Annotated in this window: 58 protein-coding genes (2 of these 58 running past the window's edge); 32 read left to right on the top strand and 26 right to left on the bottom strand. The window is 72.7% G+C overall.

From position 1 onward, the window contains the following. On the top strand, nt 1-496 hold the 3' portion of the coding sequence (locus ACQXVK_RS13465) for a bifunctional hydroxymethylpyrimidine kinase/phosphomethylpyrimidine kinase (RefSeq protein WP_430853865.1). It extends 1,109 nt beyond the left edge of the window; the window shows 496 of its 1,605 coding nt (coding positions 1,110-1,605); its start codon lies beyond the left edge, outside the window; the stop codon is at nt 494-496. 110 nt (nt 497-606) lie between these two features. On the opposite strand, the gene ACQXVK_RS13470 is transcribed toward ACQXVK_RS13465, so the two are convergent. From ACQXVK_RS13470 to ACQXVK_RS13485, 4 genes are all read right to left on the bottom strand, one after another. Beyond that, the gene (locus ACQXVK_RS13470) at nt 607-1,116 is read right to left on the bottom strand and encodes a metallophosphoesterase family protein (RefSeq protein WP_430853866.1); all 510 of its coding nucleotides are present in this window, start codon (nt 1,114-1,116) and stop codon (nt 607-609) included. Then, the gene (locus tag ACQXVK_RS13475; protein ID WP_430853867.1) at nt 1,113-1,586 is read right to left on the bottom strand and encodes a MarR family winged helix-turn-helix transcriptional regulator; all 474 of its coding nucleotides are present in this window, start codon (nt 1,584-1,586) and stop codon (nt 1,113-1,115) included. Before ACQXVK_RS13475 ends, ACQXVK_RS13470 begins: the two co-directional genes overlap by 4 nt. Before the next feature lie 85 nt (nt 1,587-1,671). Next, entirely contained in the window at nt 1,672-2,133 is a 462-nt protein-coding gene (locus ACQXVK_RS13480) for a VOC family protein (protein WP_430853868.1), read from the bottom strand. Between the two features lie 22 nt (nt 2,134-2,155). Beyond that, nucleotides 2,156-2,452 carry a GNAT family N-acetyltransferase gene (locus ACQXVK_RS13485; RefSeq protein ID WP_430853869.1) on the bottom strand — a complete coding sequence of 99 codons (297 nt, stop codon included), beginning with the start codon at nt 2,450-2,452 and terminating at the stop codon, nt 2,156-2,158. A 79-nt stretch (nt 2,453-2,531) separates the two neighbouring features. Between ACQXVK_RS13485 and ACQXVK_RS13490 the strand changes: the two genes are divergently transcribed. Further along, nucleotides 2,532-3,179 carry an NADPH-dependent F420 reductase gene (locus ACQXVK_RS13490; protein ID WP_430853870.1) on the top strand — a complete coding sequence of 216 codons (648 nt, stop codon included), beginning with the start codon at nt 2,532-2,534 and terminating at the stop codon, nt 3,177-3,179. 188 nt (nt 3,180-3,367) lie between these two features. On the opposite strand, the gene ACQXVK_RS13495 is transcribed toward ACQXVK_RS13490, so the two are convergent. Then, nucleotides 3,368-4,336, bottom strand: a complete 969-nt coding sequence (locus ACQXVK_RS13495; protein ID WP_430853871.1) for an aldo/keto reductase — start codon at nt 4,334-4,336, stop codon at nt 3,368-3,370. Nucleotides 4,337-4,434: 98 nt separating this feature from the next. Between ACQXVK_RS13495 and ACQXVK_RS13500 the strand changes: the two genes are divergently transcribed. Continuing rightward, the gene (locus tag ACQXVK_RS13500; protein WP_430853872.1) at nt 4,435-5,706 is read left to right on the top strand and encodes a hypothetical protein; all 1,272 of its coding nucleotides are present in this window, start codon (nt 4,435-4,437) and stop codon (nt 5,704-5,706) included. Nucleotides 5,707-5,976: 270 nt separating this feature from the next. Here ACQXVK_RS13500 and ACQXVK_RS13505 read toward each other — a convergent pair whose 3' ends face one another. Further along, entirely contained in the window at nt 5,977-6,834 is an 858-nt protein-coding gene (locus tag ACQXVK_RS13505; protein WP_402261992.1) for a LysR substrate-binding domain-containing protein, read from the bottom strand. Nucleotides 6,835-6,953: 119 nt separating this feature from the next. Between ACQXVK_RS13505 and ACQXVK_RS13510 the strand changes: the two genes are divergently transcribed. After that, nucleotides 6,954-8,279, top strand: coding sequence for an MFS transporter (locus ACQXVK_RS13510; protein WP_022907750.1), 1,326 nt, complete (start codon nt 6,954-6,956; stop codon nt 8,277-8,279). 336 nt (nt 8,280-8,615) lie between these two features. On the opposite strand, the gene ACQXVK_RS13515 is transcribed toward ACQXVK_RS13510, so the two are convergent. After that, complete coding sequence (locus ACQXVK_RS13515; RefSeq protein ID WP_430853873.1) at nt 8,616-9,263, bottom strand: NAD(P)-dependent oxidoreductase; 648 nt, start codon at nt 9,261-9,263, stop codon at nt 8,616-8,618. A 93-nt stretch (nt 9,264-9,356) separates the two neighbouring features. Between ACQXVK_RS13515 and ACQXVK_RS13520 the strand changes: the two genes are divergently transcribed. Together ACQXVK_RS13520 and ACQXVK_RS13525 are read left to right on the top strand one after the other, a co-directional pair. After that, complete coding sequence (locus ACQXVK_RS13520; protein WP_430853874.1) at nt 9,357-9,725, top strand: winged helix-turn-helix transcriptional regulator; 369 nt, start codon at nt 9,357-9,359, stop codon at nt 9,723-9,725. 44 nt (nt 9,726-9,769) lie between these two features. Continuing rightward, complete coding sequence (locus ACQXVK_RS13525) at nt 9,770-10,798, top strand: NADPH:quinone reductase (RefSeq protein ID WP_430853875.1); 1,029 nt, start codon at nt 9,770-9,772, stop codon at nt 10,796-10,798. Nucleotides 10,799-10,864: 66 nt separating this feature from the next. Here the strand turns inward: ACQXVK_RS13525 and ACQXVK_RS13530 are convergent, their stop codons facing one another. Together ACQXVK_RS13530 and ACQXVK_RS13535 are read right to left on the bottom strand one after the other, a co-directional pair. Then, entirely contained in the window at nt 10,865-11,050 is a 186-nt protein-coding gene (locus tag ACQXVK_RS13530) for a hypothetical protein (protein ID WP_022907754.1), read from the bottom strand. 41 nt (nt 11,051-11,091) lie between these two features. Continuing rightward, nucleotides 11,092-11,919, bottom strand: a complete 828-nt coding sequence (locus tag ACQXVK_RS13535) for a GAF domain-containing protein (protein WP_148286993.1) — start codon at nt 11,917-11,919, stop codon at nt 11,092-11,094. A gap of 113 nt (nt 11,920-12,032) precedes the next feature. Between ACQXVK_RS13535 and ACQXVK_RS13540 the strand changes: the two genes are divergently transcribed. The 3 genes from ACQXVK_RS13540 to ACQXVK_RS13550 all read left to right on the top strand — a co-directional run bounded on the left by ACQXVK_RS13540 (nt 12,033) and on the right by ACQXVK_RS13550 (nt 15,988). Continuing rightward, nucleotides 12,033-12,770 (top strand): S1 family peptidase, encoded by a 738-nt coding sequence (locus ACQXVK_RS13540; protein ID WP_022907756.1) that lies wholly within the window; start codon nt 12,033-12,035, stop codon nt 12,768-12,770. A gap of 152 nt (nt 12,771-12,922) precedes the next feature. After that, nucleotides 12,923-13,795 (top strand): patatin-like phospholipase family protein, encoded by an 873-nt coding sequence (locus ACQXVK_RS13545; RefSeq protein ID WP_430853876.1) that lies wholly within the window; start codon nt 12,923-12,925, stop codon nt 13,793-13,795. Nucleotides 13,796-13,855: 60 nt separating this feature from the next. Beyond that, nucleotides 13,856-15,988 (top strand): alpha/beta fold hydrolase, encoded by a 2,133-nt coding sequence (locus ACQXVK_RS13550; RefSeq protein WP_430853877.1) that lies wholly within the window; start codon nt 13,856-13,858, stop codon nt 15,986-15,988. Between the two features lie 216 nt (nt 15,989-16,204). Here ACQXVK_RS13550 and ACQXVK_RS13555 read toward each other — a convergent pair whose 3' ends face one another. Continuing rightward, the gene (locus ACQXVK_RS13555) at nt 16,205-17,398 is read right to left on the bottom strand and encodes an acyl-CoA dehydrogenase family protein (RefSeq protein WP_430853878.1); all 1,194 of its coding nucleotides are present in this window, start codon (nt 17,396-17,398) and stop codon (nt 16,205-16,207) included. A gap of 122 nt (nt 17,399-17,520) precedes the next feature. Between ACQXVK_RS13555 and ACQXVK_RS13560 the strand changes: the two genes are divergently transcribed. Both ACQXVK_RS13560 and ACQXVK_RS13565 read left to right on the top strand, forming a co-directional pair. After that, entirely contained in the window at nt 17,521-18,036 is a 516-nt protein-coding gene (locus ACQXVK_RS13560; protein WP_430853879.1) for a QsdR family transcriptional regulator, read from the top strand. Then, nucleotides 18,033-18,476, top strand: coding sequence for an acyl-CoA thioesterase (locus ACQXVK_RS13565; protein ID WP_430853880.1), 444 nt, complete (start codon nt 18,033-18,035; stop codon nt 18,474-18,476). The genes ACQXVK_RS13560 and ACQXVK_RS13565 overlap by 4 nt, the downstream gene beginning before the upstream one ends. A 35-nt stretch (nt 18,477-18,511) precedes the next feature. On the opposite strand, the gene ACQXVK_RS13570 is transcribed toward ACQXVK_RS13565, so the two are convergent. Both ACQXVK_RS13570 and ACQXVK_RS13575 read right to left on the bottom strand, forming a co-directional pair. Further along, nucleotides 18,512-18,661 carry a hypothetical protein gene (locus tag ACQXVK_RS13570; protein WP_430853881.1) on the bottom strand — a complete coding sequence of 50 codons (150 nt, stop codon included), beginning with the start codon at nt 18,659-18,661 and terminating at the stop codon, nt 18,512-18,514. 19 nt (nt 18,662-18,680) lie between these two features. Next, a complete protein-coding gene (locus tag ACQXVK_RS13575; protein WP_402261962.1) occupies nt 18,681-19,121 on the bottom strand; it encodes a VOC family protein in 441 nt (146 codons plus the stop codon). A gap of 114 nt (nt 19,122-19,235) precedes the next feature. Between ACQXVK_RS13575 and ACQXVK_RS13580 the strand changes: the two genes are divergently transcribed. Then, nucleotides 19,236-19,460, top strand: coding sequence for a hypothetical protein (locus ACQXVK_RS13580; protein WP_022908120.1), 225 nt, complete (start codon nt 19,236-19,238; stop codon nt 19,458-19,460). Nucleotides 19,461-19,603: 143 nt separating this feature from the next. Here ACQXVK_RS13580 and ACQXVK_RS13585 read toward each other — a convergent pair whose 3' ends face one another. Together ACQXVK_RS13585 and ACQXVK_RS13590 are read right to left on the bottom strand one after the other, a co-directional pair. Beyond that, nucleotides 19,604-19,759: a hypothetical protein gene (locus ACQXVK_RS13585; protein ID WP_402261960.1), complete on the bottom strand. Its 156-nt coding sequence runs from the start codon at nt 19,757-19,759 to the stop codon at nt 19,604-19,606. A 194-nt stretch (nt 19,760-19,953) separates the two neighbouring features. Beyond that, nucleotides 19,954-23,412 (bottom strand): proline dehydrogenase family protein, encoded by a 3,459-nt coding sequence (locus tag ACQXVK_RS13590; RefSeq protein ID WP_430853882.1) that lies wholly within the window; start codon nt 23,410-23,412, stop codon nt 19,954-19,956. 81 nt (nt 23,413-23,493) lie between these two features. Between ACQXVK_RS13590 and ACQXVK_RS13595 the strand changes: the two genes are divergently transcribed. The 5 genes from ACQXVK_RS13595 (at nt 23,494) to ACQXVK_RS13615 (ending at nt 30,014) form a co-directional block, all read left to right on the top strand. Then, a complete protein-coding gene (locus tag ACQXVK_RS13595; protein WP_022908118.1) occupies nt 23,494-24,396 on the top strand; it encodes a LysR family transcriptional regulator in 903 nt (300 codons plus the stop codon). Nucleotides 24,397-24,546: 150 nt separating this feature from the next. Further along, entirely contained in the window at nt 24,547-26,352 is a 1,806-nt protein-coding gene (locus tag ACQXVK_RS13600) for a hypothetical protein (RefSeq protein ID WP_430853883.1), read from the top strand. 224 nt (nt 26,353-26,576) lie between these two features. Continuing rightward, entirely contained in the window at nt 26,577-27,416 is an 840-nt protein-coding gene (locus ACQXVK_RS13605) for a hypothetical protein (protein ID WP_416395387.1), read from the top strand. Nucleotides 27,417-27,614: 198 nt separating this feature from the next. Beyond that, entirely contained in the window at nt 27,615-29,249 is a 1,635-nt protein-coding gene (locus ACQXVK_RS13610) for a putative Ig domain-containing protein (RefSeq protein WP_430853884.1), read from the top strand. Between the two features lie 132 nt (nt 29,250-29,381). Beyond that, complete coding sequence (locus ACQXVK_RS13615) at nt 29,382-30,014, top strand: FMN-dependent NADH-azoreductase (protein ID WP_430853885.1); 633 nt, start codon at nt 29,382-29,384, stop codon at nt 30,012-30,014. 132 nt (nt 30,015-30,146) lie between these two features. Here ACQXVK_RS13615 and ACQXVK_RS13620 read toward each other — a convergent pair whose 3' ends face one another. Continuing rightward, entirely contained in the window at nt 30,147-31,190 is a 1,044-nt protein-coding gene (locus ACQXVK_RS13620; protein ID WP_430853886.1) for an MBL fold metallo-hydrolase, read from the bottom strand. A 119-nt stretch (nt 31,191-31,309) separates the two neighbouring features. Here ACQXVK_RS13620 and ACQXVK_RS13625 point away from each other — a divergent pair, with 119 nt between their 5' ends. Both ACQXVK_RS13625 and ACQXVK_RS13630 read left to right on the top strand, forming a co-directional pair. Further along, on the top strand, nt 31,310-32,359 hold the full coding sequence (locus tag ACQXVK_RS13625; protein ID WP_430853887.1) for an ATP-dependent DNA ligase: 1,050 nt from the start codon (nt 31,310-31,312) through the stop codon (nt 32,357-32,359). Nucleotides 32,360-32,441: 82 nt separating this feature from the next. Continuing rightward, nucleotides 32,442-32,585 carry a hypothetical protein gene (locus tag ACQXVK_RS13630; RefSeq protein ID WP_402261939.1) on the top strand — a complete coding sequence of 48 codons (144 nt, stop codon included), beginning with the start codon at nt 32,442-32,444 and terminating at the stop codon, nt 32,583-32,585. A 30-nt stretch (nt 32,586-32,615) separates the two neighbouring features. Here the strand turns inward: ACQXVK_RS13630 and ligD are convergent, their stop codons facing one another. Next, a complete protein-coding gene (gene ligD / locus ACQXVK_RS13635; protein ID WP_430853888.1) occupies nt 32,616-33,635 on the bottom strand; it encodes a non-homologous end-joining DNA ligase in 1,020 nt (339 codons plus the stop codon). 201 nt (nt 33,636-33,836) lie between these two features. On the opposite strand from ligD, the gene ACQXVK_RS13640 reads away from it, so the two are divergent. From ACQXVK_RS13640 to ACQXVK_RS13650, 3 genes are read left to right on the top strand one after another with little or no spacing between them, the layout of a single operon-like run. Further along, nucleotides 33,837-34,673 carry a DUF429 domain-containing protein gene (locus ACQXVK_RS13640; RefSeq protein WP_430853889.1) on the top strand — a complete coding sequence of 279 codons (837 nt, stop codon included), beginning with the start codon at nt 33,837-33,839 and terminating at the stop codon, nt 34,671-34,673. A gap of 9 nt (nt 34,674-34,682) precedes the next feature. Continuing rightward, entirely contained in the window at nt 34,683-35,885 is a 1,203-nt protein-coding gene (locus ACQXVK_RS13645) for a glycosyltransferase (protein ID WP_402261931.1), read from the top strand. Next, complete coding sequence (locus ACQXVK_RS13650) at nt 35,882-36,499, top strand: uracil-DNA glycosylase (protein ID WP_430853890.1); 618 nt, start codon at nt 35,882-35,884, stop codon at nt 36,497-36,499. The genes ACQXVK_RS13645 and ACQXVK_RS13650 overlap by 4 nt, the downstream gene beginning before the upstream one ends. Before the next feature lie 79 nt (nt 36,500-36,578). Here ACQXVK_RS13650 and ACQXVK_RS13655 read toward each other — a convergent pair whose 3' ends face one another. Further along, nucleotides 36,579-37,004: a DUF6892 domain-containing protein gene (locus ACQXVK_RS13655; RefSeq protein WP_430853891.1), complete on the bottom strand. Its 426-nt coding sequence runs from the start codon at nt 37,002-37,004 to the stop codon at nt 36,579-36,581. A 132-nt stretch (nt 37,005-37,136) separates the two neighbouring features. Here ACQXVK_RS13655 and ACQXVK_RS13660 point away from each other — a divergent pair, with 132 nt between their 5' ends. Further along, nucleotides 37,137-38,612, top strand: a complete 1,476-nt coding sequence (locus ACQXVK_RS13660) for an APC family permease (protein ID WP_430853892.1) — start codon at nt 37,137-37,139, stop codon at nt 38,610-38,612. Nucleotides 38,613-38,724: 112 nt separating this feature from the next. Beyond that, on the top strand, nt 38,725-39,345 hold the full coding sequence (locus ACQXVK_RS13665; RefSeq protein WP_430853893.1) for a hypothetical protein: 621 nt from the start codon (nt 38,725-38,727) through the stop codon (nt 39,343-39,345). 8 nt (nt 39,346-39,353) lie between these two features. On the opposite strand, the gene ACQXVK_RS13670 is transcribed toward ACQXVK_RS13665, so the two are convergent. The 3 genes from ACQXVK_RS13670 to ACQXVK_RS13680 all read right to left on the bottom strand — a co-directional run bounded on the left by ACQXVK_RS13670 (nt 39,354) and on the right by ACQXVK_RS13680 (nt 40,726). Continuing rightward, the gene (locus ACQXVK_RS13670; RefSeq protein WP_031261472.1) at nt 39,354-39,833 is read right to left on the bottom strand and encodes a hypothetical protein; all 480 of its coding nucleotides are present in this window, start codon (nt 39,831-39,833) and stop codon (nt 39,354-39,356) included. A 93-nt stretch (nt 39,834-39,926) separates the two neighbouring features. Continuing rightward, on the bottom strand, nt 39,927-40,346 hold the full coding sequence (locus ACQXVK_RS13675; RefSeq protein WP_022905861.1) for a DUF6264 family protein: 420 nt from the start codon (nt 40,344-40,346) through the stop codon (nt 39,927-39,929). Nucleotides 40,347-40,348: 2 nt separating this feature from the next. Then, nucleotides 40,349-40,726, bottom strand: a complete 378-nt coding sequence (locus ACQXVK_RS13680; protein ID WP_430853894.1) for a DoxX family protein — start codon at nt 40,724-40,726, stop codon at nt 40,349-40,351. 113 nt (nt 40,727-40,839) lie between these two features. On the opposite strand from ACQXVK_RS13680, the gene ACQXVK_RS13685 reads away from it, so the two are divergent. Then, nucleotides 40,840-41,175 carry a hypothetical protein gene (locus tag ACQXVK_RS13685; RefSeq protein ID WP_022905859.1) on the top strand — a complete coding sequence of 112 codons (336 nt, stop codon included), beginning with the start codon at nt 40,840-40,842 and terminating at the stop codon, nt 41,173-41,175. Nucleotides 41,176-41,257: 82 nt separating this feature from the next. Here the strand turns inward: ACQXVK_RS13685 and ACQXVK_RS13690 are convergent, their stop codons facing one another. Further along, nucleotides 41,258-41,665: a DUF427 domain-containing protein gene (locus tag ACQXVK_RS13690; RefSeq protein ID WP_430853895.1), complete on the bottom strand. Its 408-nt coding sequence runs from the start codon at nt 41,663-41,665 to the stop codon at nt 41,258-41,260. A gap of 420 nt (nt 41,666-42,085) precedes the next feature. Here ACQXVK_RS13690 and ACQXVK_RS13695 point away from each other — a divergent pair, with 420 nt between their 5' ends. Continuing rightward, nucleotides 42,086-43,513, top strand: a complete 1,428-nt coding sequence (locus tag ACQXVK_RS13695) for an amino acid permease (RefSeq protein WP_022905858.1) — start codon at nt 42,086-42,088, stop codon at nt 43,511-43,513. A 90-nt stretch (nt 43,514-43,603) separates the two neighbouring features. Here ACQXVK_RS13695 and ACQXVK_RS13700 read toward each other — a convergent pair whose 3' ends face one another. After that, nucleotides 43,604-44,053 carry a BLUF domain-containing protein gene (locus ACQXVK_RS13700; protein ID WP_416396291.1) on the bottom strand — a complete coding sequence of 150 codons (450 nt, stop codon included), beginning with the start codon at nt 44,051-44,053 and terminating at the stop codon, nt 43,604-43,606. 107 nt (nt 44,054-44,160) lie between these two features. Beyond that, entirely contained in the window at nt 44,161-44,466 is a 306-nt protein-coding gene (locus ACQXVK_RS13705; RefSeq protein ID WP_022906674.1) for a hypothetical protein, read from the bottom strand. A 109-nt stretch (nt 44,467-44,575) separates the two neighbouring features. Between ACQXVK_RS13705 and ACQXVK_RS13710 the strand changes: the two genes are divergently transcribed. Together ACQXVK_RS13710 and ACQXVK_RS13715 are read left to right on the top strand one after the other, a co-directional pair. After that, entirely contained in the window at nt 44,576-45,268 is a 693-nt protein-coding gene (locus tag ACQXVK_RS13710; protein WP_430853896.1) for a hypothetical protein, read from the top strand. Nucleotides 45,269-45,312: 44 nt separating this feature from the next. After that, nucleotides 45,313-48,759 (top strand): SNF2-related protein, encoded by a 3,447-nt coding sequence (locus ACQXVK_RS13715; protein ID WP_430853897.1) that lies wholly within the window; start codon nt 45,313-45,315, stop codon nt 48,757-48,759. Between the two features lie 614 nt (nt 48,760-49,373). Here the strand turns inward: ACQXVK_RS13715 and ACQXVK_RS13720 are convergent. After that, entirely contained in the window at nt 49,374-50,153 is a 780-nt protein-coding gene (locus tag ACQXVK_RS13720; protein WP_430853898.1) for an aldo/keto reductase, read from the bottom strand. Nucleotides 50,154-50,185: 32 nt separating this feature from the next. Continuing rightward, nucleotides 50,186-50,731, bottom strand: coding sequence for a cysteine hydrolase family protein (locus ACQXVK_RS13725; protein ID WP_430853899.1), 546 nt, complete (start codon nt 50,729-50,731; stop codon nt 50,186-50,188). Nucleotides 50,732-50,797: 66 nt separating this feature from the next. Here ACQXVK_RS13725 and ACQXVK_RS13730 point away from each other — a divergent pair, with 66 nt between their 5' ends. The 4 genes from ACQXVK_RS13730 to ACQXVK_RS13745 all read left to right on the top strand — a co-directional run bounded on the left by ACQXVK_RS13730 (nt 50,798) and on the right by ACQXVK_RS13745 (nt 54,027). Next, nucleotides 50,798-51,697 (top strand): HNH endonuclease family protein, encoded by a 900-nt coding sequence (locus ACQXVK_RS13730; RefSeq protein WP_430853900.1) that lies wholly within the window; start codon nt 50,798-50,800, stop codon nt 51,695-51,697. Between the two features lie 122 nt (nt 51,698-51,819). After that, nucleotides 51,820-52,623, top strand: coding sequence for an SDR family oxidoreductase (locus ACQXVK_RS13735; RefSeq protein WP_022906679.1), 804 nt, complete (start codon nt 51,820-51,822; stop codon nt 52,621-52,623). 92 nt (nt 52,624-52,715) lie between these two features. Then, a complete protein-coding gene (locus tag ACQXVK_RS13740) occupies nt 52,716-53,384 on the top strand; it encodes a GOLPH3/VPS74 family protein (protein WP_430853901.1) in 669 nt (222 codons plus the stop codon). A 199-nt stretch (nt 53,385-53,583) separates the two neighbouring features. Continuing rightward, nucleotides 53,584-54,027, top strand: coding sequence for an SseB family protein (locus tag ACQXVK_RS13745; RefSeq protein WP_430853902.1), 444 nt, complete (start codon nt 53,584-53,586; stop codon nt 54,025-54,027). On the opposite strand, the gene ACQXVK_RS13750 is transcribed toward ACQXVK_RS13745, so the two are convergent. Then, a protein-coding gene (locus ACQXVK_RS13750; protein WP_430853903.1) for a TM0106 family RecB-like putative nuclease crosses the window boundary here: on the bottom strand, nt 54,024-55,217 show its 3' end. The gene runs 2,286 nt beyond the window's last position; the window shows 1,194 of its 3,480 coding nt (coding positions 2,287-3,480); its start codon lies beyond the right edge, outside the window; its stop codon occupies nt 54,024-54,026. The two genes, ACQXVK_RS13745 and ACQXVK_RS13750, sit on opposite strands and share 4 nt — an antisense overlap.

Below are 55,217 nucleotides of genomic sequence, written 5' to 3' on the forward strand. Positions count from 1 at the left end.
GTGGACGACCGGGGCCGAGGCCGCGTTCTGGCAGGCATCGGCCCAGGGCTGCGCCGACGAGGCGCGCGACCTCCACCACCGACGGCTCGCCGGGTCGCACGCCGAGGACCCCGTCCACCCGGTCTGCGCCGGCTACCTCGCGCACCTGCAGGCCGCTGCCGACTCCGGGTCCGCCGGGGTGCTCGCCGCGGCGGTGCTGCCGTGCTTCCGTGTCTACGCCTGGGTGGGCACGCAGATCGGGACGGTCGGGGCGGACCACCCGTTCGCGGACTGGATCGGCGCGTACGGCGACCCCGCGTTCGCCGACGCCTCGGCGGAGGCGACGGCACGGGTCGAACGCCTCGCGGCCGCGGCGACGCCCGCCGAGCGCGGCGCCATGACGCGCGCGTTCCGCACGTCGACCGCGTGGGAGGCGGCGTTCTTCCGGATGCCGACGGCGATCGCCGACGCCGTGGTCACGGGCTGCGCGACACCGCACGCGCCCGACGGGCCGTGATGTGTCGCTGGGCGCGACGGCCCGCCGGTGGGGAGGGCCGCAGGCGGGTCCGGACGTGCGTGGGGGCGGACGGGAGGCGCGGGTCGGGGCCGCCCCGCGCCTCCCGTCCGTCAGCGGGTCGCCGGGGGCAGCCGCACCAGCTCGACCGTCAGGTCGCGGCCGTCGACCGCGCCGCGCATCCACGTGTGGTCCGGCTGGCGGCGACGGTCCGTGGGCGATCCCGGGTTGAGCAGGCGGAGCCCCGACGGGGCGACGGTGTCCCACGGGATGTGCGAGTGGCCGAAGACGAGCACGTCGACGTCCGGGTACGCGGCTGTCATGCGACGCTCACGGCCCGTCGCGGCACCGGTCTCGTGCACCAGGGCGAAGCGGAGGTCCTCGACGGCGAAGTGCGCCTCGAGCGGCAGGCGGTCGTCGAACTCGGGGCCGTCGTTGTTGCCGCGGACCCCCTCGAAGCGAGCCGAGCGGGCCTGGACGGCGTCGAGCGTCGCGAGGTCGACCCAGTCGCCGGCGTGCACAACGAGGTCGGCGGAGTCGATGTCGGCCCAGAGCCCGGCGGGCAGGTCCTTGGCGCGCTTCGGCAGGTGCGTGTCGGAGAGCAGGACGAACGAGGTCGTCACGTCGTGGCGGGGCGGCCGGGCATCGGCAGCCCGGCCTCGTCCGCGGCGCCGAGCCGTTCGAGGAGCCCGGCGAGCAGCGCGATGTCGTCGTCCGACCAGCTGGCGAGCCGTTCGTCGAGCGCGTCACGGTGCAGCTGCACGGACCGGTCGAGTGCGGCCCGGCCGGCATCGGTGGCCACGAGGGGCTTCGCGTTGCCGGTGCCGCCGTCGACGGTCCGGATGAGCCCGGCCGCGAGCAGCCCGGACAGCTGCCGCGAGATCGTGGAGCGGTTCAGCCGCAGGTACCGGGCGATGTCGATCGCCATGCACCCCTCGTGCTGGACGACGAAGTCGACGAGGGACTGGTCGACGACGCTCAGGATCGACTCCGAGCCGCGTGCCCGGATGCTCGCGCGCCGGGTGATGCGGGCGAGTTCCGTGTAGGCCCGTCCGATGTCGCTGTTGCGGACATCCGGCCTCGGTTCGCTCATCGCCGTGACTCCAGCCTGTCGGTGCCGGTCGCTGCCGGCGGTGTTCGGTCCCGCCACCATACCGGCGGGTACGGATCGGGCCGGCTCAGCGACCCGCCGCCGCGGCCTGCAGGGCCGCGATTTCGAGCTTCTCCATCTGCAGCATGGTTTCGAAGACGCGGGCGTTCGCCGCGGGGTCGCCGGAGCCGGTCATCAGGTCGCCCATCATCGACGGGGTCACCTGCCACGCCACGCCCCAGCGGTCGAAGAGCCACCCGCAGCGGCTCGGCCGGCCGCCGTCGGCGAGCAGGCCGTCCCAGATCCGGTCGAGCTCCTGCTGGTCGTCGACGTCCACCTGGAACGAGACCGCGTCCGTGTGCTCGTGCCCTGGACCGCCGTTCATCGCACGGTAGGGCGAGCCGAGGAGCGTGAACTCGACCACGAGGGTCCGCCCGTCCGGGGTCCTGCTCACGCTGTCGATGCGGCTGTCGGGGAACAGCGCGACGTAGTGCTCCGCAGCCTGCTCGGCCTGGTCGTCGTACCAGAGGAACGGGGTGATCGTCGGCATGCGCGGCGCCCTTCGGTCCGGCTCAGTCCGCAGCGCCGCGGCTGAGCAGGTCTGCCTTCTCGGGGTGGTCGTCGAACCACTTGCCGACGAACCAGCACATCGGGACGATGCGCTTGGTGGAGTTCGCCTCGACGTCGGCGACCGCGAAGTCGACGAGCTCGGCGGCGTACCCGTGGCCGCGGTGCTTCGGCACCGTGTACGTGTGCGGGAACGCGATCGCGTCGTCGTTCTCGCGGTAGTCCAGGACACTCACGAGTTCCCCGCCGACGTACATCGCGTAGCGGTCCTGGTCGGCTTCGTCGCGGAACTCGTGGTCCATGCGGCCATCATGCACCCTCGGCGGCGGCGGGGTCGGCGGGCGGGAATGTCCGGGACCGCTCCGGACGTTGCTCGGCACCATGACGACAATCGGCATCATCGGCGCAGGCAACATCGGATCCCAGCTCGCACGGCTGGCGGTGCGGACCGGACACGAGGTGGTGATCGCGAACTCCCGCGGCCCCGAGACCCTCGCGGACCTCGTCGCGGAGCTCGGCGACGGCGCCCGCGCGGCGACGCGTGACGAGGCGGCGGCCGCAGGCGAGATCGTCGTGGTGACGGTCCCGCTCGGCGCGATCGAGAGCATCCCGGTCGAGCCCCTCGTGGGCAAGGTCGTGATCGACACGAACAACTACTACCCCGGGCGTGACGGGCAGATCGCGGCGCTCGACGACGAGACGACCACGACGGCCGAGCTCCTGCAGGACCACCTGACCGGCGCCCGGGTCGTGAAGGCGTTCAACCACATCGGCGCCGCGGACCTCACCGGGCACGCCTCGCCCGCCGGCACGCCGGACCGCCGCGCACTCGTGGTGGCCGGGGACGACGCCGAGGCCAAGCGCGTCGTGACCGACCTCATCGACCAGTTCGGGTTCGACGTGGTCGACGCGGGGCCGCTCGCCGAGGGCTGGCGCATCCAGCGGGACACCCCCGGGTACGGCCCGCGGCTGACCGCTGCCGAGCTGCGCGAGGCCCTCGCGTCCGCGAAGCGCTACCGCGACATGTAGGTCGCGACCGCCTGCACGACGGGAGGTGCGGTGCCGCCCCGCACCGCGCCTCCCGTCCAGCAGGACGACCGTCCTCACGGGCTGAGCGACACCGCACGCGGCGGTCCGCCCGTGAACTGTCGGCCAGCGCGTGAGGACGCCAACCGGCGCGCGGCCGTGGCCGGCGCGCCCGCGGCTCGCGCGCCCGGTCAGGCGCCGTCGAACACGAGCGTCATCTCGGCGAGGTCGTCCTCGGACGGCTCCCACGCGCTCCCGGCCTCGGCGTTCAGCCGGATCTGCTCCGGCTTCGTCGCCCCGGCGATGACGCTCGACAACCCCGGCTGCGCGAGCAACCACGCGAAGGTCGCCTGCAGCATCGTGACCCCGCGCTCGTCCGCGAACCGCTGGAACGCCTCGACGATCTCCCACGGCGCGTCCTGCAGCAGCTGCGGCTTCGCCCGGGTGAGACGTCCGTCCGAGGGCCCGCCGGACCGCGTGTACTTGCCCGTCAGCAGGCCGTTGTAGAGCGGGAAGTACGGCAGGAACCCGAGCGCGTACGCCCGGACCGCCGGCAGCACCTCGTCCTCGACGCCCCGGGCGAGCGGGCTGTACTCGTTCTGCGCGGAGACGAACGCCGTGGTACCGGCGATCGACGCGGTCAGTTCGGCCTCGGCGATCTGCCACCCGGCGAAGTTCGAGTGGCCGACGTAGCGGATCTTGCCCTCGCGGACGAGGTCGTCGAGCACCGACAGGGTCTCCTCGATCGGCGTCACGCTGTCGGGACCGTGCATCTGGTACAGGTCGATCCAGTCCGTGCCGAGGCGCCGCAGGGACGACTCGACGGCGAGCCGCACGTAGCGCCGCGAGCCCCGCACACCCCAGTCCGGTCCGTTCGCGCCCCGCATGTCCATGCCGAACTTCGTCGCGAGGACGACCTCGTCACGGCGACCCGCGATCGACCGGCCCAGCAGTTCCTCGGACAGTCCGGGGCGGCCGCCGTAGACGTCGGCCGTGTCGAAGAGGGTGACGCCGGCGTCGAGGGCCGCGTGGACGACGGCGTCCGTGCCCTCCTGCGTCTCGGTCTGGGTGCCCGGTCGGCCGAAGTTGTTGCAGCCGATGCCGACGGTGGAGACGACGAGCCCGGACGGCCCGAGTGGACGGTGTTCGATTCCGGTCATCACCCGACCGTACCGGCGACCCCGGAACTGGGGCTGCGACAGCCGCACGCGTTGCCGTTAGAACTGACGATGGATCAGCCTACGGAGGGAACACCGCAGTGGCATCGCACCGCATGCCGGACGAGGACCGGCCGCGTCGCGCCGTCCCCGACTGGGTCACGGCTCCCCCCGAGGACGCGACGGACGGCCTGGAGGCGCGCCCCGCCCCCGTCGCCCCGGCCCCCGTCCCGGAGTCGGTCGCGCCCGGCACGACGCTCCCCGCTGCTGCCCCGGCACCGACGCTCGGCGACGACGCCGCCGTCGTGGTGCCCGACTTCCCGCCGGAGGAGCACCTCCTGCCGCCGGCACCCACGTCCCCCACGGTGCACACCGTCCCGTTCGACGCGGCCGCGGTCGGCCCGGCCCCGGTCTCGCCGATCGACGCCGCGGGTGCCGCGGGTGCCGCGGGTGCCGCCGGAGCCGCGGGTGCTGGGGGTGCCGCGCCCGTCGCCGCCCCGGTCGGCCCGACGGTGCCCGGCGTCGGACAGCCCCGCTTCTCGGTGCCCGGCCTCGAGCACGTCGTCGTCGAGGGGTCGGAACCGGAGCCCTCCGGACCGATCGGCTACCGCACCCCAGCACGGTTCGCCCACCAGCGCCCCGCCGCCGTCTCCCCGGCAGCACCCACGCCGGCACCGGCCTTCGACGCCGTGATCGCCCCGCCGACGCCGGGGGTCACGACGACCTCAGGCCCCCGTGGTGACGCGCTCCCGCCGACCGAGGCACTCCCGCTCATCGAGCTGCCGACGCGCGACCCCGACCGGTCGCGCCGTGGTGCGGACCGCCCGGGACGGGGCCGCACGAAGCAGCCGCGCGCCCCGCGGACCCGGACGTCCTCGCGGCCGACCCGCACCCGGTCGGCCACGACCCCGGTGAGCGACGCGGACGCGGTGCCCTCCGCGGTGCCGGCGACCACGACGCCCAGGACGGTCCGTGGCGGGGCCGAGCCGCGCCTCCTGGCAGCTCGGACCGGACGCGCGACGTCCGCGGACCGGACCACGTCGTCCGAGCGTCTCGGGACGACTCCGGCCGCGGCCCTCGGCGCCGTCGCCGGGCTCGCGACGCTCGGTCTCGCGGCGTGGTGGTTCACGGCCCCCGCGACGGTGCACGCTGTCGGAGTGGCACTCGGCGTCCTCGCGCTCGTGCTCTCGATCCTGACCCTGCGACGGCCGGAGGCGACCTGGCAGCGGCCGGTCGCGCTCCTCGGGGCCGTGCTCGGCGGGGTCGGCACGCTCGTGCTGGTGTGGGCGGTCGCGACCGCCGTGCTGGCGATCGCCGGGGTGACGCTGCCGGACCTCACCGGTACGGGGACGGTCCCGACGCTCGCGCCGTAGCGGGCCGTGCTGCCTGCGCCGCGCCCCGCCCCGCGCCCCGCGCCGCCCGCCGCGCGCGCCGCGCCCCGCCCCGCGTCCCGCCCCGCACCCCGCGCGCCGCCGCGCGTACTTCGTGAGCAGAAACGGTCGGGTGCGCGTCACCGACCCGACCATTCCTGCTCACGAAACGACCCCGCGGACGATGCGGGCGGACGACCCCGTGGACGATGCGAGCGGACGACCCGGGCGGACGACGCGGGCGCACGACGCGGGCGGACGACGCCACGCCCGTCACACCGCCCGGACGACCCCGCGGGACAGGATCGCGTTCGTCAGCGCGTCGATCGGCTCCCGCTGCACCGTCGGGTTCGCGATGAGGACGTAGTCGACCGCCGGCAGGTCCGGCAGCGACAACCGCTGCGACACCTTCACGAGGTCCGCCGGGATGAGCGAGTGCGGGAACACCGCCACACCGATCCCGGCCCGGACGGCGGCGAGCACACCGTTGACGTCACGCGTGTTGCAGGTGATCCGCCACGTGCGACCCGCGGCCTCGAGCGCGTCGATCGCCATCTGCCGACTGATGCTCGGCGCCTGGTAGGCGATGAGCGGCACCGGTTCCCCGGGCTCGAGCGCGATGCCGTCCTGCGCCATCCAGACCATCTGGTCGGTGGCGACGCGGGTCCCCTCGGCGGACTCCCCCGCGGTCTGCTTGATGAACACCAGGTCGAGCTGGCCCGCGTGCACCCGGCGCAGGAGCGGGGACGACTGGTTCACCGTCAGCTCGAGGTTCACCTGCGGGTGCAGCCGCCGGAAGTCCCGCAGGATCCGCGGTAGCTGGGTGATCGCGAGGTCGTCCGCCGCACCGAACCGGAGTCGCCCGCGGGTCGCCGCCCCGGAGAAGTAGGCGTCCGCGGTGGCGTGCGCCGCGAGGATCGTCCGCGCGAACCCGGCCATCGCGTCCCCGTTGTCGGTGAGCGCCACGCCCCGGGTGTCCCGCGCCACGAGCGTGCGGGAGACCGCCGTCTCGAGTCGACGCACGTGCTGGGACACCGTGGGCTGGCTGATGCCCAGCCGCGCACCGGCCTGGGTGAAGCTCCCGGTCTCGGCGACCGCGAGGAACGTCTGCAGCAGAACCGGATCGAGCACGGCAACCTCATTCGACATCGCAATGGAGTGATAGCCACCATAGGGGTATCGAATGACGCCGCACCACGTAGTTTCGTTGGGGTACCAGTTCCGCAGCCGACGTCCGGAGATCCCCCACCGTGAGCGCGTCACCGACGACCCTCCCCCCGCCCACCGAACCGCTGCCGATCCAGGCGACCCGACCGCCGTGGCGCCACACCCTCATCGCCCTGTCGGTGCCGAACTTCCGACTGTTCACCGCCACCAACCTGGTCGCGATGACCGCCGGGTGGATGCAGCGCATCGCGCAGGACTGGCTCGTGCTGCAGCTCACCGGCTCGGTCGCGCAGGTCGGCATCACGGTCGCGTGCCAGTTCGCGCCGATGCTGCTGTTCGGGCTGCTCGGCGGGGTCCTCGTCGACCGGTTCTCGAAGCGCGCGCTGATGATGATCACGCAGGGCTCGTTCGCGGTCCTGTCCGCACTGCTCGCCGTCCTCACGCTGACCGGCGTCGTGCAGGCGTGGCACATCTGGGCGATCGCGTTCCTCGTCGGCATGGTGACCGTCATCGACAACCCGGCCCGGCAGGTGTTCGTCACCGAGATCGTCGGCCACGAGCACCTGCGGAACGCGATCAGCGTCAACTCGTCGGTGTTCCAGCTCGGCGGCATGATCGGCCCGGCGCTCTCCGGCGCGCTGCTCGTGGCCGTCGGCGCGGGGTGGTCGTTCGGGGTCAACGCGATCGCCTGCGTGGCCGTGGTGGTGACGCTCGGGTTCCTGAAGGTCTCGGAGCTCCACCGCACGCCCCCGGCTCCCCGCGGGAAGGGGCAGCTCGTCGAGGGTCTCCGCTACGCCGTCCGGAAGCCGACCATCATCGTGCCGGTCATCCTCGTGGCGTTCTTCTCGGTCTTCGCGCTGACCATGCCGGTCCTGCTGTCGGCGTTCGCGTCCGAGGTGTACGACGTCGGCGCCGGGGGCTACGGCGTCTTCAACTCCGCGGTCGCGATCGGTGCCCTGGCCGGCGCGCTGCTCTCGACCCGCCGCGCCACGGTCCGGCTCCGCACGATCGTCGGCGGGGTCTTCTGGACCGGGATCCTGCTCGTGGTCTCCGGCTCGATCCCCGCGATCGCGCCGTTCACCGTCGCCCTCGTCGCCGTCGGCATGTCCCAGCTGCTCTTCCAGACGGCGTCGAACTCGCTCGTGCAGTTGTCCTCGAACGTCGCGATCCGCGGCCGCGTGATGTCGCTCTACGTCCTCGTGCTGCTCGGCGGACAGGCGATCGGCGGCCCGCTCATGGGGCAGGTCGTGGACCACTTCGGCGCCCACGTCGGGATGGTCGTCGCCGGAGGCGTCCCGGCCGCGGCCGCGGCCGTCGTCGGCCTCGTCCTCGCCCGCCGGGGCGGGCTGCACCTCGCCGTGCGGATGCGGCACCACATGCCGGTGCCGTCGATCGTCGGCCACCGCTGATCCGTCGGACGGGAGGCGCGGTGCGGGCTCGCACCGCGCCTCCCGTCCGCACGTGGTCGCGTCGCGCGCGCGTGCCGCGTTGCCCCGTCGCCGCGGTGTGGCGTCGAACCACGAAACCGACGTGGAACCAGGCGGGCCGCCTGGTTCCATGTCGGTTCCGTGGTTCCGCACCGAGCGCGCTGCCGCCCGCACGCACGTCGCGGTCGGGGCCGCGCCGCTGCGTGCTCCGCCGCGCCGTGGCCCCGCCGCCCCGCCGCCGCACAAGCAACGTCACCCGGAACCGCGCGATGGCGCGGTTCCGGGTGACTTCCGTTGTGCGGAGGCGAAGCGAACCGCCTAGTAGGCGACCCCGAAGCGCGCCTGGTGGTGTGCCGGCGTCACGATCTCGTCGACGAAGGCGATCGCGTAGTCCTCGCCGGAGATGTCCGAGTTGCCGTCGGCGTCGGTGAGCAGGACCTCGTCGGTGGTGCGGTAGGTGCCACGACGCTCGCCGGGGTTGTAGCCGCCGAAGGCCGCCGCCGGGCTGACGTAGAACCAGTCGACCTCGGTGTCGGATGCGCGGAGGGCCTCGAGGATCGCCGCGTGGCTCTTCGCCTCACCCTTGAACGCGTCCGGGAACTCCGCGGTGTCGAACAGGGCCGGGCCGCCCTCGGCGACGAGCAGCGAACCGGCGCCACCGACGATGCCGAGGCGCGCTCCGGCGGCAGCGGCGGCGTCGACGAACGGCTGGAACCGGTCCTTGAGCTCGCTGCCGTCGGCCTGGACCGCGTGCAGCGACACGACGACGACGTCGGTGCCCTTCGTGACCTCGGCGACGAAGTCGGTGTCGAAGGCGTCGCCCTGCGCGAGGGTCAGGCCCTCGGCCGGCTCGAGCTTGGAGGTGTCGCGGGCGACGGCCGTGACGGCGATGCCGCGGGAGAGGGCCTCGCGGGTGATGGCGGAGCCGGCGTAGCCGGTGCCACCGAAGACGACGATGCTGGTCATGGAGCAGTCCTTTCGTGGATCGTTGACACTCACGGTACAAGCGTTACTCTCTTTGAGTAAGTAGGCACCTCACAGTGCGTAACGGAGGACACCATGTCAGCGCTCGAGTACAGCCCCTACGCCGCCGAATGCCCCTCGCGACAGCTGCTCGACCGCATCGGCGACCGGTGGAGCGTCCTGACGATCGGCACCCTGGCCGACGGCCCCGCACGGTACTCGGCGATCGCGGCACGCGTGCAGGGCGTCTCGCAGAAGATGCTCACGCAGACCCTGCGGGCACTCGAACGCGACGGCCTCGTCACCCGGACCGTCTTCCCCGAGATCCCCCCGCACGTCGAGTACGAGCTGACCGATCGTGGGCGTTCCCTGCGCGAGGTGCTGAAGCCGCTCGAGGACTGGGCGACGTCGCACATGGAGGCCGTCGCGGCCTCGCGCGAGGAGTACGACGCGCGCGTTCGCTGACCGTCCGCGGAATCTCGGCGGCACGTCGGTGGTTGCCTGGGGGCATGCGATCTGTCGTCTACACGAAGCCCGGTGACTCGTCCGTCCTGACCCTCGAGGAGCGGCCGGTGCCGACGCCCGGCCCCGGCGAGGTCCGGGTCCGCGTGGTCGTCTCCGGGGTCAACCCGACCGACTGGAAGGCACGACAGGGCGGCACGTACGGCGACGACCTGCCATTCCCCGAGATCACGCCGAACCAGGACGGCGCCGGGGTCGTCGACGCGGTCGGTGACGGTGTCGACGGACTGTCGGTCGGCGACCACGTCTGGCTGTACATGGCCGCGGCGAGCCGTCCGACCGGTACGGCACAGGAGTACACCGTGGTGCCCACCGCCCGCGCCGTCCGCCTGCCGGAGGGCACCGGGTTCGACATCGGCGCCTCGCTCGGCGTCCCGGCGATGACCGCGCACCGCGCCCTCACCACGCACGAGCACGGCCCGGACCGCCTCGCACCGGGGGCGCTCAACGGGAAGACCGTCCTCGTCGCGGGCGGCGCCGGGGCCGTCGGGCACGCGGCGATCCAGCTCGCGCGGTGGGCCGGTGCGACGGTGATCACGACGATCAGCTCGGACGCCAAGGCCGCCCTCGCCACCGCGGCCGGCGCGCACCACACGGTGAACTACCGCGACGAGGACGCCTCGGCGCAGATCCGTGCGATCGCCCCGGACGGCGTCGACATCGTCGTCGAGGTGTCGATCCCGCAGAACGCCGCGCTGGTCGCCGAGGTGCTGGCGAACCACGGCGTGGTCTCGATCTACGCGAACAACGGCGGCGACGAGGCGACGCTGCCGATCCGGCCGAACATGAGCATCAACGCCCGGTACCAGTTCCTGCTGCTGTACACGATCGGCGACGAGGCGCTGACGGCGGCGGCCGAGGACGTCACCGCGGCGCTCCGCGACGGGGTGCTGCCGGTCGGCGAGGCCGCGGGTCTGCCGCTCGTGCGGTTTGCGCTCGAGGACACGGCGGCTGCGCACGACGCCGTCGAGCAGGACACCGTCGGCAAGGTGCTCATCGACGTCAGCGCGGAGTGACGAAGCGCTGCGTCCGCCCGGGCCGGGCGGACGCAGCGCTTCGGTGGTCGGCGCCGCGAGGCCGGATCAGCGGGCGAGCGCGGCGGCGAGGCGCGCCTCGAACCGGCGGCGGGCGGCGACCCGCTCGCGCTCGATGTTCGCGGCGATGACCTCGAGGTCTTCGTAGTCGGCGTCGGTCGTGTCGTCGGTCCAGTTCGGGGTGTACACCCGGGACCGACCGAAGGGCTTCGGTTCGGGGGTCACGATGGTCATGTGGGGATCGTACGTCGAGCGTCCGACAAATCGCGTGCGCATCACGGGCCTTTCCTGGGGTTGCGGTCGCGGTCCGGGAACGGGGTCGCGAGCGAGAACGCGATGGCCATGAACGAGGCCATCAGCGCGACGTACTTGGCGTCGAGGTCGGTGAACGCGTCCGGGGCCGGCGAGTCCACGGTGAGCATGCCGAACGAGTACTCCTCGGACCGGATCACGACCGAGACGTACGAGCGGTAGCGCGGCTCGAACCCCGGCAGGTCGTCGTCGGCGTCGACGTCGGCGGCACGGTCACCGACGACCCGCGGTCCACCGCCGACCAACACCCAGTCGAGGTTGCGGTCGCCGTACGGGGTGCCGGCACGGAAGACGCCGGCCGTGTCGTCCGCTCCCCCGTGCCCGATCGGTTCGAGCGCGTGCAGGTCCTCGGAGAGCTGGTAGACGTTCGCCCGGACGTCGGGCACGCCGGGGAGCAGGTAGAAGGCCAGCGCCACCGCGACCCGGTCGGCGAAGGCCGGCAGCTCCTGCCAGCGGTCCCGCCGCCGGACCTCGGCGAAGCGGGCGAGCCGGGAGGCGAGCTGGCCGAACGCGTACCGGACGGCGGTGCCCTGCTCGAGCTCGGTCGAGCGCGCCACCGCCGCCGCGGCCGTCACCGAGGCCTCGGCCCGACGGGCACGGACGACCTGCACGACGACCGCGGCCGCCAGCACAACCAGCCCGAACACGACAAGCGAGACCCGCACCCCCGGTGCCGCGACGAGGTTCGGCAGCTGGAAGGCGGCGGTGGGCGCCGTCGCGACGACGATCGGCCAGACCACCGCTCCGGCCCGGCGCCGCCCGCGGCCCGTCGTGTTCCCGTCCCCTGTCATGACGACGACGCTAGGACACCCCACCGACGCCGACGGAGTTGTCCACAGGGTGACGTTGTTGTCCCCTGCAACGCGGACTTGACCCCCGAACAGGGGGCGAGCACGATCGGGCCATGAAGCAGCGACAGAACCTGAGGGCCCTCGCCCTCGCCGCCACGGCGGCCATCACCCTCCTCGGCGGCGGCCTCGGCGCGACCGCGGCGAACGCCGCCACCGTCTCGCCGCAGGTCATCGGCGGCGAGCAGGCACCGAGCACCCCGTGGGAGGTGCAGCTCGTCTTCCAGCAGGGCGGCACCGGCACCTACGGGTGCACCGGCGAGCAGCTCAACGCCTCGTGGGTGCTCACCGCCGAGCACTGCGTCGACGGCACCACCGCGATGAACGTCTACCACTCGAACAGCACGACGAACCGGGGCACCGCGACCGCGGCGGACCGGCTCTACTCCGCGCCGTCCGGCGACATCGCGCTCGTCCACCTGAGCACGCCGAAGACGCTGTCGTCCTACGCGCAGCTCGACCTCGCGTACACCACCAAGAGCTCCGGCACCGGCACGATCCTCGGCTACGGCAACCGCGCGAACAGCGTCCCGACGACGGGGCTCTACCAGGCGACGGTGAACCTCACGGGGAGCTCGACGGACGCGTACGGCGGCCGGGCGCAGCACGTCACGGGCGTCACCGGCGCCTCGAACCACGGCGACTCCGGCGGCGCGCTCGTCGTGAACGGCAAGGTCGTCGGCGTCTGCTCCACCGGCGACGTGGCCGACCCCGGCGCGAACACCCACGCCGGCTCGAACTACGCCGTCCTCACCCAGTCCGCCAGCTGGATCCGCTCGACCGCGGGCGTCTGACCCAGCGCACCCACCAGGGGACGGGAGGCGCGGTGCGGGCCCGCACCGCGCCTCCCGTCCGCCCGTGCGCACGACCGGTGCCGCGCCCGGTCGGTCTCCACAGGTCGCGTCGCGCGGTCCTCCGCGTCGTCCGCACCTGGTAAGCAGGACGCATGACCGACGTCACCACACCAGCGCCCGGAACCAGAGCACTCGTCCTCGGCGGTGGTGGCGTCGCCGGCATCGCGTGGGAACTCGGGGTGCTGTCGGCCCTGCAGGACGCCGGTGTGGACCTCGACGCGGCGGACCTCGTGGTCGGGTCGAGCGCGGGCAGCGTCGTCGGGACCTTCGTCCGCGCCGGCGCCGTCCAGCAGGCGTACGACCAGCAGCACGCCGCCGTTCCGACGACCTACGAGGAGCCCGTCCCGATCGACGCTGACGACTTCCAGCAGCGGATCGGCGCCGCGCTCGACGGCGCCACCTCCGACCAGGACGCCCGTGCCCGGCTCGGCCGGTTCGCCCAGCGCACGACGACCGGCCAGACCGACGACCAGCGCGCCGCGACCTTCGCCGAGACCCTGCCGTCGACCGAGTGGCCGCCGAAGCCCCTCGCCGTCACCGCGATCGACGCGACCGACGGCACCTTCCGCGTGCTCACCGCGGCGGACGGCGTGCCGCTCGCGCGCGCGGTGGCCGCCAGCTGCTCGGTGCCGCTCGTCTGGTCGCCGGTCACGATCGAGGGGCGCCCCTACGTCGACGGCGGGATGCGATCGGCCACGAACGCGGACGTCGCCGCCGGGTACGAACGCGTCCTCGTCATCGCCTGCGGTCCCGAGGGGCCGTCGCCGCTCGGGCCGTGGCTCGACGTCGCGGTCGAGGGGCTCCGGGCGGCCGGCAGCTCGGTCGAGGTCGTCATCGCGGACAGCACCTCGCAGCAGGCCTTCGGCACGAACTCCCTCTCGCTGTCCACGCAGGCGCCTGCGGCCGACGCCGGGCGCACGCAGGGCACCGCCGTCGCCGAGGGCATCGCCGCGTTCTGGGCGTGAGTTCTCCACAGACCGGCCGGTGACCGCCGCCGCGGCGGGGAGCGCCGCTAGCGTGGGTGCATGACGACGCCGTTCTCGGACCTCGACCAGTACACCGCCCTCCCCCGCGTGGACGGGATCGCCCTGAGTCCGGACGGCTCGCGGGTCGCCCTGACCGTCAGCGTCCTCGACGCCGGCGGCACGGGGTACCGGCGGTCGGTCTGGGCGGTCCCCGCGGCGGTGACCGACGAGTCGGCCGCTCCGGTCCGGCTGACGCGCTCGGCCAAGGGTGAGGGCGGGATGTCGTTCACCCGCACCGGCGACCTGCTGTTCGTGTCCGGACGCCCCGACGGCGACGGTGACAAGGACAGCGACGCCGCGCAGCTCTGGGTCCTGCCGGCCGGTGGTGGAGAGGCACGACCGGTCACGAAGCTCGCGGGCGGGATCGGTGGGGTCCTCGGCACCGCGTCGCAGGCGGACACCGTCGCCGTGACGGCGGGGCTCCTGCCGGGCGCGGGCACGGACCGCACGGGTGTCGTCGCCGCCGATGCCGCGCTCCGTGGGCGGCGGAAGGACCGGAAGGTGCGGGCGATCCTGCACGAGACGTACCCGGTGCGCTTCTGGGACCACGACCTCGGCCCCGACGAGACGCACGTCCTCACGCTCGACCTCGCCACCCTGACCGAGGCATCGACCACCCGCGACGTGTCGACGAACACGACCGAGGACGGCACGGACGCCGGCGTCGATGCCGCCGCCGACACGTACCCGGCGCACCTCCCGGCGCTCTCCGACGTCACGCCCGCCCCGGGCCGCTCGCTCGAGCACGTCGCCGGAGCCGTCACCCCGGACGGCTCGACGGTCGTCGCCACGGTCGGCGTGCAGGAAGCGCGCGGCTCGCGCTCGACGATCGTCGCGATCGACATCGCGTCGGGCACCCGGACCGTCCTGCTCGACGACGTCGACGTCGACCACGAGATGCCGACGATCAGCCACGACGGTCGGACCCTCGCGTGGGTCCGGACCGAGCGGTTCACGCCCCGCGGCGCGACCGAGCAGGCGATCTGGGTCGCCCGGCTCGACGGATCCACGCTCTCGGACGCACGACGCATCGCGACCGAGTGGGACCGGTGGCCGAGCGAACTCGTGTTCGCGCACGACGACGGTGCGCTCCTGGCGACGGCGGACCACGACGGTCGCGCGCCGGTGTTCCGCCTCCCCCTCGACGGCGGCGCCGTCGAACAGCTGACCCACGACGACTGGGCGTACTCGAGCCTGCGCGTGGCGGCGGCGAGCGGCACGGTCGTGGCGCTCCGTGCCTCCTGGGCCGCGCCCCTGCACCCCGTGCGGATCGACGCGGACGGCACGGTGACGCCCCTCGCGACCCCGGCGCCGCTGCCCGAGGTCCCCGGCCACCTCGAAGAGGTCGAGACGACCGCGGCCGACGGCGCCCGGGTCCGCGGCTGGCTGCTGCTGCCGAACGACGAACCCGGTGCCGCCGGGCACCCGCTCCTGCTCTGGATCCACGGCGGTCCCCTCAACTCGTGGAACCAGTGGTCCTGGCGGTGGAACCCGCAGCTCGCGGCGGCGCAGGGGTACGCCGTGCTGCTGCCGGACCCGGCGCTGTCGACCGGGTACGGGCTCGACTTCATCAACCGCGGGTGGAACGCGTGGGGGCAGGCGCCCTACACCGACCTCATGGCGATCACCGACGCGGTCGTCGCCCGTGACGACGTCGACGAGACCCGCACCGCCGCGATGGGCGGGTCGTTCGGCGGCTACATGGCGAACTGGGTCGCCGGCCACACCGACCGCTTCCGGGCGATCGTCACGCACGCGAGCCTGTGGGCGCTCGACCAGTTCAACGGCACCACGGACATGTCCCAGTACTGGCAGTCGATCTTCGACGAGACCGGTCTGCACGAGAACGACCCGCACCGCTTCGTCGCGGACATCACGTCACCGATGCTCGTCATCCACGGCGACAAGGACTACCGGGTGCCGATCGGCGAGGGGCTGCGGCTCTGGTCCGAGCTCGCCGAGCACCACGCGGCGGAGGACGGCACGATACCGCACCGGTTCCTGTACTTCCCGGACGAGAACCACTGGGTGCTCAAGCCGCAGCACGCCGTGGTCTGGTACGAGACGGTGTTCGCGTTCCTCGAGCAGCACGTGCTCGGCGGCGAGTGGCGGCGGCCGGAGTTGCTCGGGTAGCGGGGCCGGGCGCGCGGGGCGGAGTCAGTGGAAGGCGCCGACCCGGAACGACATCGTCGATGTCGTACGACGTCGGCACCGTCGCACCCGCGCGCCCGCAACAGTTGCACTCGCAACGAACGACACGCTCGTCGTCGTACGACATGGGTCGTGTCGTTCGACAACCGCACCCGAACCGCCGCCAGCGCAGGACCGACGCCGGCATCGGCACCGGCGTCAGACGAACGCGGCCTGCCCCGTGATCGCCCGCCCGACGATGAGCGTGTTCACCTCGCGCGTGCCCTCGTAGGAGTAGATCGCCTCGGCGTCCGCGAAGAACCGGGCGACACCCTTGTCGAGCACGATCCCGTTGCCGCCCTGCACCTCGCGGCACCAGCCCACGGTCTCGCGCATCTTCGACGTCGCGAACGCCTTGGCCATCGCCGAGTGCTCGTCGCCCCCGGTGCCCGCGTCCTGCATGGCCGACGCCTGCGTGCAGAGCGCGATCGACGCGGTGATGTTCGCGAGCGACTTCACGAGCAGGTCCTGCACCATCTGGTGCGCGGCGATCGGCTTGCCGAACTGGATCCGGGTGCGGGCGTACTCCAGCGCGGCGTCGTAGGCACCGACCGCGATGCCGATCGCCTGCCACGCCACCTCGGTCCGGGTGAGCCGGAGCACCTCGGCGGTCGTGCGGAACGACTCGGCGCGCTGCAGCCGACGCGCCTCGGGCACCCGCACCCCGGTCATGACAATGTCGGCGTTCTGCACGCCCCGGAGCGCGATCTTGTCCTCGATCTTCGTCGCGGTGAAGCCCGGGGTGTCCGTCGTGACGAGGAACCCCTTCACCTGGTCGTCGGCGACGTCCTTGGCCCAGACCACGACGACGTCCGCGAAGGTCGCGTTGCCGATCCACCGCTTCTCGCCGTCGAGCACCCACGTGTCGCCCTCACGCCGGGCCGTCGTGCGGAGGCCGCGGGCGGAGTCGCTGCCGGACAGCGGCTCGGTCAGCCCGAACGCCCCGACGATCTCGCCGGCGGCCATGCGCGGCAGCCACTCCTGCTGCTGCTCGTCGCTGCCGGCGACCGCGATCGAGTTCATCGCGAGGCCGGACTGCACCCCGATGAACGTCGCGACGCTGGCGTCGACGCGCCCGAGCTCGAGCGCCGCCCACCCGCGGTACACCGCGGAGTTCTCGAACTGCCGGACGAGCGGGATGCCCGGGCCGTACATGCCGAGCTCCGACAACGGCGTGATGACCTGCATCGGGAACTCGGCGCGCGCCCAGTACTCGTCCGCGATCGGACGCACCTCGGACTCGAGGTAGCTGCGGAGTCGCCCGAGTGACTCGCGTTCCTGCTCGGTCAGCCCCTCTTGGAAGCGGTAGAAGTCGGACTCGAGCAGCGCGGTGGTGGGCGTCAGCGTTGACATGAGGTCCACGATGCATCATTCTCGGAAACGTTGCAAGGGAGGATCACCTGTACACATCGGATTCTGCGCTGCGCGCGTTCCGGGAGGCACGGCACACCTTCATCGCCGGCTCACGCATCGACATGGGCGCGTTGGCCACCTCGCTCGGCGTGGACCGCACGTCGCTGTTCCGGTGGGTCGGCAACCGTGACCGGTTGCTGTCCGAGATCCTGTGGTCGCTCGCCGTCCCGACCTTCGACGCGGCTGCCGCCGTGGCCGCCCCGTCCGGTGCGGCGCGCATCGTCGACGTGCTCGACCGCTTCACGGCGGACCTCATCGAGGCGCCCTACTTCCGGTCGTTCCTGACCCGCGAACCCGCCCGGGCGCTCCGCCTGCTCACCACGACCGAGAGCGACGTGCAGAGCCGGTTCGTCCGCCGGGTCACCGGCCTCGTCGAGGAGCAGCATGCGGCTGGGACGTTCGACCCGAGCCCGCTCTCCCCCGAGGAACTGGCCCGACTGCTCGTGCGCATCTCGGAGTCGTTCACCTACGCCGACCTCATCTCCGGGGAGACCCCCGACCCGGAACGCGCACGCGCCACGTTCGAGTACGTCCTCCGCCCCACCACGACGTCCCTTCTCGCGACAGGAGCCCGATGACCATCGACGACTACCCCTTCGTCCGGACGTACCCGACGCGGTGGAACGACAACGACATGTTCGGCCACGTGAACAACACGATCTACTACAGCGCGATGGACAACGCGGCCACGTACTGGTTCCGCGAGGCGGCCGGTCTCGACCCGTTCACGTCGGACTGGATCGCCGTGGTCGTGTCGTCCAGCTGCCGGTTCGTCGAGTCGGCGGTGTGGCCCGACGTCATCGAGATCGGCATGCGCTCGAAGCACCTCGGCCGGACGAGCCTGTCGTGGGAGTTCGGCCTCTTCCGGCAGTCGGACGGGACACTGCTCGCGACCGGGGAGTTCGTGCACGTCGTCATCGACCGCGAGGGCGACCGCCGGCCGGTCCCCCTGCCGGACTCCCTCCGCGAACTCGTCGCCGCCACGATGAGCGCCCCAGCGTCCGTCGCCGCCGACTGACGGCGCGTGGTGCGCCGGCGCGGCGGACGGCGCCGTCAGGGGCGGTAGTCCTCGCGGCGAGGGTTGTTGAGCCGAACCGCGAGGTCATCACCCGCAGGGTCGTGCCCGTTCCACGTCCCGACGACCTTCGCGATCGCCCTCAGCACGAAGCGGATCCCCCGGCCGATGACCCGCACGATGCGCATGCGTCGAGGATAGCTCGTGTCAGCCCTTGAGTGCCGCCAGCTCGAGGTTGATGTCGTCGGGGTCCTGCACCGACAGGATGACCATGCCCGCGTCGCCCAGGTCGGTCACCTCGCCGTGCTCGACACCGGCCGCATCGAGTCGAGCGGCCGCCTCGTGCAGTTCGTCCACGGAGCCGACCACGAAGCTCACGTGGTCGAGACCGACGGTCTCCGAGTCGAAGCGCTGGCCCGCCGGCGCCACCGGCCGGAGCCCGAACACCTGGTCGCCGAGCCGGAAGACGCTGCCGCCGTAGAAGCGCTCCCGGTCCTCGCGGACGCCGGGCTCGTCGACCTGGTCACTGAAGTCGATCGCGGGCTCCGTCCCGAGCAGCTGCTGGTAGAAGGCCTTGCTCCGGTGGATGTCGGTCACGGTGACGCGGACGTGTGCGAGTGCGGTGGGTCGTGCGAACGGTTCGGTCACGGCAGGTGCTCCTCAGGACGTGGCCGGAAGGGTCCGGCACCACACCGACGAAACGCGCCCCACCTGACCGGACGCCCCGACCATGCGGCGACCGGACAGCCGTAGGGTCGACCCGTGGGCTCATGGTTCTGGATCTCGATCTTCCTCATGGCGTACGGCGTCGTGCTGCTCGTGTTCCCGAAGCAGTTCGCCCGCTGGGGCCGGAAGCTGGAACAGATGCAGGGCGACCACTGGGCGGCCTCGATCCTCACGCCGGGCTTCATCAGGGTGATCGGCTGCCTCTTCATCGTCGGTCCCGGCCTGACCCTGATCGAGCTACTCCTGCACCGGGGACCGTGACCGCCTGACGCCGCCAGGCGCGGATCGTCCCCGCAGTCGACGTGCCGCCGGGCAGACGGCGCGCAGCGCCTGCGGGACACGCGGGACGCCGTGCCTCGCGCCCGATCAGGTCGTCCGTCAGGTGGTTCGGCGATCCGAAGCGGTCAGGTCGCGCCCCCGAGCACGATCGCGGAGACGATCCAGCCGAGCATCAGCGCCACGACGGCCAGCAGCAGAGGCGATCGAGGCGATCGACCCGAACGCCTGGCCGTCGCGAAGGTCCAGATCACGACGGCGACCAGTGCGCCGAGAAGGATCACCCAGGTCGCCCACCAGATGCCGCCGTGGGCCAGCGCGAGCGCGAGCCATCCACCCTGCGATGGGAGGACCAGCGCAGCGCCGACACGGTCTGCGACGGAGACCCGTTGCCCCGTCTGTCCGATCGAACTCGCGCCTCGCGCCACGCACCCAACCCACTGAGTGGAGTCGCCTGGAGGCGTCGGCGGGCGCCGGGCTAGATCAGGTCGTCCGTGAGGTGGTTCGGCGTACCGAAGCGGTGCGCCGTGATCGACACCGCCTGCTCGCGCACGAACGGCAGGATCTCGAGGCGCCCGGCCTCGGTCACCGGCTCCCCGTAGACCGCGACGTCCGGCCGTCCGCCGATCGCCGAGTACAGCGCCGACGTGTCCCCGCCGACGAGCCGCACGCGCCCGGACGGACCACTCGCCACCGCCGAGGCGAACGCCGCGTCGGAGTGCGACTGCGTCAGCGACCGAACGTTCGGCAGCGCCTTGACCGCGGCGGCGACGACCGGCGGCAGCGTCGAGATCGTCGAGACGTCGATCGTGGTGCCGGCTCGAACCGACGCGGCGACGACGCGGACGAGGTCCGTCACCGCGTCCTCCGCAGCGGAGGCCAGGCGCACCCGTACCGCCGGGTACGGCAGGTACCGGGCGATGTTCCGCTCGGCGGTCAGCGCCGACACGTCGGTCGCCGTGCCGAACAGGGACGACCAGGCCTGCTGGTCGGACGCCACGGCCCGGTCGAGCGACGGCGACGCAACACCCGAGGCGCCGACGAACGCGGCGACCGGTGCCGACGGGGACGAGCCGGACGTGGCTTCGGCGGGCGCCCACGAGCCGAGCCCGAGCAGGTAGTTCAGGCCACCGGCCTTGGTCCCGGCACCCACCGCCGACTTCTTCCACCCGCCGAACGGCTGGCGGCGGACGATCGCGCCCGTGATGCCGCGGTTGACGTAGAGGTTGCCCGCCTCGATGCGCGCGAGCCAGGTCCCGATCTCGGCCTGGTCGAGCGAGTGCAGGCCGGAGGTCAGGCCGTAGTCGACCTCGTTGACGATGTCGATCGCCTCGTCGAGGGTCTTCGCCGTCATGATGCCGAGGATCGGGCCGAAGTACTCGGTGCGGTGGAACGCCGAGCCACGTCGGACGCCGTCGCGGACGCCGGGGCTCCAGAGCCTGCCGGAGTCGTCGAGCTTCGCGGGCCGGACGGCCCAGGACTCCCCCGCGCCGAGCGTCGTGAGGCCGTCCAGCAGCTTGCCGGCAGCGGGCTCGATGACCGGGCCCATCTGGGTCGTCGGGTCGGTCGGGTAGCCGACGGTGAGCGACGACACGGCGTCGATGAGCTGCGAGCGGAAGCGCCGCGAGGTGGCGACGGACCCGACGAGCACGACGAGCGACGCTGCCGAGCACTTCTGGCCGGCATGCCCGAACGCCGACGCCACGACGTCCTTCACCGCGAGGTCGAGGTCGGCCGACGGCGTCACGATGATCGCGTTCTTGCCGGAGGTCTCGGCGAGCAGCGGCAGGTCGGGCCGGAACGAGCGGAAGAGCTCGGCGGTCTCGTACGCGCCCGTGAGGATCACCCGGTCGACGAGCGGCGAGGCGACGAGCTGCTGCCCGAGGTCGTTCTCCGACACCTGGACGAACGCGAGGACGTCGGCCGGAGCACCGTGGGCGTCGAGCGCAGTCTCGATGATCGAGGCGAGCACGGCACCGGAGCGCTCGGCGGGCGGCGCGGGCTTCAGCACCACGGCGGACCCGGCGGCGAGCGCGGCGAGGGTGGACCCGGCGGGGATCGCGACCGGGAAGTTCCACGGCGGTGCGACGAGCGTGAGGGCGGCCGGGGTGAAGGACGCGCCGTCGACGTCGTCGAGCTGTGCGGCGAGCTCGCCGTAGAAGTGCGCGAAGTCGATCGCCTCGGACACCTCGGGGTCGGCCTGGTCGATGGTCTTGCCGGTCTCGGACGCCATCACCTCGACGAGGGCGGCGCGGTTCGCCTCGAGCGCGTCGCCGACGGCGTGCAGCACGGCGGCCCGGGCGCCACCCGACCACGTTCCCCAGGTGGCGCCGGCGGCGCGGACGCGACCGAGGACGGACTCGAGCTGCGCGGCGGAGTCGAGCCGCGCCTCCTGGACGGCCGCGGTGCCGAGGGTCGAGGACGCGACCCGCGCGGTGATGGCGTCACCCCACGACCGGACCGACGCGACCGACGGGTCGCTGTCCGGGGTGTTCTCGAAGTGGCCGACGCGCGGGCGCTCGACGGCGGCGTAGCGGTCGGCCACGCGGTGGGAGGCCGGAGCGGCGAGGCCCTCGGGCGTGGCGAGCGGCTCGAGGGAGGCCCGGAAGCGCGCTTCCTCGCGGGCGAACAGCGCGGGCGAGGACACGAGGGAGAACACCGCGGACATGAAGTTCTCCTGCGACGCCCCTTCCTCGAGGCGGCGGATCAGGTAGGCGATCGCGACGTCGAACTCCTGCGGGTGGACGACCGGCGTGTAGAGCAGGAGCGAGCCGACGGTCTTCTTCACCGCGGCGGCCTGCCCCTGCGCCATGCCGAGGAGCATCTCGAACTCGATGCCGTCCCGCACCCCGCGCTCACCGGCGAGCAGCCAGGCGTGCGCGACGTCGAACAGGTTGTGCCCGGCGACGCCGACCCGGACGTTCTCGATGCGCGCGGGGGTCAGCGCCCAGTCGAGCACACGCTTGTAGTTGGTGTCGGAGTCCTGCTTGGTGTGCCAGGTCGCGAGGGGCCAGCCGTGCACGGATGCCTCGACCTGCTCCATCGGCAGGTTCGCACCCTTGACGAGGCGGACCTTGATGCCGGCGCCGCCACGTGCACGCCGTGCGGCGGACCACTCCTGCAGCTGTTCCATCGCGGCGAGCGCGTCGGGCAGGTACGCCTGCAGGACGATGCCGGCCTCGAGCGAGGTGAACTCGGGCTCGTCGAGGAGCTTCGTGAAGACCGCGATCGTGAGGTCGAGGTCCTTGTACTCCTCCATGTCGAGGTTGATGAACTTCTGCGGCGACGCTGCGGCAGCACGGCGGAAGAGCGGGCGGAGCTTGGCGATGATGTCCTCGACCGCGTGGTCGAACGCCCACGGCGAGTGCGGGTGCACGGTGGAGGAGACCTTGATCGACACGTAGTCGACGTCGTCACGGGCCAGGAGCTTGTGCGTGCCCTCGAGGCGCCGGGCGGCCTCGCCCTCGCCGAGGACGGCCTCGCCGAGCAGGTTCACGTTCAGGCGGACCCCGTCGCCCTTGATCCCCGCGATGGCCGGCCCGAGCTTGGCGTCGGTCGCGTCGACGATGAGGTGGCCGACCATCGTGCGGAGGACCCGTCGGGCGATCGGGACGACGACCCCCGGGAGGACCGGGGCCATGCCGCCGCCGAGTCGGACGAGTCCGCGGAGCGCCGCGGGGAGGAAGCCGGGGGCTCCGGGGGCGATCGCGCGGAGCTTCCGGGCGGCGACGCCGAGGTCTTCGGGGCGGACGACGCCGTCGACGAACCCCACGGCGAAGTCGAGGCCGGCGGGGTCGGCGAGCACGCCGGCGAGCTGCTTCGCCGAGCCGTCGACCGGGTGGGTCTCGGCCTCGGCGAGCCACTGTCGCACGAGCGCCACGGACTGGTCCGCGAGGGCGTCGTGATCGGTGGCGGGGTGCTCGTGCAGGGACGTCATGGGTTCAGTGTGGAGCGCTCGACCCATCAGCGGAAGCAACGGTTGGTGATGGATACCCGTAAGTTCCGCTACCGTGAACACGTGCTCGACGTCCGCCGTCTCGTCCTCCTCCGGGAGCTCTCCATCCGGGGCACGATCGCGGCCGTCGCCGAGGCGGTGAACTTCACCCCGTCGGCGGTGTCGCAGCAGCTCAGCGCCCTCGAACGCGAGGCCGGCGTCCCCCTCCTCCGCAAGGCCGGACGGCGGCTCCAGCTCACCCCGCAGGCCGAGGTCCTGGTGCAGGCCGCCGGTCACGTCCTCGACGTGCTCGAACAGGCGCAGTCGCAGGTCGAGGGCACGATGCCGACGGTGCAGGGACGCATCCGCGTCGCGGTGTTCCAGTCCGCCGCCCTCGCGCTGATGCCGAACGCGCTGCACGCCATGGCGACCGCGCACCCCGACGTGCGCATCGAGATGGTGCAGCGTGAACCGGAGACGGCGCTCCACGAGACCTGGGCGCGGGACTTCGACATGGTCATCGCCGAGCAGTACCCCGCGCACGCGGCGCCGCACCTGCCGGGGCTGCACCGCCAGGACCTCACGACCGACGCCGTCCGGCTCGCGCTGCCGCCGCTCGACACCGCGCTCGCGCCGGTGTCGTCGATCGAGGACGCCGAGGTGCTGCCGTGGGTCATGGAGCCACGCGGCACGGCCTCGCGGCACTTCGCCGAGCAGGTCTGCCGGCGGTGGGGCTTCGAGCCCGACGTCCGCTACGAGACCGCCGACCTGCAGACGCAGATCCGCCTCGTCGAGTCCGGCAACGCCGTGAGCCTCATGCCGGACCTGATGTGGACGGGTCGGACGACGACCTGCCGGTTGGTCGAGCTCCCGGAGCGGCCGCGCCGGACGATCTTCACGGTGGTCCGCACGGCCGGGTCCTCGTCGCCGGCGGTCCGCGCCCTCCGCGACGCCCTGGAGCGCGCGGCCGCCACCGTCGGCGACTGACCCGAGCGCGACCGACCCGAGCGCGACCGACCGTTCGCCCCGTCGTCGTCACCGGACCGAGACGGACCGGGTCGCCAGGATCGCCCGTGCCGCGACACCTCCAGGATGAGGGCACCTCCCGGTGTCCCGAACAGCATCCAGGGGGATCCCATGAAGCAGTCCTGCACCGCCGGTGTCCGACGCGGCGCCGCCATCGGCGCAGCCGTCGCCATCGTCACCGCCTCCTCGGCGTTCGGCATCGGCGCGACGAGCGCGATCGCCGACGAGGCTCCGACACCGGCCACGTCCGCCACCACCGTCACGACCGGCACGTCCGCCGACACGGGAGGCGCGGCGGCCGACACGACGTCGGCGACCGCCGACGAGACGGGGACGACTCCCCCCGCGAGCGCACCCACGGCGAGCGCGCCGGCCGAGGATGCTCCGGAGCAGTCCACCGCCGCCGCCCTCGCCTTCCCCGAGGGCACGACCGCCGACGCCCCGCTCGTCCTCACCGCGACCGCGGGCGACACCGTGTCCCGGACGTTCACCGCGACGGGCGGGTCGGGCACGGTGACGTACGCGGTGCGCGGCCCGGACGGCAGCCCGGTCATCGGCCAGGGCGACTTCAACGCCGACTTCTCGTTCGACGGGACCACCGGCACGCTGTCCGGGTCACCCCGGTACGCCCTCCGGACCTACACGTTCCAGGTCATCGCCACGAGCGGTTCCGAGACCGCCGTCGAGTACGTCGAGCTCACGGTGGAGCCCGGCGCCCCGGTCGGCGTGACCTTCTCGGCCTCGACCTCCGACTCCTCGGGCCTGTGGCAGGTGGAGCCCGACGGCACCATCTGGGAGCAGGCGGTCGGCCAGGGCCGCGTGCGGATCGTGCCCTCGGTCCCCGTGGTCGACGGGCAGTCGCTCACCCTCGCCGGCCTCGCGGTCGACGCCTTCGGCAACCGCGTCACAGGCAGCGACCAGGACGACGAGTACCCCCGTTCCACCGTCACGAGCACCGCCGCCGGAGACCGTGCCGTGTGGGACCCGAACGGCGCGAACGTGGTGACGTTCTCCGGCGCGGGCTCCCGCACGGTGACGGTCTCCGAGGGCGGCGTCTCCACCTCCTTCACCGTCGTCGTCACCGACGTGCCGTTCGCCTTCGTCGACCCATCGACCGCCGACGCCCCGATCGCGATCACACCGACCGCCGGCGAGGAGTTCACGCGGACGTTCGCGGTGACGGGAGCGACGGACCCGTCGGACGTCCGCTACGAGCTCCGCGGTGTCCAGGGCGAGCCCTTCGACGACACGTACGCGCGGAACGGGCTCGACCTCGCCGTCGACCCGGCCACGGGCGTGCTGACCGGGACCGGCACGGCGGCGACGTCGTTCCGGTTCCAGGTCGTCGCCACGAGCGGTGGGGAGCAGGCCGTCGCGAACGTCGAGGTCACCGTCTCCCCCGCGGCCTTCTCCAAGCTCGTCGTCGCGGTCCTGCCGTCCGACCGGGACCCGGAGTCCGAGACGTGGTCGATCGACGGCGACACGATCACGCACATCACCCCCGACGGCGGTTCTGCGGTCGTCGACGCGGTGCCCGCACGACAGGGGCAGCGCATGCTCGTGCTCGCGGTGCCGGTGGACGCTTACGGGAACGCGGTCGCCGACCACGACGACCTGACCGTCACGAGCGACGTCGCCAGTGACCGGATCGTCGGCGACCCGAGCACCGCCGGCACCTGGGTCACGTTCGAGCACGCGTCGCCGCACGTCGTGACCGTCGCGTACCAGGACCGCACGCAGGACATCCGGTTCGACGTCACCCCGACCGCCGCGACGACGGGAGCCACCACGACCACGGGCTCCAGCCGCCTCGCGTACACCGGCGCGGAGACCTCGGGTCCCCTCGCCTGGGCGCTCGGCCTGCTCGCCGCCGGCGGCGGTCTGCTGGTCCACCGGCTGCGTCGTCGTCGCGCCTGAGACCGCGTCATCGCGTGGGACGGGAGGCGCGGTGCCAGCTGGCACCGCGCCTCCCGTCCTGACGTCCCCCACCTGAACGAAACCCCAGGTCAGGACCTGAACGAATCGGAATGCTTCCGTGATGGAACCGCAATCTGGAAGCCACCCGGAGGATGCCGTCCGGACGTACGGTCGTCGCTGACAGGAGCGGATCGCCGCCCTGCACCAGAACGACCAGGGGAACCATGAACACCACCACTTCGTCGCGCCGTCGCGCGGCGCTCGTCACCGTCGCCGCATCCGCCGCCGTCGTCGCCGCCGGCTGCGGCGCCGTCTTCGGCGTGAGCGCCGCGACCGCCTCGACGCCGTCGTCGACGCAGCACGTCGCCGCCGCCACACCCGCTCCGCTCGCCTTCACGCAGAGCTCCTCCGCCGCCCACCCGATCGCGCTCACCGCGACCGCGGGGAAGGCCTTCTCGCACACCTTCACCACGAACGCGAAGGCGGGGACGGTCGCCTACGCCATGGACGAGGGCCCGGGGCTCACCGCCGACTCGCCGCGCGCGTCGGACCACTTCTCGGTGAACACGAACACCGGCGTCCTGTCCGGCACGGGGGTGGAGAGCGGGATCTGGGACTTCCAGGTCGTCGCGCTCCGTGACGGTGTCGAGGCCCACGCGTACGTGCAGCTCACCGTGAAGCCGGGGGCAGCGGTCGGCGTGCGGACGTACGTCTCGCAGCCGAACACCACCGCACCGATCTGGTACATCGCCCCGAACGGAGTCATCCACCAGCGACTGACCCCCACCAGCAAGGCGACGATCGTCAAGTCCGTCCCCGCGACCCGGCTCGAGCAGTTCGTCGTCTCCGGGGTCGCGGTCGACGCCGAGGGCAACGTCATCAAGGCCCCCGACGAGGGCGGTGACCCGTCCACGGTCACGAGCAACATCACGTCGGACCACGTCACCCGGACCGGCGCCGAGGACACGATCACGATCAGCGGGGCGTGGTCGCACCGGCTCACCGTGACCCAGGAGCACGCGCACACGTCGTTCACCGTCTCGGTGGCGCACGCGACGCACTGATCGTCCACCCCGACCGCAGGCAGGGAGCCGTCCGGCGCCCTGCCTGCGGTGTTCCGCACGCACCCCCAAGCCAGGTCACATTTCGGGTTCGGACGTCGCCGTCACGCGCGCGTACCCCTACGATCCGATCAGGCCGAGGATTCTCGGCAGATTCTTACGATCCGGTAGTCGACCGGACCTGAACACCTGGGGGAACACGTGCGCCGCAGCACTTCCACCGTCCGACGCGCCTGCGCGCTCGGGACCACCGCCGCGCTCATCGCGCTGACGACGGGTCTCGGCATCGCGACCGCGACGGCAGCACACGCCGAGGGCACCGACACGTCGGTCCCGACGCAGACCGCGACGGCCGACCCGACGCCGACCGACGCACCCACGGACCCGACGCCGACCGACGCGCCGACCGACCCCACGCCGACGGACGCGCCCACCGACCCGACGCCGACCGACGAGCCGGCATCCCCGGAGACGACCGCGCCGAGCACGCCCGAGTCCACCACCGCGCCGACCGCTCCGCGGGCAGCATCGACGGACGCTCCCGTCACCCCCCTGGCCGCCGACCCCACGGTCACTGTCTCCGGCGACGCGAAGGTCGGGTCCGAACTGACGGCGGACACGACCGGGTTCGACGCGGACGGCTCCTTCAAGTACGTCTGGACCGAGGCCGACGCCGGCCCGACGCCGACGACGATCGCCAAGACCCAGACCTACACGGTCGACCCGGTCGAGGCCGGCAAGCAGCTCGTCGTGACCGTGACCGGCGACCTGCCGGGCGGCGGCCGCGGATCGGTGACCTCGGACCCGACCGCGGTCGTCACACAGGACCCGGTGTTCGTCGACGCCGACGGCACGCCCGTCGCCGAGGGCACCGACATCGACGACCCGCTGTACCTCGACGCCACGGCCGGCGACGCGTTCTCGTACACGTTCCGCGCACAGGGCTACCCGGCGCCGACCTACGAGCTGGACTGGTTCTACGGCGACGAGGAGGACTCCGCTGACTCCATCGTCGAGTCCAAGTCGCAGGCCGACTCCATCGCGGTCGGGTACGGCTTCGAGGAGGACGGCGACTACACCGTCGACGACCAGCTCCCCGAGGGCATCACGTTCGACCCGACCACCGGCGAGCTGAGCGGCACCGCGACCCTCGCGTCGTTCTACGACTTCGCCGTCACGGCCACGAGCGGCGACATCTCGACCACGCAGTACGTCGAGCTGACCGTCGACCACGCCGCCGCGTTCGGCATCACGGCGTTCACGTTGGACGAGAAGTCGATCACCGCCCGGGACAAGCGCATCTGGCTCATCCAGCCGGACGGCACGATCTACACCGTCGACCTGTCGACCGACGAGGACGGTTTCCCCGAGGAGCTCACCCTCACGCCGACCGGCCGTCCCACCGTGGCGCAAGGCGGCACGCTCGTCGTGTCCGGCTCGCCCGTCGACCGCTTCGGCAACGACGCGACGGACTTCGACGACGAGGGCAACCCCACGTTCGTCCCGACCGTCACCTCGAACGTCGCCAGTGACGTCGTCGCCCCGTACGAGGAGAACGGCGCCGAGGGGCAGGGCGTCTACGGCGTCACGTTCCCGCACGCGTCGATCCACACGCTGACGGTGTCGAGCGGTGCGCTCCAGCCGCTCTCGTTCGCGGTCGACGTGCGCCCGACCACCCCGACGGTGGCGGTCGTCACGCCCACCACCGCGAAGGGTCAGCTCGCCTACACCGGTTCGGACGCGACGGGAGCCCTGCCGTGGGCCCTCGCCCTCGTCCTCGCCGGCGCCGGCCTGATCGGTGCGCGCGCCCTGCGCCGCCGTCACACCCAGCGCTGACACCGGACGCCTCCCGTCGGTCGCGTACCCGCGTGACCGACGGGAGGCCCACCTCGGCCCCGCCTCGCCCCGCACCGGCGCGGCGGGGCCGTTCCCGTCATCCGGCGCGCGTCGCTCGGTAGCGTGGGGACCATGCCCACCCTCCTGCACATCGACTCCTCGGCCGACCTCGCGCACTCCCGCTCCCGCGCCCTCACCGCGGCCTTCGCGGACGCCTGGCGCGCACGCGGTCCGGAGTACACCGTCGTCCGACGCGACCTGCACGTCGACCAGCTCCCCCACCTCGAGACCTCGGCGCTGCACTGGGCGGCCGCCGACCGCACCGACGACGAGGTGGTCGCGCCCGCGGACGACGCTCGCCGACAGGAGGTCATCGACGAACTCCTCGGCGCCGACGTCGTCGTGGTCGGTGCGCCGCTGTACAACTACACGGTGCCGTCGACCCTCAAGGCCTGGATCGACCGCGTCCACGTGCCCGGCGTCCTCGCGGGCGACGTGCAGCCGCTCGCCGGTCGGCCCGTCGTGACCGTCGTCAGCCGTGGCGCCACCTACGACGCCGGCACCCCGACCGAGGGCTGGGACCACGGCTCGCCGGTCCTGCAGCTCATCCTCGGGACGGCGCTCGGCATGAAGCCGTACCCGATCACCGTGAGCGCGACCCTCGCGGACCGGCTGCCCGACCTGGCGCCGCTCGCCGACCACGCCGCCGCGGAGTTCGCCGACGCGAGGACGACGCTGGAGCGCCTCGCCGCGACGCTCGGCTGAGCCCGGCCGCGGTCAGGCCGCGCGTCCCGCACGACCGAAGTGCGTCCGCGCCGTGGGAATCCACGGCGCGGACGCACCTGCGTTGTGCGAGGGCGGTGCGAACCGCGGACCCGCGGACCGCGTCCGGCCGCGTCAGGCGGGCCGGACCTCGTCGGCGCGGCCGAGCAGCGCCGCGTGGAAGGCCGTCTGCGTCAGGGCGCTGGCGAGCAGGAACCCCGTCATCGACTCGATCCCGCCGCTGAACGATACCCGGGACGCCACCTCGTAGAGCGTCGGCGAGGACAGGGCGTCGAGTGCCGCGGCGACGTGCCGCGACCGCTCCTCGCGGTGCTTCGCCAAGGTGCGGGCACGCGTGACGACGTCGCGGAAGCGGTACTCGTGGCCCGGGCACACCTCGAGGTCGGCGTAGCCGTCGAGCCGTCCGAGCGACGCCAGGTAGTCGCCGAGCGGGTTCGCGCCGGTCCGGCCACCCAGACCGATCCCGGAGTTGATGCGCGGCAGGACGTGGTCGCCGGTGAAGAGCAGCCCGTCGGCCTCGTCCACGAAGCAGCAGTGGCCCGCGGTGTGCCCCGGGGTCCAGAGGGTCCGGATCGTCCGCCCGGCGACCGGCAGCACGTCGCCGTCCTCGAGGAGCAGGTCGGCGAACGGCTCGGCGGTCCGCCCGAGTCCGATCCGCCGGCCGCTCCCCCAAGCCTCGACCACGCCGGCGCGGAGGTGCTCCGGCAGTCCCCAGGTCGCGATGTCGGCGTCGTTCGCCGCGGCGTCCTCGCGTTCACGGCGGAGCGCGTCGACCTCGAGCCGGTGCATCGCGACCCGGGCACCGGTGGCGCGGCGGATCGCGGCGGCCGCACCGAGGTGGTCCGCGTGCAGGTGCGTCACGACGACGAGCCCGACCTCGTCGAGGGACCGGCCGATCCCGGCGAGACCGTCGCGGAGGGCGTCGAGGTCGTCGTCGGCCGTCCACCCCGGGTCGATCAGGGTCAGCGCGCCGTCGGAGCCCTCGACGGCGTAGACGAGGGTCGCGTCGGGCACACCGAAGCGGAACGGCACCGCGAGCGTCCAGATGCCCGGCCGGACCGCCTCGACGGGCGGCAGGACGCCGGCCTGCAACGCGGCGGCCTGCACGGGGCTGATCGGTTCCGGTGCCGGCGCTGCCGGCGGGGGCACGGTCGTCACGTGACCACCCTAGCGACCGGGCCGGCGCGGACGGGCCGAGCCGCGCCTCCAGGCCCGTGGTCACGGGACACCGGACCGGCCCTGCCGGACGGACGCGACCACCCGAGTAGACAGGGCGCATGGAGATCGCACCGATGCTCGCCAAGGCCGTCGCCACCGTGCCCGACCCCGAAAGCGTCCGTGGTGGCCTGCGCTACGAGCCGAAGTGGGACGGCTTCCGCGGCATCGTGACGATCGACGGCGACGACGTCGAGATCGGCAGCCGTGGTGCGAAGCCGCTCACCCGCTACTTCCCGGAGCTCGTCGCGGCGTTCCGGGCACAGTTCGGCGGCCGCGCGCACCCGGTGGTGCTCGACGGCGAGGTGATCCTGCGCTCCGGGGAGGCCGGGGCGGAGCGGCTCGACTGGGAGGCGCTGTCGCAGCGGATCCACCCCGCGGCCTCACGCATCGCGACGCTCAGCGCCGAGACCCCCGCGCAGTTCGTCGCGTTCGACCTGCTCGCGGTCGACGGCGAGGAGCTGCTGGACCTGCCGTTCGACGAGCGTCGCTCGCGCCTGGACGCGCTCGCGACGGGCATGTCCGACCCGCTCTACGTCACGCGCACCACCCTCGACGTCGACCTCGCCCGCGACTGGCTCACCACGTTCGAGGGCGCCGGGCTCGACGGTGTCGTCGCGAAGCCCCGCGCGAAGCCGTACGAACCGAACAAGCGCACGATGCTCAAGGTGAAGCACCACCGGACCGCGGACGTCGTGGCGATCGGCTACCGGGTCCACAAGAGCGGGACCGGCGTCGGCTCCCTGCTCGTCGGGCTGTACGGCGATGACGGCGAGCTCCGCCAGGTGGGCGGCGTCTCCGCCTTCTCGGACAAGCGCCGGGCCGAGTTGGTCGACGAGCTCGACCCGGTGGTCCTCCGGGACGACGACGGGAGGCCCGTCACCGGTGCCGGGGAACGGTCGCGGTTCTCGTCGGGTCGCGACACGTCGTTCGTCCGGCTGGTGCCGTCGCTGGTCCTCGAGGTCCGGTACGACCAGATGGAGGGCGACCGGTTCCGGCACACGGTCCAGTTCGAACGGTGGCGTCCGGACCGCGAGGCCGCGTCGTGCGGCTTCGACCAGCTCGAGGTCCCGGCCGCCTACGATCTCGACGCCGTCCTCATGTCCGATTGACGCTCACACATTGATGTAGTTAGGCTAACTAGGTAACTTGATCCATGCGGACGCATCCGCATCGAGCAGACGGGAGCGGGACATGATCATCGACGGCATCAGCGACGTCCACCGCGGGACGTGGTCCCGTCTGACGCGTCTGCACACGGCGAGCGTCTCGCTCCCCACGCACACCACCCGGGTCGCCGAGCCCGAGGGTCGCGCCGAGGACTGCGCCACCGTCTGACGCGTCCGTCAGGAGCTCCTGGCGCGTCCGTCAGGCCTTCCTCGCGCGTGACGGCTGGACGCGCGGCGGCTCCCCCGGCATCTTCGGGAAGTCCGGCGGGAACGGCAGCTCGCCCTCGCCGTTCGCCAGGTCGCGTTCCCACCACGCCAGGAGCGGTGCGATGCTCGCGGGGTCGTCGTGCATGCCCTCCCACGGGTCGCCGGTGGTCCGCAGGCGATCCGGGACTGACCGGACCGTGAACGTCGTCGGGTCCGCGTCGTCGAGCTCGTCCCACGTGATCGGGGTCGACACCGCGGCGTGCGCCAGTGCCCGCGGGCTGTAGGCGCCCGCCATCGTCCGGTCGCGGTTCGCCTGGTTGAAGTCGACGAACACCCGCTCGCCGCGCTCCTCCTTCCACCACGCCGTCGTCACCCGGTCGGGCATCCGGCGCTCGAGCTCGCGCGCCGCGGCGATCACCGCGTGCCGGACGTCGAGGAACTCGTGCTCGGGGTGGATCGGCGCGAAGACGTGCAACCCGCGGTTCCCGCTCGTCTTGATCCACGCCGTCAGCCCGACCTCGTCGAGCACCTTCCGCAGCTCGTGGGCGATCGGGACGGTGTCGTGGAAGTCGGTGCCGGGCTGCGGGTCGAGGTCGATGCGGAGCTGGTCCGGGTGGTCGGCGTCCTCCGCACGGGAGGCCCACGGGTGGAAGACCACCGTGTTCATCTGCGCCGCCCAGACCGCGACGGCCGGCTCGTCCACCACGAGCTGCGGGTGCTGCCGACCGCTCGGGTAGGTGACCGTGACCGCGCGGACGTAGTCGGGGGCACCCTTCGGCGGGTTCTTCGAGAAGAACTGCTCGCCGTCGACGCCGCCCGGGAACCGCTGCAACGAGATCGGACGGTCCCCGTTCGCCCGGACGAACGCGGCACCGACGGCGACGAGGTACTCCGCCAGGTCGAGCTTCGTGATCCCGGCGTGGGGCCAGAGCACGCGGGAGGGGCTGCTGATCCGGACCTCCCGGTCGCCGTCGGGCCCCGGGACCGTCAGCGTCGTCGCTTCGCTCGCCATGCAGCGGACCGTACACGGGCGGGCCCGCGCCCGGCCCCAGCCGCGCCCCTGCCGTCCTCGCCCGCCCGCCTCGCCTGCCCGCCCGCCTGCCTCGACGAGCGGGCAGAATACGTCCCGCTCGACGCGCGGGAGCGGCATCTTTCGCCCGCTCGGCGGACCGCGCGCGGCACGTCGCGCCCGCTCGGCGTGCACGATGGACGGGTGAACGCGTACCTCGGGGTCGACCTGGCGTGGGGCCTCGGCACCGCGACCCGTGCACCGAACGAGACCGGACTCGTCGCGATGGACGCCGGCGGCCGGGTGACCGACGCAGGCTGGGCCCGGGGCGTCGACGCCGTCACCGACTGGATCGTCGCACACCTCGGCGAGCGATCCCTCATCGCCGTGGACGCCTCGCTCGTCGTGACGAACCCGACGGGCATCCGCGAGGCCGAACGGCAGGTCGGCCAGCGCTACGGCCGGTGGAAGGTCGCGGCGAACCCGACGAACCTCGCATCCGCGGCGAGCGCCGGAGCCCGACTCCTCGAGCGGCTGACGGCCCTGGGCGTCGGGTACGTGTCGTCGACGGCGGCGATGCGGGAGCGGACGGGGCCGGCGATGTTCGAGTGCTACCCGTACACGACGCTCGTCGGCGTCGAGGAGCTCGGCTACGACGTCGAGCGGCCGCGCTACAAGCGGCTCGACCTCACGGTCCCGCCGGCGACGGCCCGGGCTCGGCGGGCGGCGGCGTTCGACGAACTCGTGCGCCGGCTTCGCGAGACGCCGCTGGACCCACCGCTCCGGCTCGACACGCATCCACTGACCCGGGCACTGGCGGACTCCTCCGGGATCCACGGGCCGACGCACAAGCACCGGGAGGACCTGCTCGACGGCGCACTGTGCGCCTGGACGGCCGCGTTCTGGGAGCGGCACGGCGACGAGCGGGTGCAGATCCTGGGAGGCGATCCGCGCCTCCCGTCCGACGCCCTGGACGAGGCGGGCCGACGGCCCGTCGTGGTGGCACCCGCGCGCCCGTCGCAGCGGCCGACGCGCGGCTAGGCTTGCGCGGTGAGCACCACCACCGAACCCCTGCGCATCGGGCTGGTGTCGCTGCACACCTCCCCCGGCGACGAACCCGGCTCCGGAGAGGTCGGCGGCATGAACGTCGTCGTCCGCCACCAGGCCGAGGCGCTGGCCGACCGCGGCCACCACGTCGACATCATCACGCGGCGCTCGTCGCCGACGCAGCCGGACTCGGTCTCGCTCGTGCCGGGTGTCTGCCTGCGGTTCCTGTCGGCGGGGCCCGCCGAACCGGTGCCGAAGGGCGAGCACGACGCGTTCATCGAGCCGTTCCGCCACGAGCTCGAGCACCTCGGTCCGTACGACGTCCTCCACTCGCACCACTGGTTCTCCGGGGTGGCGGCGCTGCCCGTGGCTCGGGAGCGCGGCATCCCGCACGTGCAGTCCTTCCACTCGATCGCGGCCGACAGCGACACACCGCTGTCGGAGGGCGAGCGGCCGGAGTCCGCGGGCCGGATGGCCGGCGAGCGCATGCTCTCGCAGGACTCGGACGCGGTCGTCGTCGTGTCCTCGGCCGAGGCCGACACGGTCCGGACGCGCCTCGGCGGCGCGTCGGGTCACATCTGGATCGTGCCACCGGGGGTGGACGGATCGGTGTTCCGACCGTCGGCCGCCGGCGCCCGTCGCGCGGACGTCCCCTACGTGGTCGCCGCGGCGCGGGTGCAGCCGTTGAAGGGGCTGGACCTGGCGATCGAGGCGATCGCCGCCATCAGCCAGGAGGCGCGACCCACCCTCGTCATCGCCGGCGACGCCTCGAGCGAAGCGGGCGACTACGTGGACGAACTGCGTCGGCTCGCGGCCCGACTCGGCATCGCCGACCGCGTCACGTTCGTCGGTCCGCAGTCGCGGGCCGACCTGGCGATCCTGTTCCGCGGCGCGGCAGCCGTGCTGGTGCCGTCGCACTCCGAGACGTACGGTCTCGTCGCGCTCGAGGGCTCGGCGTCCGGGGTGCCGGTCGTGGCCGCCGCCGCCGGTGGACTCCGTGAGGCCGTGGTGGACGGCGAGACCGGGGTGGTGCTCGAGTCCCGCGATCCGGCTGTCTGGGCTGCGGAGACCGAGCGCATCCTGACCGACGCGTCGTACTCGGCCTCGCTCGCCGCCGCAGGCCGGGAACACGCCGAGCGGCTGAGCTGGGAGCGGTCCGCCGCCGGGCTCGAGGACGTGTACCGCCGGGTGCTGGGACGCTCGTGACCACCGACGACCGGTTCAACGCGTTCTGGGCGGCGCTCGACGCGGTGCCGGTCGCGGACGACGCCGAGGCGCTGTACGACGTCGGGACCGCTCCCGGGCGGTTGCGGCGCGCGAACCTCGAGCGGTACCTCACGACCGTCGGGGCCGAGGCGGACACGGTGCTCGTCGCCGAGGCCCCGGGGTGGCGCGGCATGACGAACACCGGTGTGCCGTTCACGAGCATGCGGGAGCTCGGCGCCGGGTACCTCGTGCCGCCCGAGCCGACCGCCCCGTGGGAGGCGTCGTCGCGCGTGGTGCAGGCCGCGCTGGCGTCCTGGCGCGGGGCGCTGCCGATGACGTGGGCGATCTTCCCGCACCACCCGTTCGCCGCGCCGGACCGGCTGACGAACCGGACGCCGCGGCCCGCCGAGGTCCGCGACGGCGCCCCGGTCGCGCTCGCGCTGCTCGATGCGCTGCGGGCGGGGCCGGCCCGGGACGACGTCCGGGTCGTCGCCGTCGGGCGGAAGGCCCAGGGGGCGTTGGCGGTGGCGGGGATCGACGCCGTGGCGGTGCGGCACCCGGCGCAGGGCGGGGCCGCGCAGTTCACCGAGCAGGTGCTGGCGCTTCGCCGCTGAGCGGGCGGTGCGGGACGCACTTCACCGCTCACCGCCGGAGCGGCAGCGGCAGCGGCAGCGGCAGCGGCAGGGGCCCTGCTCAGGCGGAGCGGACCTCGACGCCCTTCGCGGTGAGCCGCTCGACGACGTGCGCCGGCAGCGGCGCCGCGGCGTACACGGTGCCGAGCGCGGGCAGGTCGAGCAGGTCGTCCCAGTTCTGCGGGTCGTAGCGGTCGTCGGAGCCGTCCCACCCCGGGTGCACGTCCTGCAGTACCTCGAGGTCGGAGTCGACCGTCAGCTCCGTGACGAGCGACAGCTGCGACGGCAGGAGTTCGAGGTCGTCGTAGTACTCGCGGGCACGGTCGTCCTGCCCCTCGACGTCGAGGTCCTCGTCGGTCTCGTCGTCATCGCCGTCGTAGGGGTCGAGGACGTCGAGGTCGTAGCAGAGCACGTCGAGCACGAGCAGCTTCGCGTTGAAGTCCGCGAACTCCACGGGCTCCTCGGTCGTGTTCGACTCGCTGTACATGGCCCGGAGCGTAGCCGTCGGTGCCCGGACACGCCCGGCGTCTCGTGTCGGGGGTGACACATCCGTGTTGCGATCCGCGCCGATTCGCCTGTGAGACTGGACAGGATGGCGGGGAACGGGACAGGCTGACGCATGGCCACAACCAACACAGAGCGCCCGCAGCAGGAGCAGACCGAGCTCCGGCGGGTCATCGGTCCCAAACTCCTGCTGCTGTTCATCGTCGGGGACATCCTCGGCACGGGCGTCTACGCGCTGACGGGTCAGGTGGCAGCCGAGGTCGGCGGGGCAGCGTGGCTGCCCTTCCTCATCGCGTTCGCCGTGGCCCTGCTGACGGCGTTCTCGTACCTCGAGCTCGTCACGAAGTACCCGCAGACCGCCGGAGCGGCCCTGTACGTCCACCAGGCGTTCGGCATCCACTTCGTCACCTTCATCGTGACGTTCATCGTGATGTGCTCCGGCATCACGTCGGCATCGACGGCGTCGCGGGCCTTCGCGGCGAACCTCGGTGCCGGGTTCGGGCTGGAGCTGCCGAACGGCGTCGTGATGCTCATCGCGATGGGCTTCATGCTCGCCGTGATGGCCATCAACTTCCGGGGTGTGAGCGAGAGTGTCAAGACGAACGTCGTCCTCACCCTGGTCGAGCTGTCCGGTCTCGTGATGGTGATCCTCATCGGGTTCTGGGCCATCGCCGGCGGCAACGCGGACTTCTCGCGGGTGGTGATGTTCGAGACGCCGGAGGACAAGACACTCCTGCTCTCCGTGTCGACCGCCACCTCGCTGGCCTTCTTCGCCATGGTCGGCTTCGAGGACTCGGTGAACATGGCCGAGGAGACGAAGGACCCCTCTCGGATCTTCCCGAAGGTCATGCTCACCGGCCTCGGCATCACCGCCGTGATCTACGTGCTCGTGTCGATCTGCGCCGTGGCGGTCGTGCCGATCGGCGAGCTCGCCGGCAACGAGACGCCGCTGGTCACCGTCGTGCAGACCGCGGCGCCGGACTTCCCGATCGCCGACCTGCTGCCGTTCATCTCGATGTTCGCCGTGGCCAACACCGCCCTGATCAACATGATGATGGCGTCGCGACTGCTGTACGGCATGAGCAAGCAGGGCGTCCTGCCCGGCTTCCTCGCCCGGGTCTCCCCGACGCGCCGCACGCCGTCCACCGCGATCGTCTTCACGACCCTCATCTCGCTGCTGCTGATCGGGTGGGTGTCGCTCGATCCCGACTCCCCCATCGTCGTGGTGCTCGGCGGTACGACCTCGCTCCTGCTGCTGTCGGTGTTCGCCGTGGTGAACCTGTCGGTGCTCGTGCTCCGCCGCGACAAGGTCGACCACAAGCACTTCCGCGCCGGGGTCGTCGTGCCGATCATCGGTGTCGTCACCTGCCTGTGGCTCGTCCTGCCCTTCTCGTCCGGGCGTGATCCGCAGCAGTACGAGATCGCCGGGGCGCTGCTCGCGCTCGGGATCCTGCTCTGGATCGTGACGTGGTTCGCCCACGGGCGGAAGCGCGCCGAGAAGGCTCCCACCGGGCTGGTCACCGAACCGACGAAGGTCCAGCGCCCGGACGAGTCGGCGCCGCGCACCGACCGGGACCACCGAGACGCCTGAGCCGCCGACCGACCGGTCCCGCGACACCCCCGATCGGGCGGGTGCGGTTCCCAGGCGGCGCACGTAGCCTCTTCGTGCTCCGCCTGACCCGCCCCGCCCGAGAGGACCCGCCATGCGCCGCGTCGGCATCACGCTCGCGTCGGTGTTCGGCGCGGGCGTCGTCGCGATCGGTATCGGCGTCGTGGTCGTCATCGTCATCGCGGTGAACTCGCTCTCCGGTGCCGCCCGGTCGGTCACCGCGGACCCCACGCCGACCTGCCCGGACGTCGCGTCGAGGACGATCGGCGGCATCGTCGTCCCCGCCGGACCCGTCGCCGGGTTCTGCCAGGACCGCCTGGTCAACGCCGCGTACGTCATCAGCGCCGCCCAGGCCATGGGCATCGGGCCGCACACGCAGGCGGTCGGCGTGATGACCGCGATCGGGGAATCGAGCCTGGTGAACCTCGACCACGGGGACGCCGCCGGACCCGACAGCCGCGGGCTCTTCCAGCAGCGCGACAACGGCGCCTGGGGCACGTACGAGCAGCGGATGGACCCGTACACCGCGGCGACGATGTTCTACACGAAGCTCGTGAAGACCCCGGGCTGGAAGACGATGACGCCGACCCAGATGGCGCACGCCGTCCAGATCAACTCGGACCCCGACCACTACGCGAAGTTCTGGCCCGAGGCGAAGGCCGTCGTCGAGGGCCTCACCGGGCAGACCGTGCCGGACACTGCGCCGCAGGGCTGACCGCCCCGTCACGACGCGAGCGGGAGCGGATCGTCGTCGACCGGTGCCGGGGGCACGGCACGATCGACCGGCTCGACGTCGTCGAGGGACACGATCGCGATGCCCCCGGTGTGGACCGCCACCTGCGCGCGGAGCCGGACGTGGTGCTCCTCGAACGCGCACGCACACGCGTCGACCCATTCCCAGTCGACCGGGAAGAGTCGGGATTCGCCGGGTCGCTCCCACACGAGCACGACCTCGGCCGCGGCGACCTGGACGAGGACGTCCCCGACGAGCGCGGCGAAGTCCTCGACGTGTTCGTCCGGTTCCCACGGCAGGTCCGAGATCGGCATCACGAACGACACCGGGACGGCGTGTTCGTCGAGGAAGAGGACCCAGCACTGGCGGGTGATCGGGCGTTCGACGAGGGCGGTCACGAGGTCCACCACGTCGTCGTCGGTGCGGACGGTCGTGCGGATGAGGCGGTCGAGCATGTCGGTGTCTGGCATGCCCTCAGCGTTGCCGGACCGCCCCCGTCGCAGGGCGACCGGTCGCGATCTGTGGACGGCCGCGGTTCAGCGGCCGCCTGTGGAGGAACGTCCTCAGATGCCGTGGGAGATCGCGCTGTCCACGAGCAGCATCGCGCCGAAGAACACCGCCACCACCGCCGCGATGCCGACCAGGGCGAACGGCCACGACAGCCGACGCCGCACGAGCCGCAGCACGCAGACCACCAGCGCCGCGACGAGCACGAGGGCGACGAGCACCGGCCCGGCGTAGACCACCGCACCGCCGAGCGTCTCGTCGCAGGAGTTGCCCGGAGCGCCGCACGAACTGAACGCGAGCGACAGGAACACGATGCCGCCACCGGCGACCACCGACTCCGCGGCCAGCACCACCAGCAGGACGACCGTCGCGACCACGTCCGCGACGCGACGGCCGCCTGCCAGGGGGTGTCGCGCCTCCCGTCCGAACGCCGCCGGGCCGGAGCCGAGCGGATCCGCGACCACGGGGGCCTGCATGCCTACCGCTGCCCGCGCGTGGACCAGAGCGCCCAGGCGATGAGGAGCGGCTGCCCGAACAGGCGGCCGATGCGCTTGACGTCGGTGTCGAGGCCGAAGGCGTCGCGGCGGTTCAGCCACTGCGAGATGTTCCCGGGGAAGATCGCCGTGAAGAACAGTGCCGCCACGTTCCCGACGAGGCGACGCGCGCGACGGGGTGCGAGCACCAGCGCGCTGCCGAGGCTGATCTCCGCGATCCCGGAGGCCAGCACCGTGGTGTCCTCGTCGAGCGGGACGAACTCGGGCACCTGGGCGCGGAAGTCCTGGCGGGCGAAGGTGAGGTGGCTCGTCCCGGCGAAGACGAGCGCGAGGCCGAGCAGGACGCGGAGGAAGGATCGCATGGGTCCATCGTGCCCCTCCCGGCGACCCGAGGTGCGCACCCGCGTGTCCGGCGGACGACCGCCGCGCACCCGCGCGTCGGACAGCCCCCGCGCGTCCCGCTAGGTTCGGACGCATGGGAACAGCCTCCCGCGACCACGAGCCGCCCGCGGCTCCCGCCGTCCTGGCCGCGCTGCTCGGTCCGGTGGCGCTCTACATGGGGTTCATCGTCCCGGCCGCCTCGATGGGACGGCACGCCGTGCTCGGCGCCGTGTTCGGTGTCGTGACCATCGCGAGCGGCTGGCGTGCACTGTCGATCGCGCGACGGACCCAGCGCGGGGTGCGGGTGTGGTCGTGGATCGGGATCGTCCTCGGCGTGCTCGGGCTCGTGATGCTCGTGTGGCAGCTGCTGGTCGTCGTCACCGGCGGCGCGTTCCCGTCACCGTTCTGGACTCCGTACGCCAACCGCTGAGCAGCGACCGCCGCAGCCGCCGCAGCACCGCCGCGCCCGGACCGCCGCAGCCCGCCCGCCGCGCCTGCCAGCCGCCGACCTCTCACCACCCGAGCGTGCCCGGCGCCCCCTTGAACGGCCCGACCACCCGCGAGGTGATCCAGCCCCCGTAGAAGTCCCCCTCCTGCGCCTGGACGACCTCGCCGCCGACCTCGCACGAGTCCATCGCCGACGGGTAGATCGCCACCCGGTCGCGCAGCTGCTCGTACCCCGGCTCCGGCGTCGGGTAGTTCCAGGCGGCCCGCGGCGCGACGACGTCCCCGCCGATCACGTCGAAGTACCGTGCGCGGCCCTTGAACTCGCACATGCTCGACCCCTCGGCCGGCCGGAGCTCGAGGTCGGCCATCGGCACGTAGTACACCGGCGGGTGCGAGGTCTCGAGCACCCGCACCGCGTCGATCGTGTCCACGACCACCTCGCCACCGAGCCGCACCACCACACGGTCGTGCACCGCTTCGACGGCTGGAGGCCTCGGTAGTCCCACACGGACTCCTGGCCGGGGGCGGGCTCGGTACGGTTCGGTCGACGCATGGTTCCCGTCTACGCCGGTTCCCTGCCCGCAGGCCCGGAGGCGCGGCCCATCCCCGCCACGCCGGCTCGCCCCCGGCGCGCGGTCACGCTGGCGCGGGGCGCGGTCACGCCGGCGCGGGGCGCGGGCGCGCGGGGCGCGGGGCGCGGAGCGCAGGGCGCAGGGCGCGGGGCGCAGGGCGCGGGCGCGCGGGGCGCGTTCTCTCGCGCTGGGCGACAGTTCACGGGCGACCGACCGCGTGAGCTGTCGCCCAGCGCGAAACGTCGCCGGGGCCTCCCCGGGCCGGACCCGGTCCGGTGGCGGGGGCGGACGCGGAGTGCGCCCAGGGTGCAGAGTGGGCGCGTGACGACGACGACACGCACCCTCTTCCGACGGAAGCCGATCGACACGATCGACGACGAGACCGGAGGCGAGGACGGCCTGAAACGGCACCTCGGCCTCTGGCAGCTCACCGCGATCGGCATCGGCGGCATCATCGGCGCCGGCATCTTCACCCTCGCCGGCACCGTGGCGAACGGCGTCGCCGGGCCCGCCGTCCTCATCAGCTTCCTCGTCGCCGGGGTCGCGAGCGCCGCCGCGGCCCTGTCGTACGCCGAGTTCGCGGGCCTCATCCCCAAGGCCGGCAGCGCGTACACGTACGGCTACGCGGTCCTCGGCGAGATCGTCGGCTGGTTCATCGGCTGGGACCTGCTGCTCGAGTACACCGCGATCGTGGCGGTGGTCGCGATCGGCATCTCGGGCTACGTCGGGTTCCTCGTGGGCCAGTTCGGCGTCGACCTGCCCGCCTGGATGCTCGGCGCCCCGGGGACCGGCGACGGCCACGTGATCGACGTCTTCGCGATCATCCTCTGCCTGCTCACCGCGTTCGTCCTCACCCGCGGCATCCGCAGCGCCGCCCGGTTCGAGCTCGTCGCCGTCGGCATCAAGGTCGGCCTCGTCGTACTCATCGTGGTGCTCGGCCTGTTCCACATCAACAGCGCGAACTACTCGCCGTACTTCCCGTTCGGGTTCGGCGGCGTGATGACGGGCGCCGCGACGGTGTTCTTCGCGGTGTTCGGCTACGACGCGATGTCGACCGCCGCCGAGGAGTCGGTCGACGCCCGCAAGCACATGCCGAAGGCGATCCTGCTGTCCCTCGGCATCGCGATGGTGCTCTACGTCCTGGCGACCCTGGTGCTCACCGGGATGCAGAAGTACACCGACATCGACCCGGCCTCGGGCTTCTCGTCGGCGTTCGCGTCCGTGGGGCTCGGCGGTGTCGCCAACATCATCGCGATCGGCGCGATCGTCGGCATCATCACCGTGCTCGTGACCTTCATGCTCGGCGCGAGCCGCGTCTGGTTCTCGATGAGCCGGGACGGCCTGATGCCGAAGTGGTTCGCGAAGACCGATCCGAAGCGCCACGTGCCGACCCGGGTGACCTGGATCCTCGGCATCGCGTCCGCGGTGCTCGCCGGGGTCCTGCCGATCGGCGTCGTGGCCGAGCTGACGAACATCGGCATCCTGCTCGCGTTCGTCGTGGTCTGCTCCGCCGTGATCGTGCTCCGTTACCGCCAGCCCGACCTCGACCGACAGTTCCGGCTGCCGTTCATGCCGGTGATCCCGATCATCGGCGTCGTCGCGTCGCTGTGGCTCGTCACGTTCCTGCAGTGGGAGACGTGGGTGCGCTTCGCGGTGTGGTTCGCGATCGGCCTCGGCGTGTACTTCGGCTACTCCCGCCGACACAGCAAGCTCGCGACCGGCGAGACGACCGGCAAGCCGATGGGCTAGATGACCGGCAAGCCGATGGGCTAGATGACCGGCAAGACGATCGCCTGACGCGCAGCGATCCGCCGACCCCGCGGCCGGTGCAGGGCGGCGCTACGCCTCGCGCCGGTGCTTCCCCTTCGCCGCCGTCGGGTCGGCCATCGGGTGGTTCCGGAACCACCGCAGCAGCTCCCGGGACCGCCCGCTGTCGGCGCTCTGGTCCCCCGCGGTCAGGAAGTCGCTGAAGCCCTCGGGGGTCGGAGCGCCCGGGGTGTCGCGGTCGTAGGCCATCGACCACTCCGGGAAGCGCCGGGTGTGGATGGACTCCTCGGCGAGGAGCCGGACCTCGTCGTGCCGGTCGTCCGCGAGGATCCGCTGGTACGTCGCGAGCACCTGGTCGTACGGCCCTTCGAGCAACTGCATGAACCGACCGTTGCGGTGCACGAGGAGCCCGGTGAGGCCGTCGGCGGTGTTGCGCTCCCGGGCGTGTGCGAGCACGTCCTCGAGCGCGTCGTCGTCGAACGGCTCCGTGGCCGAACTCATGTAGACGAGTGACTGCAGCATGCTCTCGATCCTGCACCGATCACCCCGCGCCCGACGCCCCCAGAACGGGATCGACACTGACCGGCCAGGAGACGCGACCCGCACCGGCCAGAGGCGCGACCCGCCCGCTACGCCCGGATCTCCCGCATGTTCTGCGCCTGCCATCCCTCGGGGACCGACGCGCGGAACGCCTCGAGCGCCGCCTCGTAGCTCGGGCCGGTCGCCTCGTGCGGGCGCGTCTCCCGGGAACGGGCGATCGCACGCACGGTGGTCTCCCCGGTCGCCTTGCTCGTGACCGCGTTCACCTGCTGCAGCTCGAACCCGTGCAGGTCCAGGGCCTCGACCGCCGCCGTCCGCGCCGCCTCGATGTTCTCGCCGCTGCCCTCGGCCTCCGTCGTCGCGGTCGAGCGCAGTTCTCCTCGCAGTGTCGTCACCCGTCCAGTATCGCGGTCCCGTGACGGGCCAGCGGCCCCCGGACGGGGTCTGCCGCCCGAGGACGGCCCGCGCCACGATCGTGGACGGCCACTGATCCCGAGGAGCCCCATGCGCCGCACCACCATCGCCGCCGCCCTCGTCGTCAGCGTCGCCGCCGTCGTGTCGTCGCTCGTCGGTGTCGCACCGGCACAGGCGGCCGGGATGCCCGCCGCGATGAAGGCGCAGTACGACCATGAGTACGGCACGTTCACGCCGTTCACGAAGTCGGGCAGCCGGAACGCCACGATCGTGCTCCCGCAGAACGCCCGGAGCGGGATCATCCTCGCGACGTTCACCCCGACGACGAAGGACATGAACTCCTCCGACGCGGACTTCTTCGTGAAGGAGCTCAACAGCAAGGGCGGGCCGACCGGGTCGATCCCGATCGGCCTGTCCGGCAAGTACACCGGCCGCGTCGCGTACGGCACCGACTCGTGGCGCAAGCCAGCGGCACTCGAGGTCGAGGCGAAGGGGCAGTGGACGCTGAAGTTCAGCCAGGTGTCCAGCGCGCCGGCCCTGACCGCCTCCGGTCACGGCGACGACGTGATGCTCTACTGGGGCGCGACGGCCACCCGACAGTTCCGCTGCACGAACACCCGCGTCGCGACCTGCATGCTCCGCGAGACGCTGCTCCGCAACGACTACGAGACCATCCCCGCGAGTGACAACGGCTCCGGCAAGGACCTCTCGAAGCGGATCACTCTGTCGAAGGGTCCGTCCGTCCTGCAGCTGAACGCGGGGAGCACCTGGTCGATCCGCTGAACCGACGGGCGTCGGAGGTCGGTGGCACCTGGCACGATTGACCCGTGCCAGCCGCTCCGATGATCGACGCCGTCGACGTCATCCGCTTCGTCGGGCCGCAGGCCTTCGGCCGTGCGCGCGACCTCGTCCGTGCGGGCCTCGTCGACGACGTCGTCTGGCACGACGACGACGGCACCGTGACCGGTGTCGTGTCCGGCTCCGCAGACGACCCGTACGAACTCCGCGTCGAGACCACCCCGGCGCGCGGCGAGTTCGTCCGCCCGGTCCGCAGCACCTGCACCTGCCCGCTGGGCGGCGACTGCAAGCACGTCGCGGCCGCCCTCCTCACGGTCAACGCCCGAGCCCTCGCCGCGGCGGCCGGCCCGAAGCCGGAACAGCCGGCTCCGCCGCCCTCGGACTGGAGGCACGACCTCGCCCGCCTCGCCGGTGACGACGCGCAGGTGGCCGAGCCGCAGGGCACCCCCATGGGGCTGCAGTTCGAGTTGCGTGACGCGGTCTCCGCCCGGCTCGCCTCGCGTGCGCGGGCGGCCGGTCGTGCGCTCCCCACGGCCTCGCGGTCGGTGCGACTCGGCGTCCGGCCGGTGACCCGCAGCGACGCCGGCAACTGGGTGCGCGGGCAGCTGACGTGGGGCACGCTCCCCTACTCGATGAACCGGCTCGGGCTCGCTCCCGAGCAGCACGCGTGGTTCGTCCAGTTCGCCGCGCTCCACCGTGCCGGAGCCCTCGCCGGGCTGCCGGGGGAAGCCGACTGGATCCACCTCGACGACTTCGCGAGCCCACTGCTCTGGCCGCTCCTCGCGCAGGCACCGGGACTCGGCATCGCGTTCGTCACCGGCAAGCGCGAGGGCGGGGCCGTGCTCGGTGCCGAGGCCCGGGTGCTGCTCGACGTCGCCCGGAACGACGGCGCGTTGGTGATCGGCGCGAGCGCGGTCCTCGACGCTCGCCCTGCGGCACCGGGGACCGCCCGGACGATCGGCGACCACGGCGTCTACGTCTTCCGCGAGAGCCCCGAGTTCCACGTCGCATTCGCCCCGACCCCGGCGCCGGTGCCGGACGACCAGCGACGGATGCTCGTCGAGGGCTCGCGGATCACGGTGCCGGAGCCCGAGATTCCGGAGTTCCTCGCCGACTGGTCGCCCCGGCTGCGCGGAGCACTCGGCCTCGTCAGCGCTGACGGGTCGGTCGAGCTCCCGGAACGGATGCCGCCGGAGCTCGTGCTCACGGTGACCTTCGAACCGGCCCGGGCACCGCGGACGGACGACCGCGCGCACCTGCAGTGGCGCTGGCACGTCGACGGCCGGAAGGACCCCGTCGCCCTGCACGGCCCGCTCCCCGACCTCGCCGGGCTGCGCGCCGCCGACGACCCGGTGCCGACGGCCGCAGCCGACGGCGGCGACGGCAGCGCCGCGACGGTCGGGCCGGCGATCGACGACGGCCCCGCCGCGGACGCAAGCGCCCCGGAGACCGCGGCCGACGACGGTGGCCGAGCCGCGCCTCCCGGCCCCTCGGCCGACCACGTCGTGACCGGACCCGGTGGCGGACTCGCGTGGTTCGAGGACGGCACGATCGACGGCGCCGACGTCGCGGTCTTCGCGAACGAGCTGCTGCCGGAGCTGCCGGGGCTCGGTGTCCGCACCGTCGTGCAGGGCGAACGCGTCGACTACGAACGGCTGAGCGGACGGCCGCACATCCGCGTCACGACCATGCCGTCGGACAAGCACGACTGGTTCGACCTCGGCATCTTCGTGACGGTCAACGGCAAGCAGGTGCCGTTCACGCCGCTGCTCCGGGCGCTCGCGAAGCGGGACCGGCGGTTGAAGCTCATCGACAACTCCTACCTGTCGTTGGCGGACCCGGCGTTCGACCGGCTCAAGGAACTCATCGACGAGGCCCGCGACGCCGACGAGTGGGAACCCGACCAGCCGATGACGGTCACCCCGCTCCAGGCCGGACTGTGGTCGGAGTTCGACCAGCTCGCCGACGAGACCTCGCACGACGAACGGTGGCAGGCGATCGCGTCCGGGCTGCTCGGTGCCACGCCGCCCGCAGCCGTCCCGGTGCCCGACACCGTGCACGCCGAACTCCGTCCCTACCAGCACGCCGGGTACGCGTGGCTGTCGTTCCTGCTGGAGCACGGCGTCGGCGGGGTGCTGGCCGACGACATGGGCCTCGGCAAGACGCTGCAGGTGCTGACGATGATCGCGGCCGCCCGCACGGACCCCGGCGCGCCGCCGTTCCTCGTCGTGGCGCCGACCTCCGTCGTCGGCAACTGGGCGGTCGAGGCGGCCCGGTTCACACCGTCGCTGCGGGTCACCACGATCGAGTCGACCTCGCTCAAGGACCCGTCGCTCGTCGCGCGCACCGCCGCCGAGTCCGACGTCGTCGTCACGTCGTACGCGCTCCTCCGGCTCGACGCCCCGGCGTACACCGACCTGCCGTGGGCGGCCCTCGTGCTCGACGAGGCGCAGTTCGTGAAGAACCCGCAGTCCCAGACGCACCGGGCAGCGGTGGACCTGCGGGCGCCGGTGAAGTTCGCGATCACGGGGACGCCGCTCGAGAACGGGCTGACCGACCTCTGGGCCCTGTTCCACATCGTCGCGCCGGGGCTGCTGTCGTCGTGGTCCCGGTTCGGGGACGACTACGTGAAGCCGCTCGGCTCCCCCGACCTGCGCGGTGCGGCCCGACGGGAGCTCACCGAGCGGCTCCGGCGACGGATCCGGCCGCTGATGCTCCGGCGGACGAAGGAGAGCGTCGCCGCCGACCTGCCACCGAAGCAGGAGCAGGTCGTCCGGGTGACGCTCGACCCCGCGCACCGGGCCCTGTACGAGCGCACCCTGAACCGGGAGCGGCTGAAGGTCCTCGACCTCATCGACGACCTCGCGAAGAACCGGATGATCGTCTTCCGGTCGCTGACGCTGCTGCGGATGCTGGCGTTGTCGCCGGCGCTGGTGTCGTCGGACTCGTCGGACTCGTCCGGGGCCGTACCCTCGGCGAAGCTCGACCTGCTGCTCGACGAACTCGAACAGCTCGCGGCCGAGGGGCGTCGGGCCCTGGTGTTCAGCCAGTTCACCTCGTTCCTCCGGATGGTGGCCACGGCGCTCGACGACCGCGGTGTCGGGTACGAGTACCTCGACGGCTCGACCCGGCGGCGCCCCGAGGTCATCGACCGCTTCCGGAACGGCACCGCCCCGGCGTTCCTCATCTCGCTCAAGGCCGGCGGCTTCGGGCTGACCCTGACCGAGGCGGACACCGTGTTCGTGCTCGATCCGTGGTGGAACCCTGCTGCCGAGAACCAGGCGGTGGACCGGACGCACCGCATCGGGCAGACCCGGTCGGTGAACGTGCAGCGGTTCATCGCCGAGGACACCATCGAGGAGAAGGTCCTCGCGCTCGCGGCGAAGAAGGCCGAGCTGTTCCGCACGATGATCGACGACGACGCCCTCTTCGCCGAGGACCTGACGGCCGACGACATCCGCTCGCTGCTGGGCTGACGCGCGCCCGCGCGGCGGGGCGCGGCCGTGGGCCGGGGCGCCGAGGCGTGTGCGCGGCCGCGGCACCGCACGGTGCGGCCTCCGTCAACACGTGCGGGCTTGCCCGCTCGGTGCGACGTTGCAGGCGCGCACCAGGCGGGCAGCCGCGCACCAGCTGGCGAACCTCGCACCGTGCGCAGCACCGCGCGACCCGCCAACCGCGCACTGGCTGGCGAGCCTCGCACCGTGCACAGCACCGCGGCGGGCGCCGCACGGTGCGGCCTCCGTCAACACGTGCGGGCTTGCCCGCTCGGTGCGACGTTGTAGGCGCGCACCGAGCGAGCAGCCGCGCACCAGCTGGCGAACCCCGCACGGTGCGTAGCACCGCGCCGGGGGCCGCACCGTGCGGCGTCCTTCAACCCGCGCGGGCTTGCTCGTTCGGTGCGACGTTGTAGGCGCGCACCGAGCGAGCAGCCGCGCACCAGCTGACAAACCTCGCACCGTGCGGAGCCCGGCCTGCGGCCGGCCGACGCCACCAGGCGACGGAACCCACGCCGCGCGGGTCGGGAGGCGCGGGTCGGGCCCGCACCGCGCCTCCCGTAAGGGAGCCGGCGCGCGAGGCGCGCGAGCACGGGTCAGCGGGCGAGGGCGTCGATCGCCGAGACCTCGTCGGAGGACAACTCGATCCGGGCGCCGGCAGCGTTCGACCGGATGCGCTCGGGGTTCGACGACTTCGGGATGACGACGAAGCCGTGGGCGACGTGCCAGGCGACGATGACCTGGGCGCTGTCGGCGTCGTGCGACCGGGCGATGTCGACGAGCGTCGGGTCCTGCAGGTTGCTCGCCTTGAAGGGGCTGTAGCCCTCGAGGACGACCCCGCGCGACGCGAGTCCGTCGGCCACGGCGCGGTCGTACTCGACGGGGCTCCACTTGATCTGGTTCACGGCCGGGGTGACCCCGGTGGCGCTGACGAGTTCGTCGATCTGGGCGAGCGAGTAGTTGCTGACGCCGACCGCCTTCGTGAGGCCGTCCGACTGTGCCTGGACGACCTGTTCCCACACGTCGGGACGGGCCTCGCCGTTCGGCGGCCAGTGCACGAGCCAGAGGTCGAGGTGGTCGAGGCCGAGCTGGTCGAGGCTCTCCTCGATGGTCTCCCGCACGCGGTCGGCGTTGTCCGGCGGCAGCTTCGTCGTCACGAAGACGTCGTCGCGGGCGAGTCCGGAGTCGGCGATCGCCCTCCCGACGCCGCGCTGGTTGCGGTAGCCGGTCGCGGTGTCGATGTGGCGGTAGCCGGCGGCCAGGGCTTCGCCGACGGCGGCGGGCGCCTCAGCGTCGGGGATCTGCCAGGTGCCGAAGCCGAGGAGCGGCATCGACCCACCGGTGACGGACACGGACGGGTTCGCGTAATCGGTCATGCGTCGTGTCTACGCCGTGCCCGCGGAACGGTTCAGAGCGAGGCCGTCCACTCGGCGACGGTGACGACCTCGGCCTGCCGCGGGAAGACCTTCTCGGTGAGGACGCGGTGGACCTCCGCGTCGCCGTCGGTGCATGCGTCCGAGAGGACCGTCAGCCCGAAGTCGAGGTCCGCCGCCTGGCGCAGCGTCGAGAGGACGACGCCGCTCGTGGCGATCCCGGCGAGCACGAGGTCGCGGACCTCGAGGCCGCGGAGCAGCACCTCGAGGTCCGACCCGGCGAAGGCACTGACGCGGAGCTTCGTCACGACGAGGTCGTCGTCCCCGACCCCGAACGCGCTGTGCACGTCGGTCGCCCCCGGAGCCTGGGCACCGATGCGCTCCCGCATCCCGCCGAACATCTTGTTCGTGCGCGCGGCCTCGGGTGCGCCCGGCCGGAACGCCACGCGCACGAAGACCACCGGGATGCCGCGCTCGCGGGCGGCCGAGACCGCTGCCGTCGCCGCCGCCAGGGCCTCGTCGGTGCCGAGTCGTTCGACGATGCTGTTCTGGTAGTCCATGACGAGGAGTGCGGTGCCCACCTCGTGGACGCTACTCCGGCGGGCCGGGCGGCCGACCCTCCGCCGGGGTCCGGGGCGATGTCCGAGGTGTCCGCCATCATCGACGAGGCCGTCCGGCCCGCACCACCGCACCACCAGGAGTCCCACCCCCGCATGACGTCCCGTCGACGCCGCACCCGCACGAGTCTCACGTCCGTCCTCGTCCTCCTCGCACTCGCCGTCGGCGGGTACGCGCTCCACACCGCCGGGGTCCTGGCACCCGATGCCGAGGCTGCTCCCGGCCCGTCCACCGCCTCCGCGGCGTCCGACGCGCCCACCATCGAGGCGGAACCCGGCGCGACGGGGACGAGCCGCGCCTCCAGTCCGGCGCAGCCGCAGGACGGAGCGCAATCGCAGGACGGAGCGCAGCCGACCGGCACGGCCACGGCCCGCGCGGACGCGGCCACCGCGCGGGCGCAGCTCGGGGCGCTGCCCGTCAAGGGCAAGGCGCCCGCCACCGGGTACGACCGGGTCGCCGACTTCGGCACGGCATGGCTCGACGTCGACCACAACGGGTGCGACACCCGCAACGACGTGCTGGCGCGGGACCTCACGGCGATCAGCCGCCAGGGTCCGTGCCGGGTGCTCTCCGGGACCCTCGTGTCGCCGTACACCGGGGCGAGGATCGACTTCGTCCGGGGCAACACGACCTCGACGCTCGTGCAGATCGACCACGTCGTCGCGCTGGAGAACGCGTGGCGGACCGGCGCCCAGCAGTTGTCGCAGCAGGAGCGGGAGGCCCTCGCCAACGACCCGGAGAACCTGTTCGCGGTGGACGGCCACTCCAACTCGCAGAAGCGGTCGGGCGACGCGGCGACGTGGCTGCCGGCGGACAAGGCGTTCCGCTGCACCTACGTCGAGCACCAGGTGTCGGTGAAGTCGAGCTACCGACTCTGGGTGACCCCGGCGGAGCGGGACGCGATGACCCGGATCCTCAGGAACTGCTGAGGGGACAGCTGGACAACAGGTGTAGCCTATCTTCCGTCGATGCGAACGCATCGTTCGGACTCGCTGCTCCACCGCGGACCCCGAGCCCTTCACCGTCGAAGACCGCAGGAGGCCTCCACACCATGACCGCAACCAGCACGTCGACCGCCCGCTTCGCCGACCGCGTCGTCCTCATCACCGGCGGCGGCTCCGGCCTCGGCCGCGCCACCGCCGTCCGCCTCGCCGCCGAGGGCGCGTCGCTCTCGCTCGTCGACGTCTCCGCCGAGGGCCTCGAAGCCACCACGGCGGCCGTCCTCGAGGCGACGCCCGACGCCGAGGTCCTCACCACCGTCGCCGACGTCTCGGACGAGGCACAGGTCGAGGCGTACGTCACCGCCACCACCGAGCGCTTCGGCCGCATCGACGGGTTCTTCAACAACGCCGGCATCGAGGGTAAGCAGAACCCCACCGAGTCGTTCACCGCCGCCGAGTTCGACAAGGTCGTCTCGATCAACCTGCGTGGCGTGTTCCTCGGCCTCGAGAAGGTCCTCAAGGTCATGCGCGAGCAGGGTTCCGGCATGGTCGTCAACACCGCGAGCGTCGGCGGCATCCGCGGCATCGGCAACCAGTCCGGCTACGCCGCGGCGAAGCACGGCGTCGTCGGCCTCACCCGCAACTCGGCCGTCGAGTACGGCCGCCACGGCATCCGCATCAACGCCATCGCCCCCGGTGCCATCTGGACGCCGATGGTCGAGAACTCGATGAAGCAGCTCGACCCGGAGAACCCGCGCAAGGCCGCCGAGGAGTTCATCCAGGTCAACCCCTCGAAGCGCTACGGCGAGGCTCCCGAGATCGCCGCGGTCGTCGCGTTCCTCCTCTCCGACGACGCCTCGTACGTCAACGCCACGGTCGTGCCGATCGACGGCGGCCAGTCCGCCGCGTACTGAGTCACACGGCCCCGCGCGCGCCCGCCTCGGCGTGCGCTGGGCATCGGCCTGGAGGCGCGGCGCACCCCCGCCACGCGTGGCAGGCTGCGGACATGGCTGAGCAACTCTCCGTGCCGCAGGCGTTCGCGCTGCTCCAGGTCGAGGCCGACGGGCGCTGGTCGACGGACGTCCAGACGCTCGACAACGGGCTCGCCGGAGCCGTCCTCGCAGACCTCGCCCTGCGCCGGGTCGTCTCGCTGCGGGACGGTCTCGTCCGGGTCGTCAACGGTGCGGCCACCGGCGACCCGGTCCTCGACGGCGTGGTCGGCACCATCGCGGCCGCCGACAAGCCCCGCCCGGCGAAGTGGTGGGTCACCCGCATCGCCAAGCGACCGCTGCGGGACGACGTGTTCGCCGGGCTGATCGCCCGCGGCGTGATCACGCTCGAACAGGGGAAAGCCCTCGGCATCTTCCCCACGACGAAGTACCCCGAGCGGGACGGCGGACCCGAGGCACTGCTCCGCGCGACCATCGAAGACGTCCTGGCCGGACGCGCCGAACCCACGCCGTTCGCCGCGGCGGTGATCGGCCAGCTCGACGCGACCAACACGCTCCGCAAGCAGTTCGGCACGGTCGACCGGGCCCGGGTGCAGGAGATCACCTCGGGCAGCTGGGCCAGCCCCGCCGTGAAGGCCGTGCTCGAGGACATCCAGGCGGCGGCGATCACGGCCGCCCTGATGGCGAGTACCGCGGCCACGACGGCGGCGATCTCGTCGAGCTGAGGCCGACGGCTGCGTCCGGCGGAGTGGTTTCGTTCCGGCTTCGTGACCGTCCTGGTTCGCGATCCCCGGCTTCCGCGAACCAGAACGGTCAACAGCCCCGCACGATCGCCCCTCCCGTCCAGTCCGCGCCTGCCGCACGCCGTCCGGACGAGCCGGTCGGACGTGACAGCATGGTCGTCGACCGTCAGGAGAGCACCGCATGAGCACCAACGACCACTCGGGATCGGCCTTCGGTCGCGGCGTCGACAACGCCCCGCCGACCGCGGCCGCCGAACTCCGCCGGCGGATGGCGACCTCGCCCGCAGGCTTCCTGCGCAGCGCCGCATGGGTGCCGTGGCGGCCCGAGGGGACTCCGGACGGTGGGAGCGTCGCGCACGTGGTCATCCGGGACAAGCCGTTCGTCCCGGTGTTCACCGACCCGGCCGAACTCGCCGCCGGCCTACCTGACACCGAGGGACGGCCGATCCCGATGTCCGAGCTCGTGACGGCCCTGCCGGAGGAGTTCGGCATCGTGGTCGACCCGACGAGCGCCGCGGACGCCAACTTCCTGCACGCGGACGTCCTGGCGACCATGCGCGCGCAGATGCGCAGCGGCGTCCCGTCGACCGACGAGGACCCCGACCGGAGCGACCCCGGCGCCTAGCGGCCGCTCGGAGCGGGCTCGACGAGCTCGATGAAGCGGGAGAGCAGCGACAGCCCCGAGATCGAGGGTGGCAGGCCCGTCGCCAGCGCCGGCGAGTAGACGAGGTACGCCGCCCACTTCGCCCGGGACAACGCCACGTTCAACCGGTTCGGCATGAGCAGGAAGTCGAGCCCTCGTGGGATGTCCGCTGCGCTCGACGCCGCGAGCGACACGATCGACACGACGGCCTCCCGGCCTTGGAACAGGTCCACCGTGCCGACCTGCGTCCCCCGGAGTCCTGCGCGGTCGAGGGCCTCGCGGATGACCGCGCCCTGCGCGTTGTAGGGCGCGACGACGATGACGTCCTCGTCCGTGAGCACCCGTTCGGTGTCACCGTCGACCCACCGACGTCCGACGACGTCCCGGGCCAGCTCGACGACGCGGGCGGCCTCCTCCACCGAGGACGTCGTGTTGCCGACGTGCGTGATCGGCACCGGGTGGACGCCGGCGTCGATGCCCGCGAGGTGTCGGCCGGAGACCATCGACGCGAGCTGCCCGTCGTAGGACAGGGCGGAGACCGAGGCGGTCAGGGCGGGTTCCATCCGCCGTGTCCGCGCCAGGAAGTACCCGAACGCGTCCGGCAACACGTGCTGACCGTCCGCGAGCCACCCGAGCGCCGACTCGTCGACCGGTTCGGGGTGTGAACCCTGCGACACCTGCGGGAGCTGCTGCGGGTCGCCGAGGAGGAGCAGCCGGGTCGCCGCCACCGACGAGGCGATCGTCGGCGCGAGCGAGAACTGCCCGGCCTCGTCCACCACGAGCAGGTCGAGGGAGCCACGGGCGACCGTCGACTCGTTCGCGAAGGTCCACGCGGTGCCGCCGACGACACCGCCCGTGCCCGTCTCGGCGCACGACGACAGGAACGCGGCGATCGCGGCGCCGTTCTTCACGGGGGTCCACTCGGCCGACTCGACGTCGTCGTCCGAGGCGCCGGACTTCGGGACCTTCACGACGCGGTCGGGTGCGACGCCGGCGCGCACGACCGAGTCGAGGAAGTTCTCGCTCGTCGCGTGCGACTGGCCGACGACCCCGACGCGCCAGCCGTGTTCGCGGACGAGCCGGGCCACGACGTTCGAGCCGACGTAGGTCTTGCCCGTCCCGGGAGGCCCCTGGATCGCCAGGTACGACCGGTCGAGGCCGAGCAGCGTCGC

The organism is Curtobacterium sp. AB451, from assembly GCF_050585845.1.
GTDB lineage: Bacteria > Actinomycetota > Actinomycetes > Actinomycetales > Microbacteriaceae > Curtobacterium.

Excerpts from the sequence above, each read along its gene's own strand:
- ACQXVK_RS13740 (WP_430853901.1), top strand. The coding sequence starts at position 52,716 with ATGGCTGAGCAACTCTCCGTGCCGCAGGCGTTCGCGCTGCTCCAGGTC.
- ACQXVK_RS13735 (WP_022906679.1), top strand. The coding sequence starts at position 51,820 with ATGACCGCAACCAGCACGTCGACCGCCCGCTTCGCCGACCGCGTCGTC.
- ACQXVK_RS13545 (WP_430853876.1), top strand. The coding sequence starts at position 12,923 with ATGACCGACGTCACCACACCAGCGCCCGGAACCAGAGCACTCGTCCTC.
- ACQXVK_RS13485 (WP_430853869.1), bottom strand. The coding sequence starts at position 2,452 with ATGGACCACGAGTTCCGCGACGAAGCCGACCAGGACCGCTACGCGATG.
- ACQXVK_RS13625 (WP_430853887.1), top strand. The coding sequence starts at position 31,310 with ATGGAGATCGCACCGATGCTCGCCAAGGCCGTCGCCACCGTGCCCGAC.
- ACQXVK_RS13525 (WP_430853875.1), top strand. The coding sequence starts at position 9,770 with ATGCGATCTGTCGTCTACACGAAGCCCGGTGACTCGTCCGTCCTGACC.
- ACQXVK_RS13710 (WP_430853896.1), top strand. The coding sequence starts at position 44,576 with ATGCGCCGCACCACCATCGCCGCCGCCCTCGTCGTCAGCGTCGCCGCC.
- ACQXVK_RS13630 (WP_402261939.1), top strand. The coding sequence starts at position 32,442 with ATGATCATCGACGGCATCAGCGACGTCCACCGCGGGACGTGGTCCCGT.
- ACQXVK_RS13590 (WP_430853882.1), bottom strand. The coding sequence starts at position 23,412 with ATGACGTCCCTGCACGAGCACCCCGCCACCGATCACGACGCCCTCGCG.
- ACQXVK_RS13670 (WP_031261472.1), bottom strand. The coding sequence starts at position 39,833 with ATGCCAGACACCGACATGCTCGACCGCCTCATCCGCACGACCGTCCGC.
- ACQXVK_RS13570 (WP_430853881.1), bottom strand. The coding sequence starts at position 18,661 with ATGCGCATCGTGCGGGTCATCGGCCGGGGGATCCGCTTCGTGCTGAGG.
- ACQXVK_RS13700 (WP_416396291.1), bottom strand. The coding sequence starts at position 44,053 with ATGCTGCAGTCACTCGTCTACATGAGTTCGGCCACGGAGCCGTTCGAC.
- ACQXVK_RS13555 (WP_430853878.1), bottom strand. The coding sequence starts at position 17,398 with ATGTCAACGCTGACGCCCACCACCGCGCTGCTCGAGTCCGACTTCTAC.
- ACQXVK_RS13665 (WP_430853893.1), top strand. The coding sequence starts at position 38,725 with ATGCGCCGCGTCGGCATCACGCTCGCGTCGGTGTTCGGCGCGGGCGTC.
- ACQXVK_RS13675 (WP_022905861.1), bottom strand. The coding sequence starts at position 40,346 with ATGCAGGCCCCCGTGGTCGCGGATCCGCTCGGCTCCGGCCCGGCGGCG.
- ACQXVK_RS13615 (WP_430853885.1), top strand. The coding sequence starts at position 29,382 with ATGCCCACCCTCCTGCACATCGACTCCTCGGCCGACCTCGCGCACTCC.
- ACQXVK_RS13490 (WP_430853870.1), top strand. The coding sequence starts at position 2,532 with ATGACGACAATCGGCATCATCGGCGCAGGCAACATCGGATCCCAGCTC.
- ACQXVK_RS13540 (WP_022907756.1), top strand. The coding sequence starts at position 12,033 with ATGAAGCAGCGACAGAACCTGAGGGCCCTCGCCCTCGCCGCCACGGCG.
- ligD (WP_430853888.1), bottom strand. The coding sequence starts at position 33,635 with ATGGCGAGCGAAGCGACGACGCTGACGGTCCCGGGGCCCGACGGCGAC.
- ACQXVK_RS13550 (WP_430853877.1), top strand. The coding sequence starts at position 13,856 with ATGACGACGCCGTTCTCGGACCTCGACCAGTACACCGCCCTCCCCCGC.
- ACQXVK_RS13495 (WP_430853871.1), bottom strand. The coding sequence starts at position 4,336 with ATGACCGGAATCGAACACCGTCCACTCGGGCCGTCCGGGCTCGTCGTC.
- ACQXVK_RS13520 (WP_430853874.1), top strand. The coding sequence starts at position 9,357 with ATGTCAGCGCTCGAGTACAGCCCCTACGCCGCCGAATGCCCCTCGCGA.
- ACQXVK_RS13600 (WP_430853883.1), top strand. The coding sequence starts at position 24,547 with ATGAAGCAGTCCTGCACCGCCGGTGTCCGACGCGGCGCCGCCATCGGC.
- ACQXVK_RS13565 (WP_430853880.1), top strand. The coding sequence starts at position 18,033 with ATGACCATCGACGACTACCCCTTCGTCCGGACGTACCCGACGCGGTGG.
- ACQXVK_RS13535 (WP_148286993.1), bottom strand. The coding sequence starts at position 11,919 with ATGACAGGGGACGGGAACACGACGGGCCGCGGGCGGCGCCGGGCCGGA.
- ACQXVK_RS13655 (WP_430853891.1), bottom strand. The coding sequence starts at position 37,004 with ATGTACAGCGAGTCGAACACGACCGAGGAGCCCGTGGAGTTCGCGGAC.
- ACQXVK_RS13515 (WP_430853873.1), bottom strand. The coding sequence starts at position 9,263 with ATGACCAGCATCGTCGTCTTCGGTGGCACCGGCTACGCCGGCTCCGCC.
- ACQXVK_RS13720 (WP_430853898.1), bottom strand. The coding sequence starts at position 50,153 with ATGACCGATTACGCGAACCCGTCCGTGTCCGTCACCGGTGGGTCGATG.
- ACQXVK_RS13480 (WP_430853868.1), bottom strand. The coding sequence starts at position 2,133 with ATGCCGACGATCACCCCGTTCCTCTGGTACGACGACCAGGCCGAGCAG.
- ACQXVK_RS13685 (WP_022905859.1), top strand. The coding sequence starts at position 40,840 with ATGGGAACAGCCTCCCGCGACCACGAGCCGCCCGCGGCTCCCGCCGTC.
- ACQXVK_RS13605 (WP_416395387.1), top strand. The coding sequence starts at position 26,577 with ATGAACACCACCACTTCGTCGCGCCGTCGCGCGGCGCTCGTCACCGTC.
- ACQXVK_RS13530 (WP_022907754.1), bottom strand. The coding sequence starts at position 11,050 with ATGACCATCGTGACCCCCGAACCGAAGCCCTTCGGTCGGTCCCGGGTG.
- ACQXVK_RS13660 (WP_430853892.1), top strand. The coding sequence starts at position 37,137 with ATGGCCACAACCAACACAGAGCGCCCGCAGCAGGAGCAGACCGAGCTC.
- ACQXVK_RS13745 (WP_430853902.1), top strand. The coding sequence starts at position 53,584 with ATGAGCACCAACGACCACTCGGGATCGGCCTTCGGTCGCGGCGTCGAC.
- ACQXVK_RS13560 (WP_430853879.1), top strand. The coding sequence starts at position 17,521 with ATGGGCGCGTTGGCCACCTCGCTCGGCGTGGACCGCACGTCGCTGTTC.
- ACQXVK_RS13475 (WP_430853867.1), bottom strand. The coding sequence starts at position 1,586 with ATGAGCGAACCGAGGCCGGATGTCCGCAACAGCGACATCGGACGGGCC.
- ACQXVK_RS13680 (WP_430853894.1), bottom strand. The coding sequence starts at position 40,726 with ATGCGATCCTTCCTCCGCGTCCTGCTCGGCCTCGCGCTCGTCTTCGCC.